The sequence below is a fragment of the Gammaproteobacteria bacterium genome (genome assembly GCA_016200485.1).
Lineage (GTDB): Bacteria > Pseudomonadota > Gammaproteobacteria > Tenderiales > Tenderiaceae > JACQEP01.
In genome coordinates, this window is the sequence record JACQEP010000020.1 from 1 (window position 1) to 57671 (window position 57671).

Genomic DNA, 57671 nt, shown 5'->3' on the forward strand with positions numbered 1-57671 from the left:
TAGGGCGGGAGGCCAATCTACAGCACAGGCTCTGGTTAAAAACCAGTCCTCAGGAGCGGACGGCCTTCCCGGTGAAGCGTGTAATCTTACTTAACCTCCTCAACAACATTTTCATTAAAATCGATCATACAAGGATGCGGTGAGGAACGAACCGCATCAATCGCGGACGATGCAGTTCACTGCGTTCACCACATCCTGCGTGCTGCCCGAACATTTGCATTGTGTGATTGAATTGCCGTCTGGTGACGCAGATTTTGCCACTCGCTGGCGACTAATCAAAATGGAATTTTCAAAGTCATTGCCAGTGACGGAACGAAGATCGTCTGTACGCGTTAAAAGAGGCAAGCGGGGATATGGCAACGGCGATTTTGGGAACATTTGATTTGCGATGAGGCTGATCATCGTGCGCATATGGATTATATGCATATCAACCCGATAAAACATGGCTTGGTAACGCGGGTGCACGACTGGCCGTATTCCACGTTTCACCGTTTGGCCGAGCAGGGAGTGTATCCGCATGATTGGGCGGGCAGCGATGAAATTATACTTAAGCTATTAGGATTGACATCCGGCGCAATGTCCTTTGAGGCTGTGAAAGTATTTTCTTCGAATTTATACTATAGGCTCGCTCACAGGGATGTTATGACAGATGGCACAAAGACAATATAAACACGGAGAAACCCGTAGCCAATCAACATTGTTCCCTGTAAGTCTGGATGAATATCTATCTGAGGCAAATCCAGTTTCGTAGGTCGGGTTAGCGTAGCGTAACCCGACATGGTTTTGAGATGAGATATCGGCGTGCATTTGTTTCTGGTTGTTCTTTCTTTTTCACTGTGGTGACGGAGCAACGGCGGCCGTTGTTGGTGTCCCCGGAGGCAGTGAACATTCTGCGTATGGCTTTCCGGGTGGTACGGTCGACCCACCCATTCGAGGTAGATGCGATTGTGATTCTGCCCGATCATTTGCATTGCATCTGGACGCTGCCACCAGGCGATGCGGATTTCGCGACACGCTGGCGTCTGATCAAGACATGGTTCACCAAGCATTGCGACCCGGCATCGCGCATGATGCCGAATCGTGCGCGGGTGACGAAGGGGCAACAAGCGATATGGCAGCACCGTTATTGGGAACATGCGTTGAAGAACGATGCGGATTTTTCCAGGCACGTTGAATACATTCATTTCAATCCTGTGAAGCATGGCTATGTGTTATCTGCGATCGAATGGCCGCATTCCAGTTTTCGGCGCTATGTCAAAGATGGGGTGTATTTGGCGGATTGGGGGCAGGAAACAATGGGTTTCGATGGGGTGGGGCGCGAATGATATGTGTGGATTGTCGGGTTACGCTGCGCTAACCCGACCTACGATACTATAGTCCGGCTCGATGGTGTAAAAGTGGATACTTTCACAGTCTCTTCGGTTATTGCGTACGGGTTCTTGCTGGGCGGGACAGGGTTCCCCTGAAAGGGTAAAATAACCTACTTTCCTTAATCCCCATGGCTGACTACAAACCCTTCGATGTTGCGACTCACAGAAATCAGACTGCCCCTTGACCATGCGCCGGATGATATCCGGTTGGCGATCCTTAACCGGTTGCAGATTACGCCGGAGGCGTTGCATGGCCACACTGTTGCCCGTCGCGGTTTTGATGCACGCAAGCGGAGTGATATTGTCTTTGTCTATTCGCTGGATGTTGAGGTGGCGGATGAGGCGCAGCTGTTGCAGCGCTTCAGCAATGATGGTCACATCAAACCGACGCCTGATACTGACTATAAGTTTGTTGCGCACGCGCCAGCCAATCTCAAGACACGGCCAGTGATCATCGGTACTGGCCCGTGTGGTTTTATGGCCGGGTTGTTGCTGGCGCAGATGGGGTTCAAGCCGCTGATCCTGGAGCGGGGCAAGGAGGTACGGCAGCGCACCAAGGATACCTGGGGGCTGTGGCGTGATCATAAACTTAATACTGAGTCGAACGTGCAGTTTGGCGAGGGCGGGGCGGGTACCTTCTCTGACGGCAAGCTGCACACGCAGATCAAGGACCCGCGCCATCTGGGGATGAAGGTGTTACGTGAGTTTGTGAAGGCAGGTGCGCCGGAGGAGATTCTCTACATCAGCAAGCCGCACGTCGGCACCTTCCGTTTGGTGGGCATGGTGGAGAAGATTCGCGAGGAGATTGTCAGCCTCGGCGGTGAGTTCCGGTTTGAGAGTCGTGTGACTGATATCGAGATCGACAATGGCCAAGTGTGCGGTGTGGTGCTGGCCAGCGGTGAACACATCGCGAGTGATCACGTCATACTCGCCATCGGCCACAGCGCCCGCGATACCTTTCAAATGCTTTATGAGCGTGGCGTTTATATCGAGGCCAAACCCTTTTCGATCGGTTTTCGTATTGAACATCCACAAGCACTCATCGACCAGTGCCGTTATGGTGAGTTTGCCGGGCATCCCGGCCTCGGTGCGGCCGACTACAAACTGGTGCACCACTGCAAGAATGGCCGCAGCGTATATAGTTTCTGCATGTGCCCCGGCGGTACGGTGGTGGCCGCCACTTCCGAAGAGGGACGTGTGGTCACCAATGGCATGAGCCAGTATTCACGCAACGAACGCAACGCCAACAGCGGTATTGTGGTCGGCATCACGCCGCAAGATTTTCCCAGCGATCACCCGCTGGCGGGTATTGAGTTACAACGTGAATTGGAGTCGCGTGCGTTTGTGTTGGGAGGCAGTAATTACGATGCGCCGGGGCAATTGGTGGGTGACTTCCTCAAGGGCAAGCCATCCACTGCAATCGGCAGTGTCCTGCCTTCCTACACACCGGGTGTGCATCTCACCGATCTGAGTACGGTGTTGCCTGATTATGCGATTGAAGCGATTCGCGAAGCGCTACCGGCCTTCGAACGACAGATCAAGGGCTTTGCCATGTACGAGGCGGTGCTCACGGCTGTTGAGTCACGCACCTCATCGCCGGTGCGTATCAAACGTAATCGCAATGATTATCAGAGCCTCAACACCAAGGGTTTGTATCCTGCGGGTGAAGGGGCAGGGTACGCCGGGGGTATTCTTTCTGCTGCGGTGGATGGTATTGAGGTGGCGGAGGCGGTGGCGTTGAGTATGGTGGCGAAATCCGGCGCGTGAGATTGAGTGTGACGCGACAGGTTTAGAACATAGAGTGGGGGGGCAACATAAACGTTTGTGGGGGTGAAAATGGCTCATGCGGCACGGTTATGTTGTGAACGAATTGATAGAGGTGTCGTTGATTGGCGACATTATTTGATGGCAAGTTGTTGCCTTTTGAAGACATATTTTATTCTTGCGCCACAGGCGCATTCTAAATGCCAGTTTGTTGGTTGTAATGACTTCTTCGGCATGTTATTTCTAGCCGGACTTCTAGGGTTTTGGTGGAATGGTATAGCGTATGCGTAAGATTATTGTGATGAATGCTAAAGGTGGATGTGGCAAGACGACCGTTGCTACCAATCTTGCCAGCCTCTATGCGGCACATGATTATAAAACTGCACTGCTTGATTATGATCCACAGGGGTCGAGCAGTGCCTGGTTAAAACGCCGTTCAGAAGTTGTGGCCGCCATTCATGGCATCGTCGCATATCAGTCATCGGGTTGGAATTCAACTCGCAGCTGGCAAATGCGCATGCCTCATGAAATCGAACGTGTCATCGTCGATACGCCTGCGGCGATTAAGAGTATTGATGTGCCGGGTTATCTTAAGGATGTGGACACTATTGTCGTTCCAGTGTTGTCATCCGTGATCGACGTGGAGGCCAGTATCCCCTTCATTCGTGAAATAATGAGAGTAATAAAGATGCGCTCATCACAGGCAGAGTTGGTCGTTGTAGCCAATCGTGTCAGAGTGCGTACCGATGACCTGCAGATGATGGCCGAGATATGCGCCGATATAGAAGTCCCGCTAGTGGGGCATTTGCGTGATAGCGTCAACTATCTTCGGTGCACCGATATTGGTTTGGGTGTTCATGATCTGCCGATTGGAAGGGCGACGCTTGAGCGTCGTGCACTGACTGAGCTGGTAACGGCCATCGATACCGATTTTGAGCATATGTTGCTTGCTGGAGGCAACAGGCAGAATGGTGTCGACGCCATGGGCAAGATTGCCCTTTCGATCCCTCTGCAAGCATAGACGGTAAATATTTACCGCCGACAATGACTATTCCTTCCACAAGTGATCACACTCCGTAGGCCGCGTTTCGAAGGGTTCGTGAACAACATTCGTTTCGTATGCAAAATGGAGAACGTCCCTTATTCAATGAAAGCCCACGTGGGCGTAAGCGGCGTAATATTGGTGGCCTTTGGTTGGGGGTTTGTGGGTGCATAGTTGGTTGACGCTTGGTTATGCGCTCATACTCTTTATTTTCTTCGATATCAATTCACTCTGGGAAGAGCGATGGCCAAGGGAAAAATCCCCCGGTTATGTTGCTTACAAAAACCGAGTGCAGAAGCTGATTCCATTCGTTTATTGATCTGTGTTTGGCAACCATTCGTAGCTGACTTAGGTAGTGTACAATGATAATGTTTTTGTTTGAATGCAGGTAATTTTTATAATGGAAAGCCGACCATCTAAGGAGGGATTTATGTTGGTAACTACGCCTAGGTTAGTAATTTTATTTATCGCAACGACATTGGCCGGTTGTGGCAATGTTCCCTATGATCCTGCCACTACTACTGATGCGACGGCGCCACGTGTGGCTTTGCGTGTGGATAACGCTCAACCAAGCCCGGTAGAGGTGACAAATTTTATTCCGGGAGCGTTGCAAAACAAAAATGCAATCGCCAATCCGAATGCCAATATCCAGTTGTTGGGAACGGCGGCTGACGATGAAAGCGGGATTAAGGAAATCAAGCTGAGTGTTACGCGTACTGTTAAATTCGTGGCTTCAAATGGGGGGCTGGCTGACGCTTATTTGGGTACCAAGGTAGTGGATACGCGAACATTTTCCTTGAATAATGGTCAAGCGCCTACGTTTGGTGCGATTCAGAGTAATGTTAAACCGAGTGATGAGTTTGTGTTCCAAAATGCAAATGGTAACACCGTTACCGGTGTGGGCGTCGTTCTGGAATATAATGTGGAAGCAAAGAATTTTGCTGGCAAGATGAGTTACACGGATAGGCTAGTCGTCAGCTCCGGGCAATTGCAATAACTTTATCTATCCAGGTAACTAAAGTGGTTTCAAATCTATCTTTTTCCGGTTTCTGATGGTTGTATCGGGCGCGATAATCGCGCCCGATAGCAGCGTTTAGGGTTTTAGATTGAACATGTCTTGCACATTGCGATGACCAGCGCGCATGTGCATGAGGCCGAGTGCGATATGGCTGCCCCAGTAGATCCAGACAAAGGTGGATATGAATTCGTGGATTCCGGCAAAGAATTCGACGGTAGCGTCGGGTTTGCCGGTTTCTGGAAAGATCACAAACAGTACGCCACCAGTCATGGCCATGACGGTGACGGCGAGAAAGCCGAGGCCGTGTACCAGCCCTGGCAGACCACCGCGCGGACCACCTTCCGGCAGTTGCTTGTGTGAGAGTTGATGCAGGTCTTTTTTAACGTCTACCCAGCCAGCGCCACCCCAGGGGAAAAGGCGAGCTAAGCCGCCATCCACTTGGCTGCTCAGGCTCCAGGCCCAGTGGGCGAGGACGATCAATAAGGCGGCGAGGCCGATGACTTCATGTGCTTCCATGGCGGCGCGGGCAAGGGCGCTGGCGGATTCTTCATCCGGCGGTTCCATGATCAGGCTAATAGCGAGTTGTAGTGTGATGGTGAGGGCGAGTCCTAAGTGTAACCAGCGGGTTTGGATACTCCATTTATCTTGCGTCATGTAATCTATCCTTTTCTATGTGCCTGAATTTTTCTTAATGATTGTTAAAAAACATTCAAATATTAACAATCTGACTCAATATATATTTTAATTAAACCATGCCGATTACTTATCCGCACGCTTAATTAAAGGATGATACAAATTCCACTCAAATTTAACGGCTGATCGATATGGTTAATGGTTGTTAACAGGATTTTTAGGTTCATGATCCAGTACTTGATGAAGGGGCTTTATGTTGGCGCAATTGTTACGCAGAAGGGCAACACAACTTCCGATTGGGGTCATTCAGTGGCTGGCTAATTGGTGGTCGCCATTTCGTGGTGCCGGGATTAAGATTCGTCATGTTGCGCCTGACTACCGTTTGATTGAAGTGGAGATGGGACTGCGCTGGTTCAACAAGAACTATGTGGGGACTCACTTTGGTGGTTCGCTGTATGCGATAACGGATCCTTTTTTAATGATGATGCTGATCAATAATCTGGGGCCTAACTACATTGTTTGGGATAAGGCGGCGAAAATCGATTTTAAAAAGCCGGGACGAGGTACGGTGCGTGTTTGTTTCCAACTCGACGCGGATGAAATTCAGAAGATAAAGTCCACGGCGGATGCGCAGGGAAAATATGTGTTTGACCGGGTGGTGAATGTGGTCGATGAGTCCGGCGAAGTGGTGGCAGAGGTGGTGAAGACCCTTTATGTGAGGCGACGGGAAAACATTTAGATTATGTTGTGTTCGTTAATTAAACGGCTGTTGCACACTGGGTGCTGTCCTTGCTGGGTTCGGTGCGAATTCTGCCGGGTGCGGTGAATGCGACGCGGGTGATGCCTGCGGAATTGCAAAGATAAAACGAGCCGTTTTGGCCGTTGGGTTTGCCATCGGCTTCAAAAAGTACATGGTCTGTACTAACACCGGATTTTTTGAGATTGATCGTAGTGTTCTGCGTAAGTGGACCGTGGTGACGAACGATGGTTTCATCGTTATTCAGTTGATGGTTGCCATCGATGTCGCGAAACACGATCCAGCCTTGATGCCAGTCGGTGTTGGATTCACAGTTCTGACCGTTGCTGCTTTTACAGATTGTGGCCGGTTGACCGCTGCGGATGGCTTCGCTGCGGGTGAGGTTGAGGTCGGTAATCAGATCGTTGGTTTCAACAGTGAGGCGATTACCGGCGATCAGCTGTTGCATGGCGGGTACACCGATCGTGACCAGGATAGCGGTGACGGCGAGGGTGATCATGAGTTCGATCAGGGTGAAGCCGGAGATTCGCAGTAAATTACGAGTGGCGAATCTCCGGTTCATAGATCACCTGATTAAGCGTTGCCGAGCGCTTTTTTCAGGCGCCGCATGGCTTCGGCGAGGACATCGAGGCCGGTGGCGTAAGACAGACGCAGATGGCCGGGAGCACCAAAGGCAGAACCAGGCACCAATGCGACGCCTGCTTCCTTGAGTAAATATTCGGCCAGGGCGATGTCATCGTCGATGCCTTCGCGGCTGTTGATCACGCCGTGCATCGACGGGAAGGCGTAGAAGGTACCGTCCGACGGCAAGCAGTGTACGTCTTGAATTGAGTTCAGTTCTTTGAGTACGAAGTCATGCCGCTCTTTGAATGCCTTGATCATGTCATTCATGCAGCCTTGATCGCCGTCGAGCGCGACCTGGGCCGCAACCTGGGAGATCGAGGTTGGATTGGACGTGCTTTGTGACTGGATCTTGTTCATGGCCTGGATCAGTGGCTTGGGGCCGCCGGCGTAACCGATGCGCCAGCCAGTCATAGCATAAGCTTTGGAGACGCCATTGAGGACGATGGTGCGTTCGTAGAGATCCGGACAGACGTTGAGGATGTTCACGAACGGCTCAGCGGTCCAGATGATGTGTTCGTACATGTCATCGGTGGCGATCAAGACGTGCGGGTGTTCGCGCAGCACTTCGCCCAGCGCGGCCAGTTCAGCGCGGGTGTAGGCGACGCCGGTCGGGTTGGACGGGCTGTTGATGACGAACAGCCGGGTATTCGGAGTAATCGCGCGGTCGAGCTGCTCTGGAGTGATCTTGAAGCCTTGATCGATACCCGCCTCGATGATGACGGGTACGCCATCGGCCAGCAGCACCATGTCCGGATAGGAGACCCAATACGGCGCCGGGATGATGACCTCGTCGCCGCGGTTGAGCAGGGCCTGGGCCAGGTTGAAAAAGCTTTGTTTGCCGCCGCAGGAAACCAACACCTGCCCGCTGTTGTAATCCAGGCCGTTATCGCGCTTGAATTTACGGATGATAGCTTGTTTCAGCTCCGGGGTGCCGTCGACGGCGGTGTATTTGGTAAAACCCCGGTTGATCGCATCAATGGCGCCGGTTTTGATGTGGTGCGGGGTGTCAAAATCGGGTTCACCGGCCCCGAGGCCAATGATGTCCTTGCCGGCAGCCTTGAGTTCAGCGGCACGGGCGGTGACGGCCAGAGTAGGGGAGGGTCTAATGCTTTGTACCCGATTGGAAAGTTTGATATTCAAGCCAGGTTCCTCGAGAGGATATTTTGTCAGAGTAAACAGCGGATTTTACTCGATTGCCCCGGTGTCCCGGAATCCCTGCCGCAATAAAAAGTTTTCAATCATTTATTAAATCAAGAATGTTGTGCGGTGAAGCGAACCCCCACGGGGGACTGGGCTGCGTTGAGCTCAACGCGGGGGCGGATGGTCATCTCATTTCTTGTTAGGAGATGTGGGTATTGGATGTCGAAAGATAGTTGACAATCTAAATACGAATCGTTATCGTTTAGTTTAAGAGTATAAACTGTGATAATGGAGATAAATAATGAAATTGAAATCCCTTTCCTTAGTTTTATTGGCGTTTCCAGTGTCCGTTTGGGCAGCTGATGCAGAGATACTGTTAACGATTAAAGATCATCGTTTCGAGCCGGCGGAGGTTCGCATTCCGGCGGATAAAAAGATCAAGCTGGTGATTAAGAATTTGGATGCAACACCGGAAGAGTTTGAGAGCCATGATCTTAATCGGGAAAAGGTGATCACTCCCGGCGGCAAGGTGACGATTTTCATCGGACCGCTAAAGCCCGGGAAGTATCCGTTCTATGGCGAATTTAACCAGGACACCGCGCGCGGCGTGGTAATCGCGGAGTAGGCCTATGTTGGGTTCAGCCGTCATTGTTTTTCGCGAGACACTGGAAGCGGCATTAATCATGGGCATTATCGCTGCGGCGACACGCGGATTGTTGGCACGTAATCGTTGGTTAATTACGGGGGTGGCTGCAGGGATCGTGGGTTCGCTCATCGTGGCATCGCTCACCGGGCGTATTGCCGAGCTTGCCGAAGGTACGGGGCAGGAGTTGTTCAATGTGACTGTGCTTGGCATTGCGGTGGTGATGCTGGCCTGGCACAACATCTGGATGACGCGTCACGGGGCTGAATTGGCCCGTGATGCCAAGCGTTTGGGAAGTGATGTTGTGTCAGGCGCGCGCGAGATGTCGGCGTTGGGACTCGTGGTTGCCTTGGCAATTCTGCGCGAGGGTTCGGAGACAGCGCTATTTATGTATGGAATGCTTGCCGGTGGAGAACAATCGATGGGTTCTGTGCTGGCGGGAGGTGCCCTTGGTCTCTGCGGCGGCGTACTGGCGGGGTTTGGATTATATGTCGGCTTTCTCCGGATTCCGGTGAAATGGTTTTTTACTGTCACCAGCGGCTTGATCTTGTTGCTGGCGGCCTCCATGTCGAGCCAAATTGCAAAATTCCTGGTGCAGGCGGATGTTCTTCCAAGCCTTGGTAGCCCGATTTGGGATATGTCAGGCTTGCTTTCCAACGATACCCTATTGGGGACGCTGCTTCATGCCCTTATCGGTTACGAAGCAGCGCCTGCAGGAATGCAAGTTGTGTTTTATGTCACTGCGATAATTCTAATCCTGCTCGGGATGCGAATTAGCAGGCCACGCTCTTTGGCGATACCTGCTACTCAATAACTAACTATTCAATAACAGCAAAGGAAATTTTATGAATGCACGAAATTATGCGCTCTTAGGAGGCGCAGGGGCTTTGCTTGTCTCGCAATGGGTAACTGCGGGGCCATCCGACTACGTCTATACACCGCTGGTGGTACAGGGCGAGCGGGAAATCGATTTCAAAATGGGTACGTCGAATATGGACGGCGCGCCACGTACCTCCGCCGCTAATATCGGATTAGGTTATGGCGTTAATGAAAGATGGTTTAGCGAACTCTATCTCAAATACAAGCGCCAGAATAACCAGGGTACCCACTATGATGCCGTGGAGTGGGAAAATAAATTTCAGTTAACGGACATCGGTGAGTATCCGGTTGACGTGGGGCTAATCATCGAAGTTGAAAGGCCCACCGATCATGCTGAGGGTTGGGAGGTTAAATGGGGGCCATTATTTCAAACACAATTGGGTAAGGCTCAGCTTAATGCCAATCTTTTATTCGAGCGCAGTTACCGCAGCGAATCGCCGAGTGAAACTGAACTGCTTTATCAATGGCAGGCGAAATACCTCTGGACACGATCGCTGGACTTCGGGGTTCAAGGTTTTGGCGAAGTAGGAAAATGGGATCATTGGGAACCGGCGAGTGAACGCTCGCATCAGATCGGGCCAGCGATATTTGGAAAGCATTTGCTGGGCGGTCGCAAGGTCATTCAATACAACGCTGCCTGGTTGGTAGGGACCAATTCGATTTCGCCGGACAATACGTTCCGTATGCAAGTGGAATATGAGTTCTAAATTCGACTGTTCTGGAATGTGAAGCAAAAAGGCCCGCAACTGCGGGCCTTTTACAGCAAGGAAGAGATCGGCTATCCCGCCAACACCTTCTGAGCAGCGCCAACGGCGACGCCGTGTTGGATTGGGGCGTTGACCCGGCCGAGGACATCGTCAATCGCGTTCAGGCAAAGCAGCACATTGCGCATATTACAGGCGTGCCCCATCAGCCCGAAGCGCCAGACCTTACCCGCCATGACACCAAGACCAGCGCCGATTTCGAGCTGATAGTCGTTGAGGAGGGTGGTACGAACGGCGGCATCGTTGACGCCATCAGGGATGGCAATCGCGTTCAGTTGAGGCAGACGTTCTTCAGGATGAACGATAAACTTTAACCCCATGGCTTCAAATCCGGCGCGTAGCGCTTGATGATGTTTTGCGTGGCGAGCCCAGGCGTTTTCCAGGCCTTCTTCCTGCAACATCACCAACGCTTCATGCATACCATAAAGGGCATTGATCGGTGCGGTGTGATGATAGGTGCGCTTGGTTTCACCGCTCCAGTAACCAATGATCAGATTCAAATCCAGAAACCAGCTCTGGACTTTACGCTGACGTTTCTTGATTTTTTCCAGTGCCCGGTCGTTGAAGCTGACAGGTGACAAACCTGGGGTACAAGAAAGACATTTTTGGGTGCCTGAATAAATAGCATCAATGTTCCATTCATCTACTTTCAGTGGCGTGCCACCGAGCGAAGTCACCGCATCAACGATGGTGAGGCAGTCGTATTTATGCGCGATTTCTACTAATGTTTTAGCATCGGATTGAGCGCCGGTCGAAGTCTCGGCATGGACAAAGGCGACGAGCTTGGCATCGCGATTGGCCTTGAGCGCATCTTCCAGTTTTTGTGGACTCACGGCGCGACCCCATTCGTCTTCCACCATGACGGCGATACCGCCGGCGCGTTCGACATTTTCCTTCATCCGTCCGCCGAAGACGCCATTCTGGCAGACAACGACTTTGTCACCCGGTTCGACCAGATTCACAAAACAGATTTCCATCCCGGCGGAGCCAGGAGCGGAAACCGGCATGGTCAGTTCATTTTTGGTCTGAAATGCATATTTCAACAGTGTTTTGACTTCATCCATCATGGTGACGAACATCGGATCAAGATGGCCGATGGTGGGGCGGGCCATGGCGGCGAGTACGCGTGGACTGACATCGGAAGGACCGGGGCCCATCAGGGTACGTTGCGGCGGATAAAAAGATTTAATGCTCATAGTGGTTCCTCAGCTATTGATTTAAGTGATTTAAAGGGTATCCAGCAGTTCAATCCAATGCCTTACCGGTAACTGACTGGCGGTTTCCAGATGCATTTGACAGCCGATGTTGGCTGTGGCGATCAATTCGGGTTGATGCGTTGTTAACGCCTCCAATTTGTTATGCAGAAGTTGTTGCGATAATTCAGGTTGTAGCAGGCTATAGGTACCGGCGGCACCGCAACACAGGTGATTATTGGCGACGGGTGTCAGCGAGTAACCGCAACGTTGTAATATACTTTCAACGACACCGGAAAGTTTTTGCCCGTGTTGCAGTGTGCAGGATGATTGGTAGGCGACACGCCTGCCTCTGCCGATGCTGGCAATTTTTGTTAGATCTTGGTCGCGCAGAATTTCACTGATGTCCCGTGTCAGAGAACTGATTCTTGCCGCTTTGAGACCGTAATCAGGATCATCCTTTAGTACATGGGCGTATTCCTTAACCATCAGGCCACAACCGCTGGCCGTCATGACGATGGCTTCAACACCGTTTTCAATAAATGGCCACCAGGCATCAATGTTGCGGCGCATCATCTGTTTGGCGGTATCGAGATCAGAGCTATGTTGATTGAGTGCGCCACAGCAGCCTGCATCTGGGGCAGTGATGAGTGAAATGCCAAGTTTATCCAGCACGCGGGCGGTCGCGGCATTGGTGTTAGGGGCGGTAAGCGGTTGCACACAGCCTTGTAGCACCAACATGCGGCGCGAGTGGTGGTTTTTCGGCCAAATGATAGCTGGTTTTTTGACAGGTATCTTATGTTTAATCGATGCCGGTAATAATGGCCGTATGATGCGTCCCAGCTTGAGTGCAACATACATGCGTGAGGTATGAGGCAGAACCGAAAGCATGGCCTGACGCATAAATTTATCGCCCATTGAGCGTGGCACTTTTTGTTCAACCAGATTGCGGCCGATCTCGATCAGTCGGCCGTATTTGACACCGGAAGGACAGGTGGTTTCACAGGACCGGCACGTCAGGCAGCGATCCAGATGGGTACGTGTTTTGTCGGTGACAGGCTTGCCTTCCAATAATTCCTTGATGAGATAAATGCGTCCGCGAGGACTGTCGAGTTCAGTGCCAAGCAATTGATAGGTCGGGCAGGTGGCAGCGCAGAAACCACAGTGAACACAGGCGCGCAAAATGTCAGCCGCTTCAGCAACACCGGGTGTTTCCAGCATGATTGGGTCAATTGATGTCTGCATGGTGTTATATGGTCGCGTACATGCGCCCCCGGTTGAAGATCGAGTGTGGATCAAAAGACGCCTTGATACGTTGTTGCAGCGCGTGCATGGCCGGTGCCAGAGGCTGAAAGATTTCGCTATGCCTGTCGCCGCCACGGAACAGTGAGGCGTGGCCACCATTTTCGTGCGCCGTGTCGCGAATCAACTCGGATGCCGTGTCACTTATCAACCAACGTTGTGCGCCACCCCAATCCGGGAGCCAATCACCGATGATAGCTAAAGGTGGGGTGGCGGGTTTAACTGCCAGTCGCCACAGCGGCAGCTGCCGCTTAAAGAAAGGCAGCTCATGTTCACGTAGTTGCTGCCAGAAATGATGGGCGTCATGGCTGATGTCGCCACGCAGTTTGCGTTGTGCTTCTTTAACTGCCTGTTCACTGCCTGATATTCGCACATAACAGTGGCCAGCGTAGTAGCAGGCGCCATCAATCGGCAACGATTGGCTTAACAAACCACTCATGTAGTGTATGGCATCCGCTTGATTACACTCATACACAAGGGTGACCGATGCGGCGGGACGCGGTAACACCTTGAGACTGATTTCAAGCAGGATGCCAAGCGTACCAAAGGCACCTGCCATCAGGCGAGAGAGATCATATCCGGCAACGTTTTTCATCACCTTGCCGCCAAACTGTAGAATTTCAGCTTTACCGTTTAGAATTTTGCAGCCAAGCACATAGTCGCGGCCTGAGCCAGCATAAGGGCGACGTGGTCCGGAGAGGTCGCTGGCAATGGTGCCGCCGAGCGTTGCGTTGTTACCGAAGTAAGGTGGCTCAAAGGCCAGCATCTGATTTGATTCGGCGAGGGTACGCTCGATTTCTGAGAGCAGTGCGCCACTGCGCGCCGTTAACACCAATTCGCGCGGGTCGTAATCAATAATGCCGCGATGGTTGCTTACATTGATGGGTTCTCCGTAAGATTCGCGGCCAAGGAATGTTTTGCTGCCACTGCCTACGATGCGCAGTGGTTGTTTTTGTTCTATACCTATCTGAACCTGGGTTTGTAACAGTTCGCTGATGCTGAAATCGGCCATCATAAGCGCTCCAATTCAGGATGTTTTAACTGGCCGTGATGCACATGCATGGCGCCAAATTCGGCACAGCGGTGCAGGGTGGGTACGGCTTTGCCGGGATTGAGCAAACCTTCAGGATCGAAAGCAGCCTTGACCGCATGAAACTGCGCCAGTTCAGCGCGGCGAAACTGCACGCACATTTGATCGATTTTCTCGATGCCAACGCCATGTTCGCCGGTAATGGTGCCGCCGACTTCGACGCAGAGTTCAAGGATGCGGTGACCAAACTCCTCAGTACGCGCCAATTCGCCCGGACGATTGGCATCAAACAAAATCAAAGGATGCAAGTTGCCATCGCCTGCATGAAAGACGTTGGCGACCGCCAAGCCATATTCTCTGGATAATTCGCTGATGCTTTGTAACACCTTGGGCAATTCGCGGCGAGGAATGGTGCCATCCATGCAGTAATAATCCGGAGAGATGCGGCCAACGGCGGGGAAGGCGGATTTGCGACCCTTCCAGAATATCTGACGCTCGGTTTCGTCACGCGCGGTGCGTACTTCGGTAGCGCCACTTTGGTTAAGCACATTGCGCACGGCCATGATGTGTTCCGAGACTTCGGCATTGGTGCCATCGAGTTCGCAAAGCAGAATAGCCTCAGCATCGCGCGGATAACTGGCATGGACGAAATCTTCTGCGGCTTGAATCGCCAGCCGGTCCATCATTTCCAATCCCGCAGGAATGATTCCGGCGGCAATGATCGCACCTACGGCCTCGCCAGCCTTGGCGATGTTATCAAACGCTGCCAATATGACCTGCGCGCGTTCAGGCCGGGGTAATAATTTGACAGTGACTTCCACAATCACACCGAGCATGCCTTCGGAGCCGGTCATCAGCGCCAATACGTCGTAACCTGGAGAGTCCAGCGCTTCACTGCCAATGGTGAGTAATTCGCCGTCGACAGTCACAATTTTAAGTTGCAAGACATTGTGTACCGTCAGACCGTATTTCAAACAATGCACACCCCCCGAGTTTTCCGCGACATTACCGCCGATGGTGCAGGCAATTTGTGATGACGGATCAGGTGCGTAATAAAGGTTGTGCGGCGCAGCGGCCTCGGAGATGGCAAGATTGCGGACCCCAGGTTCGACCGTGGCGAGGGTGTTGGTGGGATCAATACTAATGATGTGTTTGAATTTGGCCAGACTCAGCAACACGGCATCCTCGCGGGGCAGGGCACCGCCTGACAATCCCGTGCCCGCGCCACGCGCAATGACGGGTACATGTGCTGCATGACACAAGCGCATGATGGTTTGCACCTGAGCCACGGTTTCCGGTAGTACCACCACCCTCGGCAAACGACGATAGACCGAGAGCGCGTCGCACTCGAATGGGCGCAAATCCTCAGGGTCAGTGAGTACCGCTTCTTTGGGCAACAATGCGTGTAATGCTTTGATCAATGCCGCATGCTGGTTCTGCTCGGTTTCCAGGTTCACGCCCTTGTCCGTAGGTTAATAACTGAGTGCTAGGGTGGGGATTGTTATCTCAATAGCCTTAAAAGGTCAATTCCAGGGCGCGAACATCGGGATTTAAAGTATAATTATCGGTTATTTCACGCGTTATCAATGAGGTTGCCGTGCCGCGGGCAGGTAGCAATAAGCGCAATGACTCAGCTTTTTAAATTACGTTCCCCGTTCCAACCCTCCGGTGACCAGCCCACGACGATAGCGACCCTGACTGAAGGTTTGCAGGATGGGCTGGCGCATCAGGTCTTGCTGGGGGTGACGGGCTCGGGCAAGACCTACACCATCGCCAATGTCATCAATCAAATTCAGCGGCCGGCGCTGGTGCTGGCGCCCAACAAGACGCTGGCGGCACAGCTTTACGGCGAAATGAAAGACTTCTTTCCGGAAAATGCCGTTGAGTATTTCGTTTCTTACTACGATTATTACCAACCCGAGGCCTATGTGCCATCGACCGATACCTTCATTGAGAAGGATTCGGCCATCAATCAACATATCGAGCAGATGCGGCTCTCCGCCACCAAGGCGATCCTGGAGCGGCGCGACACCGTCATCGTCGCCAGTGTGTCGGCGATTTATGGTTTGGGTGATCCGCGCGCCTATTTGAGTATGGTGTTGCATTTGTCGCGTGGCGACAAGGCGGATCAGCGCCAGATTCTACGGCGGTTGGCGGATTTGCAATACACGCGCAACGATATTGATCTGGTACGCGCTACCTATCGTGTCCGTGGTGAGATCATCGATATCTTCCCGGCGGAATCCGATCGCGAGGCGGTTCGGGTGGAGTTGTTCGATGATGAAATCGAATCGCTTGCCCATTTTGATCCCCTCACCGGCGAGGTGATTAAACGTGTGCCGCGGGTGACCATCTTCCCGAAATCGCACTATGTCACGCCGCGTGAGACGATTCTGGCGGCCATCGAAAAGATCAAGGATGAATTGCGCGAGCGTCTGAATCTGTTGCGCGATGCCAACAAATTGCTGGAAGCCCAGCGGCTGGAGCAACGCACCATTTTTGATATCGAGATGATGCTGGAGTTGGGTTATTGCTCAGGCATTGAAAACTATTCCCGGTATTTGTCTGGCCGCGAGACAGGAGAGCCGCCACCGACCTTATTTGAATATCTGCCCAAAGATGCAGTGCTGGTGATTGATGAAAGCCACGTTACCGTGCCGCAAATAGGTGCAATGTATAAGGGCGACCGCTCGCGTAAAGAAACACTCGTCGAATACGGTTTTCGTTTACCGTCGGCACTGGATAACCGGCCGCTCAAATTTGATGAGTTTGAAAAACTGTCGCCGCAAACGATTTATGTTTCCGCCACGCCGGGGTCATATGAGCAGCAACATGCCGATCAAGTGGCTGAACAGGTGGTGCGTCCTACCGGATTGGTCGATCCTGAAATCGAAATTCGACCAGTGGCGACGCAAGTGGATGATCTTTTATCTGAGGCACATAAGCGTACCAAGGTGAATGAGCGGGTCCTGGTGACCACGCTCACCAAACGCATGGCCGAGGACTTGACCGAATATCTGGATGAGCATGGCGTACGAGTGCGCTATCTGCATTCCGACATCGATACCGTTGAGCGTGTCGAAATTCTCCGCGATTTTCGTTTGGGCGAGTTTGATGTCCTGGTTGGTATCAACCTGTTGCGTGAAGGTTTGGACATTCCAGAGGTTTCATTGGTCGCGATCCTCGATGCCGACAAGGAAGGCTTTCTGCGTTCGGATCGGTCGTTGATTCAAACCATCGGCCGCGCCGCGCGTAATATCAATGGCCGGGCGATTTTATATGCCGACAAGATGACCGGCTCGATGCAGCGCGCTATTGATGAAACCGATCGCCGCCGCCGCAAACAGCAAGCCTACAACCAGGAACACGGCATCACGCCCACGAGCATACAGCGCAAAGTCAGCGACGTCATGGAGGGCGCCTATTCACACATCCCCGGCGATCCCCGCCAATTCGCCAAGGTGGCGGAGGAAGTGGCCGCGTACGCGGGGCTGTCTGGCGAACAGCTCAATAAAAAGATCAAACAGCTCGAACAACAGATGTTCAAACATGCCCAGGATCTGGAGTTTGAAGAGGCGGCGCGGGTGCGGGATGAAATCAGAAAAATCCAGGAGCGGGCGATGGGGCTGGCGCCGCACGGGGTGGGATGAGATGAGAGCTAAAAATCCAACGCGGAGGCACAGAGGCGCGGAGAAAACCAATATAGAGATGGTAGGGCAGCTTCGAGCTTTCGCGGCAGTCTGAGAATGGTTTGTGCTGCTTGGGAATAGCTTTTCTTTGCGCCTCTGTGCCTCCGCGTTGGATCCTGGATCTCGCGTAGTGAGATAGCCCTTGCAATATGGCCCGATAATCGTTAGATTACTGCGCTTTACAGGCGCGTAGCTCAGCTGGTTAGAGCACCACCTTGACATGGTGGGGGTCGTTGGTTCGAGTCCAATCGCGCCTACCATTATTCAAAACACCGCGCCCGTCGCGGTGTTTTTGTTTGAACCGGGTAATCAGGACACGACATATGCCAGTCATAACCTTGCCGGATGGTAGCCAAAGAACGTTTGATCACGCTGTAACCGTACACGAGGTTGCGGCCAATATTGGTGCCGGTTTGGCCAAGGCCGCCCTCGCGGGCAAGGTCGACGGCAAGCTGGTCGATACCTCTTACAAGATCGAGACCGACGCCAAGCTCGCCATCGTCACCGAGCGCGATGCCGAGGGGCTGGAGGTCATTCGCCATTCCACCGCCCACCTGCTGGCGCAGGCAGTCAAACAGCTCTTTCCTGAGGCTCAGGTGACTATCGGCCCGGTGATCGAGGACGGTTTCTTTTATGATTTTGCCTATCCGCCGGGTTTTAGCCCCGAGGACATGGCCAAGATCGAACAGCGTATGATCGAGCTGGCCGAGAAAGATATCCCGGTCGAGCGTTCGGTGCTGTCACGTGAAGACGCCATCAAATTCTTCCGCGAACTGGGCGAGGAATACAAGGCCCGCATCATTGAAGATATTCCCCATGGCGAGCAGCTGTCACTTTATCGTCAAGGTGATTTCATCGATCTCTGTCGTGGCCCGCATGTGCCCAGCACCGGCAAGCTCAAGGCCTTCAAGCTGATGAAGTTGGCCGGAGCCTACTGGCGCGGCGATTCCAATAACGAGATGTTGCAGCGCGTCTACGGCACCTCCTGGACCAGCAAAAAGGACCTGAGCGCCTATTTGCAGCGTCTGGAAGAGGCCGAAAAGCGCGACCATCGCCGCCTGGCCAAGCAGCTGGGCCTGTTCCATACCCAGGAAGAGGCGCCGGGGATGGTGTTCTGGCATGACAACGGCTGGCGCGTCTACCAGGAGATAGAGCAATACATACGCCACAAACTGCGTAATCACGGCTATCAGGAAGTGCGGACCCCGACCATCGTCGACCGGTCCTTGTGGGAAAAGTCTGGGCATTGGGAGAAATTTCGTGACGGCATGTTCGTCACCGAGTCCGAAAAACGGATGTTCGCCATCAAACCGATGAATTGCCCCTGCCACATCCAGATTTTTAACCAGGGTTTGAAGAGTTACCGCGACCTGCCCCTGCGCCTGGCCGAATTTGGCTCCTGTCACCGCAACGAGCCCTCCGGTACCCTCCATGGTCTGATGCGGGTGCGTGGCTTTACCCAGGACGACGCCCATATCTTCTGTACCGAGAACCAGATCCAGAGCGAGGTCTCAAGCTTCATCGACCTGCTGTTCGATACCTATGCCGACTTCGGATTTACTGATGTCCTGATCAAACTGTCGACCCGTCCCGAGAAGCGCGTAGGTGCGGATGAGGTCTGGGATAAAGCCGAGCACGCACTGGAAAAAGCTTTAAATGACAAAGGGTTGGAATGGGATCTTCAACCTGGTGAAGGTGCTTTCTACGGTCCAAAAATTGAATTTTCATTAAAGGATTGCCTCGGTCGCGTCTGGCAATGCGGCACTATCCAGGTCGATTTCAATATGCCGGGGCGTCTGGATGCCGAGTATGTCACCGAAGAAAGTGGCCGCGCCGTGCCGGTGATGCTGCACCGGGCCATCCTCGGTTCGCTGGAGCGGTTCATCGGGATTTTGATCGAACATTATGCCGGGGCCTTCCCGTTATGGCTGGCGCCGACCCAGGTGGTGGTCATGACCATTACCGAGCGCCATGACCCTTTTGCCAAGGAATTAGCCCAAATTCTCAACCAAAATGGCCTCAAAGCCAGAACGGACTTGAGAAATGAGAAAATAGGCTTTAAAATTCGCGAACATACATTGCAGAAAGTGCCCTACCTGCTGGTCCTCGGGGATCGAGAAGTGGAGCAGCGGAGTGTATCGGTGCGGACGCGCCGTGGCGAAGATCTTGGCAGCATGACAATAAATGCCTTGCTTGAACATCTCAACGCCGAAGTTGCGCGTCGCGGCAAAGATTGAATTTTGGAGGAATAAGTATAACTGTGGAAAAAAAGGCTCGCGTCAATGACGAAATCAACGTGCCAGAAGTTCGTGTCATTGGTGCTGATGGGAATATGGTGGGGGTGTTGTCCGTCGAGAAGGCTTTGCAATTAGCAGTTGAAGCAGAGTTGGACTTAGTGGAAGTGGCACCCACATCGAAGCCGCCTGTGTGCCGGGTCATGGACTACGGCAAATACTTGTTCGAAGAGAGCAAGAAAAAACATGCGGCAAAACGAAAGCAGAAACAGATCCAGATCAAAGAGGTGAAGTTTCGTCCCGGTACTGAAGAAGGTGATTATCAGGTGAAGTTACGTAATCTGATTCGTTTTCTTAGCGATGGCGACAAGGCAAAAATTACCTTGCGTTATCGTGGGCGCGAAATGGCTCACCAGGAATTAGGTATGCATCTGTTGAAGCGAATAGAGGCTGATCTCGCTGAAGTTGGTCAGGTCGAGCAGTTTCCAAAAATGGAAGGACGGCAAATGGTCATGGTGTTGGCACCCAAGAAAAAGGTCGCTTAGGCGAACTTACCACTGACGTCGATTTAACTTTAATGAAGTTGGAGAAATAAAAATGCCAAAACTGAAATCAAATCGATCCGCAGCAAAGCGGTTTAAGGCGAATGCCTCTGGACGGTTCAAATGCCGTCAGGGATATCGCAATCACATTCTGACGAAGAAGAGCACCAAGCGTAAACGTCACCTGCGCAGCCCCGCGCTGATTGCCAAGGTGGATACGCCGTCCGTTCGTCAAATGTTACCGTACGCTTAAGCGAGTTCAGGAGTAAAGAGTCATGCCAAGAGTTAAACGTGGTGTAACTGCGCGTGCGCGTCACAAGAAGGTGATCGCTCAGGCCAAGGGTTACAAAGGTCGTCGCAAGAATGTTTATCGCGTCGCTGTTCAGGCCGTCATGAAGGCAGGTCAATATGCCTATCGTGACCGCCGTCAGAGGAAGCGTCAGTTCCGTGCGCTGTGGATCGCCCGTATCAACGCCGGTGCGCGTGAGTGCGGTCTTACCTATAGCCGCATGATTAACGGTTTGAAGAAGGCCGCTATCGAAATCGACCGCAAGATCCTCGCTGATCTGGCGGTGTTCGATAAAGCCGCCTTCAGCGCCCTGGTAGAAAAGGCCAAGGCCTGCCTGTAATCCAGGCCCTTGAGCGCCTGGCGATGGATGTCATCGTGGGCGTAAGGGGATAGAGGTTTGCAAAGGGGAAGGCTGGGCCTTCCCCTTTTTAGTTTAATGAAGCGGCCGATATAATGCGGCATGTAAAGTCATTAGCCATCGTTCCGGGATAAGGAGCACCAGTGCAGGATTTAACAACACTCCTCAATGAGGCCAGTAGAGCGGTTAGTGCAGCCAGTGATTTGGCGGCCTTGGATCAAATCCGGGTGCAATTTCTGGGCAAAAAAGGGGAGTTAACCCAATATTTAAAACAATTGGGTGATTTGCCAGCCAACGAACGGCCCAAGATTGGCCAGGCAGTGAACGAGGCCAAAGAGGCGCTACAGGCTCAGCTTAATCAGCGGCGCACGGTGTTGGAAATGGCAGCGCTCGCGACGCGATTGCATAAGGAAAAGATTGATGTGACCTTACCGGGGCGCGGCCAGGAAACCGGGGGCCTGCATCCTGTCACGCGCACCTTGCAACGAATTGAAGAATATTTCACGCGTATTGGTTTCAAGGTGGCCGAGGGACCGGAGATCGAAACCGATTTTCACAATTTCACTGCGCTTAATATTCCAGAAAATCATCCGGCGCGGGCGATGCATGATACCTTTTATGTCAGGCCCGGTATCTTGCTGCGTACTCACACATCCCCAGTTCAGATTCGCATAATGCAAAATAATCCGCCACCGTTACGCGTGATCGCGCCGGGGCGGGTTTATCGTTGTGATTCTGACGTGACACATACCCCGATGTTCCATCAAGTCGAAGGTTTCATGGTCGATGAGAACGTTACCTTTGCCCACCTGAAAGGTTTGCTGCATGACTTTCTGCGCAACTTTTTCGAACAGGATTTGAAGATTCGTTTTCGTCCGTCATATTTTCCATTTACCGAACCTTCAGCTGAGGCCGATATTCAGTGCGTCATCTGTCAAGGTAAGGGCTGCCGTGTTTGTAAAAATACCGGCTGGCTGGAAGTGCTGGGTTGCGGCATGATCCATCCGCAAGTCTTCGCCAATGTCGGTATCGATAGCGAAGCTTATACCGGCTTTGCCTTTGGTATGGGCGTCGAGCGGTTAACGATGTTGCGCTATGGCGTCAATGATTTGCGATTATTTTTCGAAAACGATCTTCGCTTTTTGCGGCAGTTTCGTTAACTTGAGAATACAAAAATCCAACGCGGACGAGCGCATGGATGCGCGAGGTAGGGCAACGCATGGAGCAGTTGCCGAGGCGCAGAGACGCGGAGAAAAGCAAAAATTAACGCTGCTATTAGCCTGGCATTTAAAATATGCCAAAGTGATGCCCAAAGGCCTACGAAGATCAATGAGTAGCCGGAGAGTTGATAGCGAATGTTTTTTCTCGTATTCCTCTGCGTCTTTGCGCCTCGGCAACTGCTCCATGCGTTGCCCTACCTCGCGCATCCATGCGCTCGTCCGCGTTGGATTTTTAGGTTTTTTACCAAGAGTCAGTAATACCACCGTCAAAATAGGTTCTGGAAAATGAAGTTTAGCGAACGTTGGTTGCGGGAATGGATTGATCCCGGTGTCGATAGAGAGACACTGGCGCATCAACTCACGATGGCGGGTTTGGAGGTCGATGCCGTTGAACCGGCAGCACCACCTTTCAGTCATGTGGTGGTGGGTGAGGTGCTCAAAGTCGATCCGCATCCCGATGCCGACAAATTGCGTGTCTGTCAGGTCAATGTGGGGCAAGCGGAATCGCTGACTATTGTTTGTGGTGCTCCCAATGTCGCCCCCGGGTTGCGGGTACCGACGGCGCTGGTCGGCGCTGAATTGCCCAATGATCTTAAAATCACTCGCGCTAAACTGCGGGGGGTGGAATCGTACGGTATGTTGTGTTCCGCCAAAGAACTGGGTTTGGCCGAACAAGCTGCTGGTTTGATGATATTGCCGGAAGACGTCGCAGCCGGTACTGACATCCGCGAGTATCTGCAATTGGATGACGCGGCAATCGAAATTGGTCTGACGCCGAATCGCGGCGATTGCCTGAGTATTCGCGGGATTGCCCGTGAAGTGTCGGTGGCCAATGGTAATTCGTTGGTCGAGCCCGACCAGGGGAATGTGGTTATCAAGACTCATGACACCTTCCCGATCTCACTAGAGGCCCCAGAGGCTTGCCCGCGTTACATCGGCCGCATCATCCGTGACATCTATCCCAAAGTGCAAACCCCGATGTGGATGAAGGAGCGTTTGCGCCGCTGTGGTTTACGCAGTGTCAGCGCCGTGGTGGATGTGACCAATTATGTGATGATCGAATATGGTCAGCCGATGCATGCCTTCGATTTGCAGAAATTACGGGGCGGCATCAAGATACGGATGGCGCAAGCGGGCGAGAAGCTGAAACTGCTGGATGGTCGTGAGGTTGAGTTGGCGCCCGATGTGCTGGTGATTGCCGATGATCAGGTCCCCGTCGCCATGGCGGGCATCATGGGCGGCGATGCTTCGGCCGTAGGTGATGAAACCTGCGATATATTTCTCGAGAGCGCCTTTTTCCGTCCTGAGGCGATAAGTGGACGAGCCCGTCGTTATGGATTGAATACAGATTCCTCGATGCGTTTTGAGCGCGGCGTGGACCCTGAATTGCCGGTCAAGGCCATGAAACGAGCCACCGAGTTGTTGGTACAGATCGTGGGCGGCAAGCCTGGGCCTCTGATCGAAGCCAAGAGCGGAGAGCACATGCCGGAGCGGACATCGATTACCTTGCGTGCAGATCGTGTCAGACGCCTGCTGGGAATTGACATTGCGCCCAAAAAAATCACCGAGATGCTTTCTATGTTGGGAATGAAAGTGCGCGAGCAGGGCAAGTCTTGGATCGTAACCCCTCCCAGTTTTCGTTTTGATATCACTACCGAGATTGATTTGATCGAGGAGATCGGGCGCATCTATGGTTATACCAATATCCCGCCTATCCTGCCTCAGGCGGAGATGTGTACACAGCTCCCAATAGAAGAAAATCTGCCGCAAAGCCGAATTCTGCAGTTACTTTTGGATCGTGGTTATCAAGAAGCGGTGACTTACAGTTTTGTCGATCCCAAGCTGGCGGCGCTATTAAATCCTGGTGAGCAGCCGATCTCATTGATGAATCCGATTTCGGCAGATATGGCCGTGATGCGCCCCAGCCTTTGGCCGGGGTTGTTGCAAACGTTGATCTATAACATGAATCGACAGCAAAGCAGCTGCCGAATTTTTGAGATTGGTGTTAAGTACTCATCTCAGCGTGATGAGTATATTGAGAAAAAGGTGGTCTCTGGCTTGCTGTGGGGCGCTGCGCACCCGTTGCAGTGGGGATTGGCACCACGTACTGTTGATTTTTTTGATGCTAAGGCCGATATAGAAGCGTTGATAGGATTGACGGGGAGACAGGGTGAATTTATCTTCGAGAGTGAGGATCAACACCCTTCACTGCACCCAGGTCAAGCCGCTGTCATCAAAAACAAGCGGGGGGAGGCGATCGGTTGGGTCGGTGCCTTAAACCCGAATGTTCAGAATCAACTGGGGATTGAAGGCGCAGTATTTTTATTCGAAATCGCTTATTCTTCGATCATGGTTCGCAGTTTGCCGCGGTTTACCGAGTCGTCCAAATACCCATCCGTTAACAGGGATTTGGCAATAGTGCTCGAGGAACCTGTAACGGCGCAACGAGTTCGAGAAACAATCGTTGCAGCAGCAGGGCAATATCTGGCAAACTTAGAGTTGTTTGATGTATATCGTGGCAAAGGGATTGAATCTGGACGAAAAAGTCTTGCATTGAGCCTTACCTTGCAGGATACTGCGGCCACCCTCACCGATAATAAGGTTGAGAAGGTGATTGAGCAGGTCGTACAGCAGCTTAAACAACAACTAAATGCTTCGCTGAGAGAGTAAACCCATGGCACTGACAAAAGCTGAGATGGCTGAAAAGCTGTTCGAGGAACTGGGCTTAAACAAGCGGGAAGCCAAGGAATTGGTGGAGATGTTCTTCGAGGAAGTTCGAAAGGCCCTCGAAAATGGCCGTCAGGTCAAACTTTCCGGATTTGGCAATTTCAACCTCCGCGACAAAAAGGAACGCCCGGGGCGTAATCCTAAAACCGGGGAAGAGATTCCCATCACCGCACGGCGGGTGGTAACCTTTCATCCAGGGCAAAAATTGAAGGCCAGAGTAGAAGCATATGCTGGAAGCAGGGAACAATAACGAACTACCGGAAATTCCTGCCAAACGTTATTTTACGATCGGAGAAGTCAGCGAACTGTGCGGGGTCAAACCCCACGTGTTGCGCTATTGGGAGCAGGAATTCCCGCAGTTGAAGCCGCTCAAGCGGCGCGGTAACCGTCGTTACTATCAGCGCCACGATGTGCTCATGATCCGTCAGATTCGTACCTTGCTGTACGATGAAGGGTTCACCATCGGCGGCGCCCGTCAGCGTCTGACCGGGATCGAGCAACCTACCGTTGCAGTCAAGGTTGAAGCGCCTATGACGAGCACGAGCGGGCCAGGTCACAACGCACAGTTGATTCAGCAGTTGCGTCGCGAACTGGAAGACGTACTGTCCCTCCTGAAAGTCTGAACTGGTAAAGGACAGGCTATTCGATTAAGATATGGCGCCCGCCGCATCCCAACGGCGGGCTTCCTTATCCTCTGCTTTCATCTTACGGGCATTAGCGCAGTCTGGTAGCGCACCAGCATGGGGTGCTGGGGGTCGCAGGTTCAAATCCTGCATGCCCGACCAAAATATTCTTCTTCAGTTAAAAAAATGTAGGATGCGGTGAGGTACGAACCGCATCGTTCGCGAAGATATTGTAGGATGTGGTGAACGTAAGTGAACCGCATCAATCGCGACGAAAGGAAACGAATTGACCGAATATCGCCGCGTCAGATATCCCGGAGCCACATGGTTTTTTACCGTTGGACTTGCTGAGCGGCGTGGAAACCGATTGCTGGTTGAAAAAGTGGACCAATTGCGTTTGGCCTTCAGCGAAATTCAAACGAACCATCCGTTCCAGATGGATGCCGTCGTAATCTTGCCCGATCATATTCATTGTGTGTGGACCTTGCCGCCAGACGATGCCGATTATTCGATGCGATGGGGGTTGATCAAAGCGAGTTTTTCCCGAATGTTGGCAAGTACAGAACGGCGATCAGATAGCCGCGCCAAGCGTGGTGAGCGGGGGATATGGCAACGCCGGTTTTGGGAGCATCTTATCCGGGACGAGGAAGATCTCGCCCGGCATATCGATTATATTCATTGGAATCCGGTGAAACACGGTCACGCCGCACGCGTGGCCGATTGGCCATATTCCAGTTTTCACCGTTATGTGCAGCAGGGTAAGTGTCCGATTGATTGGGGCGGAGGTGGAGCGAGTAATGTCAATGTCCGGGAGTAACGCGAGCGATGCGGTTCACTGCGTTCACCGCATCCTACATTAGGCGTTGTACAGGGAATGAATGGGGGATGAACATGAACATTCAATACGCATCTGCAAGAGGTCTACTTAGTCAAGTAGTTAAAGAATTGGCTGTAGCGCCCGGACCGGTAAATGAGAGGTTACTCCGCGTGTGGAGAATTATTCAGCCACTAACGCCTGTAGAATTACCGCAGGAACTTCGTAATGACTGGCAAAGTATTAAAGATGAAATAACAAAATATCCCACTTTAATTGATCCATATGGAAATGTAATACGCAGCTCCATTGAGCAAACCCTGTGCAAAATAAGACGAAAAACTGCTTCGAAGATCGCTGAAAAAATATATAGTTTATACTGGAATCTAGAGAATAACGAGTACGATTGATGTTCGAAGTAGGATGTGGTGAGGTACGAACCGCATCGTTCGCGCAATTATTGATGCCGACGCTGTCGCCGATTGGCGCCTGTTGAGTGATTAATTTCCTTGGTACTCGTCTCAACCCCAAACTCAGGTCGTCCTTTCTGGCCAGATTGTGCGTAGTCTTGTAATAACACTTCCCGAGCGCGCTCTGCATCATGTCCAAAAATGTCTGTTAAGGCGAGATAAAGCAAATCAAACAATCGCTTGAGAGCGATCTTGTGTGTTTGTTGGAGCCGGGCGTAGAGCCAGTCGCTTAAGGTCAGAAATTGCTCGAATGGTTTATCTCCAAGAATTAACGATCGCGTGTGACTAAAGTGGCCGGAGTTAACGATCAAGTCCCAAAAGCGGGCAAAACGATTGAGCCGCAGCATGGTGCTGAAGTCGATGTCACGGGTGCTGAGGATGTTGTAGGGTGGTGCCGGGTTAAAACGTAGCGCGAATTCGTTTTCATGGCGCCATAGAGGCATGCCGCGCAGGCGTTTTAAAATGCCGACCTGGATTTCATGTGGGTCGAGGGCGATGAGTTCGTTAAAGCCAGCGGCTAAACTTTCCAGTGTCTCGCCGGGTAACCCGATAATCAAATCCGTGTGCAAATGCGCGTGTGACTGCTGCCGCAGCCATATTAGGTTGTCGCAGCTTTTGGCGTTGTCCTGCTTGCGGCTGATGAGTTTTTGCACTTCCGGGTTGAAGGATTGGATGCCGATTTCGAATTGCAGGCTACCGTTCGGGAAACGGGCGATAAGTGTTTTAAGGCGATCCGGCAGGTGATCGGGAATCAATTCAAAATGCAAAAATAATTTTTCGTCGAGGCGCTCAAGAAAAAATTCCAAAATCTTTGCGCTGTGGTCGATTTTCAGGTTGAAGGTGCGATCGACGAATTTAAAATGGCGGGCGCCGCGTTGGTAGAGCTTATCCATTTCACCGAGGAAGGCATCAAGATCGAAGGCCCATGCGGTCTTGTCGAGCGCCGAGAGGCAAAATTCACACTTGAACGGGCAGCCTCGTGAGGCTTCGACATAAAGTATGCGATGAGCGATATCCTCGTCAGTATAAAAATCATAGGGCAATGCAATCTCTGATAGTGGCACGACATCGGCATGCATGATTTTTTCGCTGGGCCGTTCGCCGTTGAGCAGTTTCTGGCAAAGTTGGGCGAAACGCTGGTCGGCCATACCTGTGATGAGATAGTCGCTGAGCCGCACGACGTGTTGTTCATCCCACTCATGACTGACTTCGGGGCCGCCAATAACAATAATGATCTCCGGTGCGACTTGTTTGAGTAGGGCAATAACTTTGGTGATCTGCTCGACATTCCAGATGTAAACACCAAAGCCGATGATCATCGGTTGATGGCTGAGCAGCGATTCGACGATCTCTAGGGGCTGGCCTTCAATCGTATATTCGATTAGCTTGGCACGATGGCGTAGTTCACCAAGGTTTACAAGGAGATAACGCAGACCGAGTGACGAGTGGATGTAACGCGCGTTGAGCGTGGTAAGCAGGATATCAGCCATGGATTATTTGGCGGCGAGGCGCTTGTGTAATGTTTTATTGATGGCGCGTGATGCGGCAACAAAACCAAAGTTGGCAGTGACAAAGGTCGCAGAGCCGTAACCAAAGCGGCAATCGAGCGAGACACCATGGATGCCGGGTTTTTGCTGACTGACGGTGCCATCGGGTTTGGGATAAACCTGTTGCTGACTGGAAAAGACACATTCGACGCCGAAGCTGCGGTCACGACTAAAGCCGTAATCCTTGCGCAAGGTGGAACGTACCTTGGCGGCGAGCGGGTCGTTGTAGGTTTTGCTGAGATCAGCCACCTGAATCATGGTCGGATCATTGAGGCCACCCGCGCCACCGGTAGTGACGATCGGAATCTTGTTGCGGCGGCAATGATTGATCATCGCGGCTTTGAATTTGATGCTGTCGATGGCATCGATGACATAATCATAGCCGCGTTCCTTGGCTAAATAATCGGGCAGGTTGGGTAAGGTCACAAAATCATCAATGCCATGGCAGATAGCAGCGGGATTGATGTCATGCACACGCTCAACCATGGCCTGAAATTTCTTTTTACCCAGATTGCTGGTAACGGTATGCAGCTGCCGATTGGTATTGCCGGGGCGGATGACGTCGAAGTCGATCAGGGTCAACGTGCCAACGCCGGTGCGGGCCAAGGCCTCAACGACCCATGAGCCAACGCCACCGAGGCCAACGACGCAGATATGCAGATTGCGGATGATCGCGGTGGGCTCGGTGCCGTAGAGGCGCTGAATGCCGCTGAAGCGTTCGTCGAAGTCGCAGCTGGACATGTAAGGGCTCGGCTAAAAGCCGCATTATACCTTAGGCAAGCGGAGTACTTGACAGGCATTGCCGGTGGTCTCGCGGGCGATGACCTCCTGATTTTCCCTGCGCACTGCGGCCAGGGCGGCCAAGCAGTCGGGCAGGTATTCGGGGCTGTTGCGCTCGCCGCGGTGGGCAGCGACTGCCATGTCCGGGGCGTCAGTCTCGAGGACGATGGATTCCAGTGGCAGGTCACGGGCAAGCTGGCGAATGGTGGTCGAGCGCTCATAGGTGAGGGTGCCGCCGAAGCCGAATTTAAAACCTAATGCCTGGTATTGATCCGCTTGGGGCAGGCTGCCATTGAAGGCGTGGACGATGCCGCCCGGAACTTTGATGCGGCGCAGGGTGGCGAGTACGGTATCGTGAGATTTACGGACATGCAAAATCACCGGTAACTCAAATTCGGCAGCGAGCTTAAGTTGGGCCTCGAACAATTCCTGTTGCCGCTGACGATCCAGAGTTTGCACAAAATAGTCCAAACCGATCTCGCCGACGGCAACGGGACGCTGTTGAGTTAACAGGCTTTTCAGCGTGGTGATGTGTTCGGGCCGATGGTCATCCAGGTAGATGGGGTGTAGTCCCAGGGCGGGATATAGGTCCGGCTCACGGCGGCACAGGTCGAGCAAGGATTGCCAGGTAATGGCAGTAACCGCCGGTACCAACATGCGTGTGACCCCGGCGGCACGACTGCGTTGCAGAACGGCGTCGCGATCCGCGTCAAATTCGGTCACGTCGATGTGGCAATGGCTGTCGAAAAGTTCCATGGCGCGATATGATTCCAATTCAATACTCTCAACATAATACGAATCTCATCGCATGTCCGCAAATGGACACAATCTAGACCAATTTCGAGCCGCTGTCTGCGTATTACGGCTACAGGCGCAGCAGATGCGTCAGCGGCGGGCGTTGGTCATCTCCGGAGCGGCCGAGTGGTGTCACCAACTCGCACGGGAGACATTGCTTGCGGCACAGTTAGATTCCGATGCGATATGGCTAGGGCATGAAGTTGACGTAGACGGAGTCACTATCATTCCCACTACCAGGGCGAAAAAACTGCTGGGACGTGAATATTCCGCCTTGGTTTATGACCTGCACGCGGGATTTGATCCTGATGCATTGGGGATCGCAGCAGGGGTGGTAATTGGCGGTGGATTATTGGTTCTGCTGGTACCGCCATTGGCAACGTGGCCGGAATTTAAAGATCCGGAATATGTACGAATTCTACCCGCAGGCTATGGGCTAAAAACGATTACTGGACGATTCGTACGCCGCATTGCCCATATTCTGCGCGAAGATGATTCTGTTTACCTCGTTGAGCAAGGCCAGCCATTTCCAAGCATCGAGACAAAATTTATTCATGGAACCTTAGGTCATGATCAAAACCCGATTGCAAATGATCAAGACTTAGCCGTGACGGCTATTTGTGCCATGGTGAAGTCAGATAAGCCCTATCCACTGGTGATTATTGCCGATCGAGGGCGAGGAAAGTCGGCAGCATTAGGGATTGCAGCAGCGCAGTTACAGCGGAATAAAAAAATAAAAATAGTCGTTACCGGACTAAGACGGGATGCGGTCGGCTCGGTGTTTAAACATGCAGGTGATGAGAAAGACAATATCGAATTCGTTGCTCCCGACGAACTTGCTTCAGGAAACTACCCGTTAGATTTATTGCTGGTCGATGAGGCCGCCGCCATTCCGGCACAAATGCTGGAAAGATTATTGATACGTTATCCGAGAATTGTCTTTACATCCACTGTCCATGGTTATGAGGGTACAGGACGCGGATTCGTTACCCGGTTTTTTTGTTTGTTAGATAAACGCTTTCAGAATTGGAAGCTGCAACGGTTAACAACGCCGATCCGCTGGGCGATGGGCGATCCGGTTGAACATCTTGTTTTTAAGATGTTATTGCTGGATGCCGAACCAGTGGATGAGGCTCGGGTGAACGCGGTTGCTTCAAATAAATGTACGGTCATCCCATTGGATCGCGAGCAACTCATTGCAGATGAGGCGCGGTTATCTGAGTTATTTGGTCTATTGGTAGCAGCGCATTATCGAACTCGCCCTTATGATTTATTGAATCTACTGGATGGCCCGAACGTCTCAGGCATTCTGGCAGCTTATGATGGACATGTAGTGGGTACAGTATTGCTGGCTGATGAGGGTAATATCGATCCGCAACTGGCCGAGCAGATATATCTTGGTGTTCGCCGGCCGCGCGGTCACTTATTACCACAATCATTGGCGGCACATGGCGGGCTTCCAGAAGCGGCGACGTTAAGCTATCAGCGCATTATGCGCATTGCTGTTCATCCTGCCTTGCGACGGCGTGGGATGGGGCGGCTGTTGATCGAGGCTGTCCAGGAAAATTCAAAGATTCGGGGTGCGGATATTGTTGGAGCAAGCTTTGGTGCAACAGCAGAACTGTTGGATTTTTGGCTAAGCTGCGGATTTTATGTGGCTCGCATTGGGTTGACGCGCGAACATAGTAGCGGCACCCATTCGCTGATGCTCTTAAAAGGCTTGACTCAGGCAGGCATTGATATGGTCGCCAGACTTACCAAAAAAATGGATGCGCAACTCCCATGGCTCCTCATGGGGCCGCTAAAAGACCTGGATCAGGATATTGTTGCGAAGATGGCATCGATAGAGCGTTGTGCTGTGCTGGATGCGGAAGATAAACGCGATTTGGAGGCATTTTTGGAAGGCCATCGCGGGTTCGAGGTCAGTTATGTTGCACTGGCCAAGTTGGAATATTTATTGAAGTCCAATACGCGAATGACTGGGGATGATTCAAGTTTTTTATCCGAGGTCATTCATCATTATGGTCAGTGGAATATATTGGCACAACGGGAAAGCCTGACTGGAAAGGCAGAGGTCGTTGCTGCCTTGCGCAAGAGTGTCGCCGGACTCATCAAAAAACACAGCGTATTGTTAGGCTAACTCCGAGCGCCGGCAGCCACGGCATCTGTCACTGCGTCAGTCGATCCACCCGCCTGCAAGAGGTACAACAAGGCCTTAAGTATGGCTTCGGCGACTTCATGCGGGCTCAGATTATAAAAGGCATTCCAGGCGTCACTACGGTGGTGGTCATAGGTCCGTTCATGCGACTTGTTCAGAGATAGCCAGGATAACCTCACTGCATGCCCGATCATGGCGTCAATGACGATATGATCTTTGATGTGGAAAGAAGGATTCTCATCAAAAATTGAATGCAGTGCAGAAAGAGCCTCAATCGTTAAATAACGATATTCCGGCGCCTGGATTTTGTTGAGTACATGTTCAACATGCAGGGCAAAGTTTTTCTCATTGGCGGTCATTTCAGACTGTAGACTGGAGTCAAGCCGATTCAAGCGATCAAAGCGGTCACCGATGACGAGCCCCTGACAATGGCTAAGCAAATCCCAGATATGGGCAAAAAAGCTGTCCGGCACTCTTGATAACACGCCCGAATGTTCACGCCAGGCGCGCCAATTGGGGTAACCACCATAGTTTTTGGGATCGATGGTTTTAGAGAAAATCACCGGCACAACTTTGGCATCCGCACCCTCTGAATGCAGAGATTCGGCGCGGCTCAGGTCTAGGCTGTGATCCTTAAAGGCGGAAAGTACGCTGTGTAATTTCGCTTGGATATCCGAGGGACGGAGTTGTAATAAAATTTCAAAAGATTCGTCCTGAGGAATATGGTAATCATTTGAAATCTGATTGGTGATCAATGCAATAAGATGTCCAATTCGGAGGGTTAGAATTCCGGAAAACAGGCTAGGGTTCGCCTTGATTAACGTTCCGAGCAGGACAAGAACCTCTTGGGTGAGCACTTTCTCTCGGTCATCGTTACCTGTCAAATAGTCAATGCGCCGAAGAATTTCGGAATTGGGCAATGGCACCCGTATCAACGCATCAGGATTATATGAACGGCCGACGGCAACCTGTTTCTGGCGGGCAACCAGCTCAGTCACAGCATCTTCAAGGCTGGGGTCGGATCTTTTTAGTAATGCTGCCGCTTGGCGAACAACAGACCAAACCTGATTAATTGCGGAATGATAATATAACTCGTCGATGAGTTCGACGACGGTCATTGATCTTTCTTGACTTTGAATACATGTGACAAATGACAATCCCACGAGCTTAACCAGCCGGCTTAGGATTTTGATCTGCAAATAGGGATTGTCGGAATACTCAAGACGAGTCACCAGTTCATCATAGCTGGACTCCTGATCAATAATCCGTTCCTGGTAAGTGGGGACAGGACGAGTCTTGATTTTGTCCCATTTCAGGCAAAATTGCGGGATACGCGAAGCCCTGCGAGGCGGTGTTTTGAAATGATAGTCTCCCAGGTAATCCATCCGCCGTCTGACAGTAGACGGCACCAGCTCATTAAGACGCCCCACTTTAACGGGTATGCCATTGCACTCGCCCAGCTGCAGTTCTTCCATCAGATCGATCAACGCCTGTTGACCTTCTTTATGCATCATCGATTCTGTTATCAAAATAACTAACAACGGCTTGCCGGGCTGAGTCCAATGCAGCTTGTGATATAAAAGCTCATTTTTTAGCTGTTCAACAAGAAGTTTATTGTCATAATTGATATAAAAATCGCTTTGATTGATAAACTCGGGGATGAAAATAATGGTTTCATCACGCAGTCTGAATACCTGTGATGTGGTCAGGCTACGTATACGTCGTGGGGGGCGTCCGGTAAGCGAAAGTTTGTCGCATTTTCCTAGATAGAAAAGTGCCTCTGCCAGTTCTGATGAGGGTCGAATCTGGATGGGACGTACCTGTTCCAGCGTCTGAGAAACAATTCCGTGCTCAATTAACTTGCGCTGGACAGATTCTGTTTCGGAGACTATGGCCAGTTGCACAGTTAACGATCGCTCGTTCCCAATCTTGTAATGCAGACCCAACGGATCGATGTCATTAATATCTATCAAATTGTCATTGATCATCAGTCCGAGATAATAGAGGCTTTGCGCCCATACCAGTGGGATGTTTTCGTTAGGTAGTCGTTTCTGGCTATGAGGTTGGTGTCTTTCCTTATCGATATTCTCCGAGGTCACATAATATAATTCTGGCAGTAAGGCATTGCCGTCACGCAAAACAGTGAGTTCTGATAGCTTATCTATATATTTAGTGGCAGTTTCCGCATCACCAGAAAATTGTGCGTTCAGCACAAAATAGGTGAAGAACAACGGCCATTCGGATTCAATGTTTGAAAAATGCCGTAGTTCATTGGCTTCATAATGAAGGCGATTGGTGTCTTCTAGTACGGTTTGATGTCCATCGAGCAGGAAACGCTTACAGCCATATAATCCTTCCAGTTTAGAGATGACATTGTCATTGGTTCGTTTGACCAGAGCAGTGTCTTCAACTGCAAAACCAGGGAATCCAATAATGCTTAGTATGGCAGCATCACACTCCTTGGAGCCTGATTCACGAGGCAGGAGTGAGGCTAGCGTACTTCTAGCACGTGCGATTTCATCGGAGACCACATGGACGACGGAGGCAATTCCACCCTCAGTTCCGAACAAATTGAGGCCACGAATTGCCTCTAGGGCCGATTTTGCCATGCCAACGGAACTGGCATTCAATTCAGTGATGCCATGATTGATCTTGTTGCCGCGCTCCCAGATACCATAGTCGGGAGTACGATAGGCACGGCCTATATAGTGAACAAGATTTTGAATAAAGGCGACTTCATCCAGTGTAAAGATGATCCGCAATCCCGAGCTGGTCATTTGTGCCAGCATCAGGAGGTAGAGTGAGGTTGCGTCGAGTTGCAAATGTCCCCAATCATGGTCGTTAACAACGGCATTCCCGGTAACGGTGTCATATTTAGCATGCAGGGCATTCAATGGATTTTGGTCTTGTTTGAATGCCTCAACCTTGTCTGCCTGTTTCATCATCGAGATGAGCAGGCCGCGCATTAATTTGACAACGCTTTGTTCCAGGAGATAAGTACGACCTTCCTCTTTCTCGACTTTACGATAAGCCAGCGCAAGTCCCCACGCGGCAAGGATGCTGTATACATTATCTCGAACCCAGGCATGGGTATAATCGCCATGAGCGTTGCTGGCAGTACTGGCGGGCAATAATCCGCTAACCGGGTGCTGGCGATTAAGAATGACCGCTTGTACCTGGCCAAAATATTGATCAAGCAACCGCTCCCGACGATGACGGCTGAGTGGGGCGATATTATTAGTCATTTTCATCTAGAGTGGGTGCCAAGCCTATATTCGAATTCACTGATCAAAGTGTACCTTGAAATTCGTCCATTTACCCACCTTGGCAACTGGTGGGTCTCTTGTCTATGGATGGATTCAATTTGCATTTGGAGGTCATGATTAACCAATTGATATATAATGAGAAATTGGTAGTGGATAAACCGCCTAATAACATTATTATAGTAATGTTATTAGGCGGTTGACTTAATTGGGGTGAGATGGCTATGGCATGATAGAATTCAGGCCGGATAAGGGGGGATAGGGAATGCCATCATTTGATGTGGTCTCAGAAGTTAACATGCATGAAGTGGATAATGCAGTGGATCAGGCCAATCGCGAAGTTGGGACACGGTTTGATTTTAAAGACAGCAATGCCCGTTACGAGCGAGTCGAAGCGCAAGTCAATCTCACTGCACAAAGCGAATTCCAATTACAACAAATGCTGGATATTATTCGCACCAAACTGGCAAAACGTGGTGTTGACACGGGATGTCTGGACGTCAAGGAGGTGGAAATCAGTGGTCGTGAGGCGCGGCAGCAGATTATATTGCGCCAAGGCATTAGTGCCGAGCTTGGTAAGCGCATCAGTAAAATGGTGAAGGATTCCAAAAGCAAAGTGCAGGCATCAATTCAAGGCGATAAAGTAAGAATCAGTGGTAAAAATCGTGACGATTTGCAGGGAGTGATTGCAATGTTACGTTCCACCGAATTTGAATTGCCGCTGCAATTCAATAATTTCAGAGATTAAACTCTTTTAAGCCACCATTTGCTGGTGCCTGGTTAGCGACCCTCGTGAATTGGTATAGACCTCGATCTATCTCGCAATTGATATTGGTGGGTTTCCTGCTCGTGATAACTCCGCTGGTGATCGTATTTCTGTATTTCGCCTATTCGGTAGATCGCCTCGCCAACATGAGCGAGCGTCAAATGTTGCAGGCAGTCAAGGCCACTCAGTTCTCCCGGATGCTGGGTGAGGAAATTACGGCAATGGAGCGCAGCGCGCGACAATATCAAGCATTAGGAGATCCTGCATTTTTTATTGCTTACCAGGAAAAACACGAGAAATTTACTGAAACCATGCGTCTTTTCGCGGGGATGGTTTTGCAGCCATCTCAACGAAACTTATTGAAGAATCTGGAACATGAGGAAGACAAGTTATATTTGCGGGTGACCACGACGAATCTGGAAAATGATAATCATCTGGTAACAAGTTTTATCAAGCTGAGTGATGCTGCAAAGGCGATTCTTCAACACAATACTAAACTCATTGATGTAGAAGTTGAGGCGCTTCAATCGGAAGCCAGGCGATTACAGAAGAGCACTTTCTGGCAAGGGGCGCTGTTAATTCCAATCGTCATTGTGCTGGGTGGAGTGATGGTCATCCTGATTACCCGTCCGATACATGCAATCGATGCATCGATCAGACAGTTAGGTGATGGTGAATTAACTGCCCCGATTAAATTGAAGGGGCCTTATGATTTTGAACTGCTAGGGCAACGCCTGGATTGGTTGCGAATCCGGCTGACTGAGGTTGAAGAGCAAAAATTGAAGTTTTTGCGGCACATATCACATGAGCTAAAAACGCCGCTCACCAACATTCGTGAGGGGGCGGAGTTATTGCATGACGGGGTGGCAGGCAGCCTCAATGGCAAGCAAAAAGAAATATCGGATATTATTCGTGACAACAGTTTGCAGCTTCAATCCTTGATTGAGGGTTTATTGCACTTTAGTGTGGCGCAAGTTCAACAAACTCAATTAAATAAATCTCGGTTTCAGTTAGATAAACTGGTCAATGATGTTATTTATAAGCATAATATTTCATTGTTCTCGAAACGGGTAGATGTCAGAACCTTTATTGAGCCGATGTTGTGTTATGCGGACCAGGAAAAACTGCGGACCATTTTTGATAATTTGATCGCTAATGCCTGTAAATATGCGCCCGCTGATTCGAGGCTGGATATCCGCCTAACTCAACGGGGTGGGGATGCCGTATTCGAGGTTATTGACAATGGTCCTGGAATTCCCTTGAATGAGCGGGACTTAATATTCGACCCTTTTTATCAGGGAAGCGGCGAATACATCAGCCATGTTAAGGGGACAGGTTTGGGATTATCTATCGCGCGTGAATTTGTGGTTGCCCATCAGGGAGTTATAGAAATTATCGATGGTGAACAACCCGGCGCCCATTTTGTTGTTAGGCTGCCTATATTGGAACAGGTTAATCTATGAGGTATAAATTGCTGTGTTCTCGGTTATTGTTAACGGCTGTCGTCTTGCTGAGTGCGGGATGTACGAGTTTTGTGCCTATCGGTCCTGATGTTACCAAAGATTCGGCTGAAGTTGAGCGTCAGGCGCGCGCAGTAGATATCCAATTGCGCGATACCTTGACTCTGATTACGAATGGGGACTTGTCGCAACAAAAGGCTAAGATTGATGCACTGGAGAAACTGCCTGGATTTAGATCCAGCCCTCAGTACCAGATGCAATTGGCGCTTTTGCTGCGATTAGGAAATGTCCAGGTGCGTGATGAGAAGCGTGCTGCCGAGTTGGTGCGTTGGGTCGTTCATACGGGTGATGTGCCGCGTGACAGAATGGCAGCGGGCCTGATTATGTCGCTATTATCCGAGGTGGATAATCGCAATATTCAGCTTGAAAAGGCTAGCGTTAATAACCGCGATATGCAAAATTCCGTTCGTTTGCTTGAGGACAAGCTCAAAGCGATAAAGTCAATCGAACAAAGTATCATTCAACGTGGTCAGTAGGTGCGATATGAATATGCAGGGTCAACGAGTTTTGCTGGTGGATGATGATCGTGGTTTGCTGCGTTTATTATCAATGCGACTGGAGGCAGTTGGTTGTAAAGTTGCTTGCGCCACGAGTGGTGAAGAAGCATTGGCTCGGTTACCCACATTTCGTCCAGCCGCGGTGATTACTGATTTACGAATGGGCGGGATGGATGGCATGTCCCTATTTAAGGTAATTCATGAGCGGGCGCCGACATTGCCGGTAATCATGTTAACTGCTCACGGTACGATTCCTGATGCGGTTGCGGCGACCACGCAGGGGGTGTTCAGTTTTCTGACCAAGCCGTTTGATCCCAAAGAGCTGCTTGAGCGTGTTGAAAGCGCCCTGAAAATGAGCGGTGGTTCGGTGGTCACGGATGAGGGTGATATTGCCGAATGGCGTGCTGAGATTCTTACTCGCAGCCCGGTAATGGAAGAGATTTTAAATCAGGCTCGTTTGGTAGGTGCCAGTGATGCCAGTGTTTTTATTCATGGCGAGAGCGGTACAGGCAAGGAGTTGTTGGCGCGTGCGATTCATCGGGCGAGCCCACGGGCGCGTGGCCCATTTGTTGCGGTTAATTGTAGCGCAATACCCGAAAATCTTTTGGAATCGGAACTTTTCGGCCATAAGAAAGGATCATTTACCGGAGCAACCCGCGATCACGATGGCTTATTCAGAGCTGCCAATGGCGGTACATTGTTTTTTGATGAAGTTGGCGATATGCCACTGGCATTCCAGTCAAAATTGTTGCGTACGTTGCAGGAGCGAGTCGTTCGGCCTGTGGGTTCAACTGAAAGTTATCCGATTGACGTGCGTATTGTCTCCGCTACACATAAAGATTTGAATGAGGGGGTACGCCAAAAAGAATTTCGTGAAGACCTTTATTACCGCTTGAATGTGGTAAGTCTTGAGATGCCGCCCCTTTCGCAACGGCGCGAGGATATTGCCTTATTGGCGAATCATTTTCTGGATAAGTTGTGTCAGACCGCCGACAGGCCAGCGATGAGCTTTTCGCAGGAGGCCGTGGAACTATTGTTGTCGGCGTCATGGCCGGGGAATGTCCGCCAGTTATATAACGTCGTCGAGCAAGTCGCGGTCTTGTCCACTACGCCGCTGATCCCAGCCAGTCTGGTTCAGCGGGCGTTACGGAGTCCGAGCAATGAAATTCCTTTGTTCAGCGATGCGCGCAATCAGTTTGAGCTGGATTATCTTTCGCAATTACTCAAATTGACCAACGGCAATGTGACTCAGGCCGCACGTATGGCGGGCCGCAATCGAACCGAATTTTATAAACTGTTGAGCAAACATCATCTGACACCCTCCCTGTTTAAATAATAATTGGCGGTCGTCGATCTGCGACATGTAATTTTATTATTTATCAATAAGATAGTTCTTGCTGGCAATATCGTGTCGGGGATTGGCGACAAAAAACATCCCTGACAGTCCTTCTTGGTGCAGAATTGTTCTGTAACTCATTGTAATTAAATAATAAAAATTTATTGGCACGCTATGTGCTATTGCTTACGCATTATTGGCTTAGGTCTGTTTGCGCATGAGTTCAATTCTGAAGTTTTATCCAGAGCGATGGAACACTGGAAGGCGGGGTAGGAGTTTTACATGTGGATCATATGCATGCAGGTCATGTAACTGCTGGAGTAAATGTCCTTGTAGTGGATGATGCATGGACGCATCAATTTGACGGAGATAATTATGGGAATGTCATTACCAAGGCATCGAATGGAAGCTTGTTCACAAGACATTGATATAGAATTTATTGATAATGCAATTTTTGTTATTGGTGCAGACCAGTCAATTCGGATACGTGTATCTCGTAATGATCCAAATTTGTTGGAACGATTTAAAATCTATTTTGAGTCGGTGTCAGATACGGGGATAGAAGTGGGTGCCTGGATGCACAACATTATTTTCTACCCCGGCGATGATTGTGTCGAGCTCGCGTGGCCATTGTTTATTGCGCCATCAACGGCAAGCGGGATTTATCAATTCAGTTTTGTGCTTGAAACCGATCGTGGCCGGACTCGGCTGATAAAGCAGCTGGTTTTATTGCAAAAACCATTAAGTCAATGTTCCCTCTCCCGACGTACACGTCATGTACGTCTCTCTTCAATGACGGGTTTTCTGACGGCATTGCCGGTAGATAAAACTCATCATTGATTCTAGCAGTAGCGATTCTCCCCCTTAACTTAGGGCACCGCAATGGTGCCCTTTTTTTATTTGAGTTTGACTGGCTTCTAATTTTAAGGTCGCATAGATGGGTATTACCTGAAACCTACGCCATCCGAAATCTTTGTGTCTCTGTAGCGAATCCTTTTTATTGTTTCCCCTGTAGCTGCAACAAAATCGCTTCGTTTTCCAGTGTCGAAGTATCTTGCGTGATTTCCTGTCCTTGCGCGATAGTACGTAGCAGGCGGCGCATGATTTTGCCGGAGCGGGTTTTGGGCAGGTTGTCAGCATAACGGATGTCATCAGGTTTGGCGATAGGACCAATTTGTTCGGCGACCCAATTGCGTAATTCATTGGTCAGCGTCGCATCGATGCCGCCAGCAGGGCGTTGTCCACGCAGCACGACATAGGCGAAGATGGCTTCGCCCTTAATCGGATCGGGGCGGCCGACGACAGCGGCTTCTGCAACGCGCGGATGGGCGACGAGTGCGGATTCGACTTCCATGGTGCCGAGACGATGGCCGGAGACATTCAGCACGTCATCGATGCGGCCCATGATCCAGAAATAGCCGTCTTTGTCGCGACGGGCGCTGTCGCCGGCGAGATAATATTTGCCGCCGAATTTATCCCAGTAGGTTTTGACATAGCGTTCTTCATCGCCCCAGATGGTGCGTAGCATCGATGGCCAGGGTTTTGTGATGACGAGATAACCGCCTTTGTCCGGTGTGGTGATGCTGTTGCCTTGTTCATCGACGACATCAGTTGCGATACCCGGCAAGGGTAAGGTGCACGAGCCTGGTTTGGTCGCCACAGCCCCTGGGATCGGTGCGATCATGATGGCGCCGGTTTCGGTTTGCCACCAGGTATCGACAATCGGGCAACGTTCTTTGCCGATGATGGTGTGATACCACATCCAGGCCTCGGGGTTGATCGGTTCGCCTACTGTGCCCAGTAAGCGCAGTTTGGATAAATCATATTGTGCGGGGATGTCGTCGCCACACTTCATTAATGCGCGAATGGCGGTCGGCGCGGTATAGAAAATCGTGACGCCGTGGTCCTGGCAGAGTTTCCAGAAACGCCCGGTATTGGGTACAGTAGGCGCACCTTCATAAATCATCATGGTGGTACCTGCGGCGAGCGGCCCATAAGCGACGTAGCTGTGGCCGGTGATCCAGCCGACATCGGCGGTGCACCAAAAGATGTCATTATCGCGGATGTCGAATACCCATTTGAGGCTGGTCACAGCGCCGAGCAAATAACCGGCGCTGGAATGCTGTATGCCTTTGGGTTTGCCGGTGGAGCCGGAGGTGTAGAGCAGAAATAAGGGGTGTTCGGCTTCGACCCACACCGGATCGCAATTGGCGGATTGATTGGCAACGGCATCATGCCACCAGATGTCACGGTTGGCCTTGAGCGGGACTTCGTTGCCGCTACGGCGCAGGACGATGACTTTTTCGATGGTTTTGCAGCCGTGTTCCAACGCAGTGTCAGCGGCGTGTTTGAGTTCAATGATTTTGCCGCCACGATGGCCACCATCGGCGGTGATTAGCAGGCGAGCGCCGGCATCTTCGATACGGTCTTTGAGTGATGTGGCGGAAAAACCGCCGAAGACCACTGAATGAATGGCGCCGATGCGGGCGCAGGCCTGCATCGCGACCACGGCCTCAGGCACCATCGGCATATAAATGACGACGCGATCGCCTTTCTTGATGCCTTGGGCGTTGAGTGCATTGGCGAAGCGGCAGACGTCGGCATGTAATTCCCGATAGCTCAGGGTGCGGGTGTCGCCCTGTTCCCCTTCAAAAATGATGGCGGTTTTGTCGCCTCGGGTGGCGAGGTGACGATCCAGGCAGTTATGGGAAACGTTCAGTTTGCCATCGGCGAACCACTGATAATGTGGCGCCCGGCTGTCATCGAGCGTTTTGGTGAAGGGGGTGTGCCAGTTCAATTCTTCCCGGGCCTGTTTGGCCCAGAAGCCAGTATTATCCTGCTCGGCCTCCTGTTGTATGGCCTTAAGCTGTTCCCGGGAGTGAATCCGGGCGCGGCGGGCAAAGTCTGATCCGGGCTCGAATGTGCGATTTTCATGCAAAATGGATTCGATGCTATCGGTAGACATGACTTCCTTCCTCCAGGTAATTCGTTAATCAAAAAGGAGAAATATAGTATCAGGCCTGCTGCCTAAGTGCATGGGGGGTAGCCGGGTAGTGGGCGGTTCGTTGTATAATGCCGCCAAGTCGTTATCCCTGCGGGGTAATGGACAAACGAGTACTTTCGCCCCGGAGTGGGGCGGCGCACTCCCTGGCAAGGAATCCCGGTAGAGAGCATGCAGTTCGGGGGTGGTCCGTGTGATCGGACTTTACCCCAGGGCGTATTTTGGAGAGAGTTGAGTTGGGTAGCGGTCGCATATTGATCATACAGAGTGTGTCGGAAGATGGTCGTCAGTTCCGGCCCAGCGACTGGATTGAGCGTATCTCGGGGACGTTGGGGTCGTTTGGGTCGGATAACCGCCTGCATTATTCCAACCAGGTCCAGCCCCGGATGATCAATGGCGAGAAATGCCTGGTGGTTGATCCGCTGTTGCAGGAGCAGAATCCTCAGGCCTTTGAATACATCATGGCCTTTGTTCGCGCTAACAAGTTAAAAGTGCGCGAAGAGCAGGAATAACGAGAAAATACGCGGTTTCATGAACAAAAAAAGGGAGCCTGAGGCTCCTTTTTTTGTTATAGCAGCTTGTTGAAAAAAGCGATTAGTCCCTTCTTCCTGAGGGAAAAGGCTACGAGTGCATGGATGCACGAGATAGGGCAACGCATGGAGCAGTTGCCGAGGATGAGGGGGGATAATGTAGTGGCGATTAATGAATCGCCCGTACGAACCCCTCACCCCAACCCTCTCCCTGGGGGGAGAGGGAGTTTTTCAACAAGCTGATAGGATTTTATTTAGCCGCCCATCTGCTTTTCGCGGATCTCGTCCAGCTCCTTGCAATCGATGCAGAGCGTGGCCGTAGGGCGGGCCTCAAGACGGCGGATACCGATCTCGATGCCACAGCTTTCACAGAAGCCGTATTCACCATCGTCGACCATCTTGATCGATTCCTCGATCTTCTTAATGAGTTTGCGTTCACGATCGCGGGTACGCAGTTCCATGGTGAAGTCGGATTCCTGACTGGCGCGATCGTTGGGGTCGGGGAAGTTGGCAGCCTCGTCCTGCATGTAATGCATAGTGCGGTCCACTTCCTCCATCAGGGCGTGTTTCCAGGCAGTCAGCAGGTGACGAAAGTGTTCCGCCTGCTGCGTGTTCATGTAGTCCTCGCCCTTCTTCGCCTGATAGGGCTGAAAGTTGCCAAATCCCTGGAGCAGGCTCTCGGCACGGGCGCGGGCCTTGGCCGCAGCCATTGACGCTGGTTTGGTGGGTGTTGCAGCTACCTTCTTGATGACAGGGGCAGCGGCGGCAGGCGCCGGGGTGGTAACTGCTTTTTTCTCGGCGGCTTTTGGAGCCGTTGCGGTCGTTTTCTTTTCTGGAGCTTTCTTCACAGGGGCCTTCTTCGTAGCAGTAGTGGTGGCCGGTTTCTTAGCAACAGGCTTCTTAGCCGCCGCAGCCGGAGCCTTTTTCTTAGGCGCAGCCTTGGGTGCAGGTTTCTTAGCATTCGTTGCGGTCTTTTTCGTCGGCGACATGCCCATCTCCTAGTCCGAACCGGGGGAATAAAGGGTTGACTATATACTAAAAATGGCGGCTGCTGGCAACTCTAAGCGAATTTTATTCTGAAATGGATGATCTCAAGAAAATGTCTATTTATCAATCAGATAGTTAGGAAAAATAGTCCGGGGATGATAAACTTCTAATTTTCAGGCAGGTCAAACAAAGGGTGTTTATGGCCAATTTGCAGGCACTGATTTTCGATGTCGATGGAACTTTGGCGGATACGGAACGTGATGGTCACCGGGTAGCCTTTAACAAAGCGTTTGTGAACACGGGACTGGATTGGGATTGGTCGGTCGAGCTGTACGGCAAATTGCTGGCCGTCACCGGTGGCAAAGAGCGCATTCGCTATTATCTGCAAAACTTCAACACCACATTTAAATTACCGGCGAATGGCGATGCATTCATCACTGAATTACATCTCGCCAAAAATAAAATCTTTGCCGACATGCTTAAGAACGGTGCGATTCCGTTGCGGCCGGGTGTTGCACGCTTGTTGCGTGAGGCTCATCAAGCAGGTGTGCGTTTGGCAATTGCAACCACCACCAGTCCGGAAAATGTCGATGCCTTGTTGCGTTATGCCATGGCGCCGGAAGTGACGGAGTGGTTTGAAGTGATTGGCGCGGGTGATATCGTTCCGGCGAAAAAACCGGCACCGGATATTTATGTGCATGTACTCAAAGAATTGAATCTGCCTGCATCGGCATGTATGGCGTTGGAAGATTCGCGTAACGGTGTGCGTTCATCGGTGGGTGCACAGCTGAAAACGGTGATTACCGTGAACGGTTATACCGAGCATGAAGATTTTGCCTCGGCAGCGCTGGTGGTCGATAGCTTCGGCGAGCCGCAACAACCGATGCGTGTGTTGCAAGGTAATGCCCACGGCCATCAGTATGTCGATTTAGCCTTGCTCAAAAAACTGCACGGCAGCTGATCACAATGACTTCCGATTCGCTGCACCTGGCTAAGCGTACCCATGACATCGAACCGTTTCATGTCATGGAATTGCTGGCCAAGGCGCGGCAATTGGAGGCGCAGGGTCGCGATATCGTGCACATGGAAATCGGCGAGCCGGATTTTCCCACCGCCGAACCCATCGTGCGTGCCGGTATAGAGGCGTTGCAGGCTGGTCACACTCATTACACGCCCGCCGTCGGCTTACTCGCCTTGCGGCAAGCGATCAGTGATTTTTACCGTCAACGCTATGCAGTGCAGGTAGAACCCGAGCGGATATTAATTACGCCCGGCTCGTCAGGTGCCTTGCATTTGTTGATGTCGGCATTGATTGATCCCGGAGATCAAGTGCTACTGACCGATCCGGGTTACCCGTGTAACCGGCATTTTGTGCGCCTGGTGGAAGGCGAGGCCGTGTCAGTGCCCGTAACCGCGGCAAGCGGTTATCAAATGACACTGGCGCAGTTGCAGCAATACTGGAATCCAAACGTTAAAGCAGTATTGCTGGCATCGCCTGCCAATCCCACCGGCACCTTGATCCCGCGTGCTGAGTTGCAAGCGATCACCGATTTTGTGCAGTCAAAGGGTGCGCACCTGCTGGTGGATGAGATCTATCATGGTCTGGTTTATGGTGAAGAAACCGTCACTGCGCTTTCACTCAGCGATGAAACCTTTGTCATCAATAGTTTTTCCAAATATTTCGGGATGACCGGTTGGCGTCTTGGTTGGCTGGTGGCGCCGAGGCAGTATGTACCTGCGCTGGATAAGATTGCGCAGAATATTTTTCTTGCGGCGCCAACGCCAGCGCAATATGCGGCTCTTGCAGCTTTCCGACCGGAAACACTGGCAATACTCGAACAACGGCGCCGAGAATTTGAACAACGGCGTGATTATCTGATGCCGGAATTGAAGCAGCTTGGATTTGACATTAAAGTGATCCCGCAAGGCGCGTTTTATTTATATGCCGATTGCAGCCGCTTGACGAATAATAGTTATGACTTTTGTTTAAAGTTGCTGAACGAAGCCGGAGTAGCCATTACGCCGGGTATTGATTTCGGCCATCATGCACCGCAGCAGCATGTGCGCTTTGCCTATACCACTTCAAAGGAACGATTGAAAGAAGGTGTGAAACGGCTGCGGGCGTTTTTGGGTTAAACAAAGAGCTTGAACCGCCAAGGACGCCAAGAGCGCAAAAGAAACGAACGAAAGTTAATAAGCAGGGAGTAATCTGAGTTGTAAAAATCTGGATTCAATCTGACATAAATATCAAATGATATCTTTATCATCATACAACACTCAAATCTAATATATATTTTCTGATCGCTCCAGCACTCGCTTGCTTAATGAGCAATAGACAGAAATTAAAGAACCGCAACGTTGCAGCTGAAATGGCAATTGTAGCTCGCCATGGTTTTTCGCTGGCGTCAGCACGCATGCCGCGAATCAGCTTAACGATTTTGAGATGGGTTCTAACCATATTTTAATATTTCGTTATGGTATATCGGATTTCGCTCTTCTATCATTGATCATAGTAGCTCCTCTTAACAGACTATAAAGTCAAATTCCTGCCATTCAAGCGTTCATCACTGATGGAGGTGAGATATAGGAGGCAACTTTGTCGCTACGAATGATTGTTTAGGGTAATAACTCTTATCCCGGGCAATCAAGTCAATCAGGGAGGCACTATGGTGAATAGTCGTTCAACGAGATCGAAAATCATCCTGATTGTTGTAGTCAGTGTCTCCGTCTTGGTGATCGTGTACCTGGTGACGCTGATGCGCCAGCCGGAGCTCCCTGAAGGCTTCGCGATGGGGAACGGGCGTACCGAAGCCACCGAGGTTGACATCACCACCAAGTTCGGTGGGCGGCTTGTACGGCTTTTGGGCAAAGAAGGCGATAAGGTTGAAGTCGATCAGGAACTGGCCAGGTTCGATACCCAAGAGCTGGCCGCCCAGCTGCGCCGGACGCAGGCCGAGGTTCGCCGCACTGAACAGGAACGGCATTTCGCTACCGCAGTGATCGCCCAGCGCAACAGTGAACTTTCTCTCGTCGAGAAAGATTTTGCGCGTTCGAAAGGACTCTACGAAAACAACAGCATCTCCCTGGAGCAACTACAGCGGGATGAAACTGCGGTGGAGACCGCCAAGGCGGCCCTGGCGGCGGCGCGCGCCCAGTTTTCCAACACCGAGGCCGCCATCGAGGCCGCCATCGCCAACTCTGAGCTGATCAAAACCCAGCTGGACGACAGCATGCTCAGGGCGCCCATCAACGGCCAGGTGCTATACCGGTTGGCCGAGCCCGGCGAAGTCCTGCCCGCCGGGGGCAAGGTGCTCACCGTATTTGATCCCACGGATATTTATATGACCCTCTTTCTGCCTACTCAAGAGGCGGCAAAGGTAGCGGTTGGCGCCGATGCACGCGTTGTACTCGAAGGTATAGAGAAGATCGTTATCCCCGCCAGGGTCTCCTTTGTTGCGCCCAAGGCCCAGTTCACACCCAAAGAGGTCGAGACCCGCACCGAGCGCGAGAAGCTGATGTTTCGTGTCAAAGTCCAGCTAGACGCTGGGTTTCTGGAGACACACGCCGCCTTGGCCAAGACCGGCATCCCGGGCGTGGCTTACATTCGTCTGGATGCAAACACAGCATGGCCGGCATCGTTGCAGACGGTGGAACGTCCACAATGAACATTTTGCTGAAGCCATGGAGGGTATGAGTTGTGAACCCGGTTGCGAGGCTCAGCGATCTTACCCATCGTTACAAGAAAATTGTCGCGCTGGACGGTATCAATCTCGAGCTGCCCGCCGGTCACATGGTCGGCCTGATTGGCCCCGATGGCGTGGGTAAATCCAGCCTGCTGGCGCTGATGGCTGGGGTGCGCAAGATCCAGGCGGGCACTGTGCAGGTGCTCGGTCGCGACATGCGCCGCACGCGTTCCCGTCGCGCCATTTGCCCGCGTATCGCCTACATGCCTCAAGGCCTGGGGCACAACCTCTACATGGCCCTGTCGGTATTCGAGAACATCGATTTCTTTGGCCGGTTGTTTGGCCAGCCTCGTGAGGAGCGGCTCAGGCGCATCAAGGAGCTGCTCGAAAGTACCGGATTGGCCCCCTTTGCCGAGCGTGCGGCGGGAAAACTCTCCGGTGGCATGAAACAGAAACTGGGCTTGTGCTGTGCACTGATCCACGATCCGCAACTGCTGATTCTGGACGAACCCACCACTGGCGTCGATCCCTTGTCGCGACGGCAGTTCTGGGAGCTTATCGAGCGGATACGCAGTCGGCGTCAAGGCATGAGTGTGATCGTGGCAACGGCCTATATGGACGAGGCTGAGCGCTTCGACTGGTTGGTGGCAATGGACGCCGGCCGAGTGCTGGCCAGCGGCAGCCCGGCGGAGTTGAAGGCACGCACCGGCACCGCCAACCTGGATGCGGCCTTCATCCAACTGCTACCCGAGCACAAACGCCGCGAGCACAAGGCGCTGATCATACCGCCACGCCAGGTTAAGCAGGGGGCACCGGTGATCGAGGCCAGTGCGCTGACGCGTCGTTTTGGCGACTTCATTGCCGTTGACCAGGTCAGCTTCACCATCGAAGGCGGTGAGATCTTCGGTTTTTTGGGTTCCAACGGCTGCGGCAAGACCACGACCATGAAGATGCTCACCGGTTTGCTGCCCAGTTCAGGCGGCGAAGCGCGGCTGTTCGGACGACCCGCAGATGCCGGGGACATCGATCTGAGAAAACGGGTCGGTTACATGTCCCAGTCTTTTTCGCTCTACAGTGAGCTGACGGTACGCCAGAATCTGCTGTTGCATGCACGCATCTTCCAGTTGCCCAGGGAACACATCGAGGCGCGGGTGAAAGAAATGACCGGGCGCTTCGGTCTTGGCGACGTGACCGATGAACTGGCGGACAAGCTGCCCTTGGGCGTGCGCCAAAGGCTCTCTCTGGCCGTGGCGGTGATCCATGGTCCGGAAATTCTGATCCTGGACGAGCCTACGTCCGGAGTGGATCCCGTGGCCCGCGATCAATTCTGGGCGTTGCTGATACAGTTGTCGCGCGATGACGGCGTCACCATCTTCATCTCCACTCACTTCATGAACGAGGCCGAACGCTGCGACCGCATCTCCCTGATGCACGCCGGACGGGTGCTGGCTCAGGACTCTCCCGCGGCGTTGATGCGCGCACGCGCTGCCAAAAACCTGGAAGAGACCTTTATTGCCTACCTGACAGAGGCCGCCGGAAACGAGCCTGCGGCGACCCAGCCTGGTACGGCGCTTGATCGCAATAATCAGGCCGCAGCGCCGCACACCAGATCAAAACGCCTACCCATCGATCCCGCCCGTGCCTGGGCCTATGCCCGCCGCGAGAGTCTGGAAATCGTGCGCGACCCGATCCGCATCGCCTTCGCTCTGCTTGGCCCTGTCATATTGATGATCGCCTTCGGCTACGGCATCACCTTTGATCTGGAAGATATCAGCTACGCGGTGCTCGACCACGACCAAACCCCGGAGAGCCGCAGTTATCTGGAAAATTTTTCCGGTTCGCGCTATTTCGATCAGCATCCGCCACTGCACCATTACGCTGAGATGGAAACCCTGCTGCGCAAAGGCCGGGTTACCTTTGCCATTGAAATCCCGCCGGGATTCGGCAAGGACCTGAAGCGTGGCCGGCGGCCGGAAGTGGGCATCTGGCTCGATGGTACGATCCCGTTTCGCGCCGAAACCGCGCGCGGTTACATCCTCGGTGTGCACCAGTTTTATCTGGAGCAGCGAATGCGCGGCGAGCCCGACTATAGGCAGCTCCCCATGCCGCTCACCATCGAAACCCGCTTTCGTTACAACCAGGACTTCAAGAGCATCTATGCCATCGTGCCCGGCACCATCATGATGCTGCTGATTTGGATCCCTGCCATGATGTCCGCCGCGGGGGTGGTGCGGGAAAAAGAGATGGGTTCCATCACCAACTTCTACGCCACTCCGGTGAGGGGGCTGGAATTTCTGCTGGGTAAGCAGTTTCCTTATGTGGTGATCGCCTTGCTCAACTTCGCCACCCTGGTGCTGTTGGCGGTGTTCCTGTTTCAGGTGCCGGTGAAAGGCAGTGTAGCGACGCTGCTGTCGGGTGGAGCGCTCTATGTCATCGCCACCACCGGCCTGGGTCTGTTGATCTCCTCGTTCATGAAGAGCCAGATCGCGGCGCTCTTCGGCACGGCCATTATCACCACCATGCCCGCTGTTAATTTCTCGGGCTTCTTTGCCCCGGTGGCTTCCCTGACGCCCGGCGCCCAGATATTCGCTCAGATATTCCCCAGCAGTTATTTTCAGCAGATCAGCCTGGGTACCTTTACCAAAGCGCTGGGTTTCGAGGCACTGATGTTCAATTTCTGGATGTTGGCGCTGTTGATTATGATCTATTTGATACTGGCATTGAGCCTGTTGAAGACACAGGAGCGATGACCGTGAGACGACCCCTCGCCAATATTTTTCAACTGGGCATCAAGGAGCTGTACAGCCTGCGTTTTGACCCGGTGATGCTGTTACTGATCGTGTATATGTTTACCTTCGCCGTGTTCGAGGAGGCCCAGAACGCCAACGTCGGTGTGGTCAATGCTGCAGTGGGCATGGTCGATGAAGATCGCTCCCAACTCTCCCGGCGCATCGGCGATGCCTTGTTGCCACCCCATTATCAGCCACCCGAGGCGTTGGCGATCGACGAGATCGATGCCGCCATGGAAGCGGCCCGTTACGCGTTTGTCATCGATATTCCGCCGGGGTTTCAGGCGGACATCCTGGCCGGTCGGCCAACAGTGGTGCAGCTCAATGTCGACGCCACCGCCATGGGCCTGGCGGGAACCGGCGCCGGTTATATCCAGCGCATTATCGCCCAGGAACTGCACGCGTTTCAGCAAGGGGATAGCGCAACACCCGCTGTGAATATCGTCACCCGCGCCCGCTTCAACCCCAATCTGGACGCGACCTGGTTTCAAAGCGCCATGTCGATCACCAACAACATCACCCTGATGGCCATGTTGCTCACCGGCGCTGCGCTGATCCGCGAGCGAGAGCACGGCACTATCGAACATTTGCTGGTGATGCCGCTACGTCCGGTGGAAATCATGCTTGCCAAGGTCTGGGCCAACGGCCTGGTGGTGATCATCGCCGCCAGCCTCTCGCTGTTTATCGTCGTGCAAGGCGCCCTTGCGGTGCCTGTCAGCGGCTCGATCCCGCTCTATTTGACCGGGGCGGTGATCTACCTGTTCTCGGTGACCTCGCTGGGCATTTACCTGGCGACGCTGGCCCGCTCCATGCCCCAGTTCGGGCTGCTCACCATGATCGTGTATGTGATCATGTTGTTATTGTCCGGAGGCAGTACGCCGTTGGAGAGTATGCCAGTGCAGTTGCAGACCATCATGCAGTTGGTGCCGTCCACCCATTTTGTCCGGCAGGCGCAGGCCATTCTGTTCCGTGATGCCGGGTTGGCGATAGTGTGGCCGCAGTTTGCCGCCACCGCTGCCATCGGCGCGGTGTTTTTCCTGGCGGCGCTGCTGCGCTTCCGCAAGACCGTTACGTTGATACAGGGCTGAAGCCATGAATTCAACAAGGGGCAGGGTAATGAGGCGATATAAGCTGCTCGTCATGCTGGCCATACTGCTTTTATTGCTAGTGCCCACGGCCCAGGCGGCGAAGATCGTAACCATCGGCATTGTCGCCGATGGCCCAATTGAGCACAGCAGCTGGTCACCCGAGTTGTTTAAAAAAGAACTGCTGGTCATGACCCAGCCCGACTTCGACGTGCGTTTTCCCGCGGCAAAACAGCTCGATGGTGCCTGGTCGGCCGATCGCATCGCCGCGGCGTTGAAGCAATTGCAGAAGGATCCCGAGGTGGACATGGTGCTGACGTTGGGCTATGTCTCCAGCGCCGTCGCCGCCTTGAGCGGGCCGTTGCGGAAGCCGACCTTCGCGCCGTTTGTGATGGATGCAAACCTGCAGGGCCTGCCCAGAAAAAACAACGCAAGCGGCGTGCACAACCTGAACTACCTGAGTGGCGAGGCCGATTATATCCGCGACCTGCAAGTCTTTAAAAGCGTGGCCGATTTCAAAAAAGTCGCTGTGTTGATTGACGAAGCTAACTTCGCTGCTCAGCCCGGGCTGATACGCCGCGCACGGGAGGTGACGGCGGCTAGGGGTGTGGAGTTGCTATTTATCCAGCAACGCACCCGCAACGAGGATCTGGCGGCGCAGCTGCCACCGGATGTCGATGCCGTGGTGGTCACCGACCTGGCCCGTCTCAACCCGGCGGCCATGGACAGTCTTATCGCCGCCTTGATTGAAAAAAAGCTGCCCAGTTACAGTCTGCACGACTCCCGGCTGGTGGAGCAGGGTCTGCTGATGGCGGAGGCCCCGGCAACCGATTGGTCGCGGCTGGCGCGCCGCAATGCCTTGAACATGAATGCCGTGATACGCGGTGAGCCGGCCGAGCGGCAGCCGGTCAGTTTTAAAAGCAAGCGGCGTCTGACCATCAATATGGCCACGGCGCGGGCCATCGGCATCTCCCCGCGCTTCGACATTCTGCACGAGGCCTTGTTGTTGCACGAGGAGCCTGAACCGCAAGGACGTCCGCTCTCCCTGGCGGCGATGGCCCTGGAGGCGGTCGCCGCCAATCTCGATCTGCGGTCAGCAGCCCTGGGACTTGAAGCGGGGCAGACGACGGTGGACGAGGCCCACGCCAATCTGTTGCCACAGATCAATGCCTCCATTGTTCATACCCAGCTTAATGACGACAGCACGGCGGTGATCAGCGGCGCGGCCGCCAAGCAGTCCTCCACCGCAGCAGTCACGCTGAACCAGTTGCTTTATTCCGATCAAGTACGCACCAACGTGACGATTCAACGCTATCTGCAACAAAACCGCCAAGCCTTGAAGCGCCAGTTGGAGCTGGACATCATCCTTGAGGCCACCACGGCCTATCTCAATCTGCTGAAGGCCCAAACTTTCGTCCATATCCGCCGGGATGAAATGAATCTCAGCCGCACCCACCTGGAAATGGCGCGCGACCGGCAACAAATAGGCGTCGCCAATCCTGCCGAGGCCTACCGCTGGGAAAGCGAACTGGCCACCTCCCGGCAAAGACTGCTCGATGCCCAGGCGCAACTTCAGCAAGCCCGCGATGCCGTCAACCGCCTGTTGCACCGGCCGCTCAAGGAGGCTTTTATTGCCGAATCTGCCACACTGGATGATCCGCGCCTCATCGTCAGCCGCAAGGGGTTATTCGAATATGTGATCAATGACCGCTCCTTTGAACGTATGGGTGATTTTCTGGTAAAGGAGGGCATGGCTGCTTCGCCTGAGTTAACAGGCTTGGAGGCGCTGCTGGCCGCGACCAAACAGGAACTCGAAAGCCGCCGGCGCGCCTATTGGTCGCCGACGATAACCTTGCAAGGTAAAATTACCAATGTCATGGATGAGACCCGCGTGGCCGGTCTGTCTGCCGAGAACGATACCGATTGGTCTGTAGGCCTTAATATTTCGTTGCCACTGTACGAGGGCGGCGCCCGGCGCGCGCGGGTCTCTGGCAGTCGACTGGTGTTTGATCAACAATTGTCACAACGGGATGCCGTTCAGGAGCGCATCGAACAGCGCATCAGAGCGACGCTACACCGCATTCGGGCCTCTCACCCTTCCATTCAACTCTCCAAGGATGCTGCATCCGCGGCGAACAAAAATCTGGATCTGGTAACTGACGCGTATACCCGTGGTGCTGTCTCCATCCTTGACCTGCTGGACGCCCAGAACGCCGCACTGGTGGCCGAAGAGTCCGCCACCAACGCCGTCTTCGACTTTCTCATCGACCTGATGAACCTGCAGCGCAGCGTGGGCGGATTCGATTTCTTTCTTGATGCGCCGGGGTTGGACAGCTGGCTGGAACGTTTACAGCGCTATATTACGAGCGCGGAACGATAAAACTCACGGATGGCTAGGAGGCACAGACTTCGCACTCAGGCGCGCAACAATCAGGAAGAGGACGATGAGCGATACGACCAGATGAGTTCACTATGGGGTAAGCCGCCAACGGCGGCTCACGGTGTTATGGGCGCCTTTGAGGCGCTCACAATCTCAAGCCACCGGCTTTGCCGGTGGTATTTGACTGTATTAGCGCATATCCACCTTTGGCAATATGCTGGCCGCAAACGTGGGGTTGGTTTCCAGTAAGCCAATCTCATCGCTGAGGATATACACTGCCTCGTTAAGCATGACATCCTTGGCGTTGTCATTCGCTTTTTCGATTGCCAGGGCAGTATTGAGATCACGTTCGTTTGACTGTAGGCCATCGTCTTCAAATGCCGCACTCTTGGCTTCAGCAGATTTGCGGTCCGTTGCACTTACGCCTTTGTCAGTTCCAGTGTTCTTTTCACGTAACTTTGCCTTGGCTTCCTGCACCTTTCGTTCTTTGCGGCGGTCGGCCTCGTTGAGCGAGATCAGGTTTTTCTTGCGCAGCAGGTCGAACTCGGCAATATCTTCCTGCAGGTACTGGAAGTCTTTGTCTTTGCTTATGCGGAGGCTGTGATTTGCCAGCAATAACGGTACGACATTTGTCAAATCACCCGTTGGCGTATAGTTAGCCGCCTTAATTTGTGTCCAGGGCAGGGCATTATCGTAGCTGGATTCGCCAAACTCCTCTGCATCAATCATGCTCGGAAGGCTGATATCTGGAGTTACGCCGCGCAACTGGGTGGTGCCGCCATTAATTCGGAAAAATTGGGCGATGGTCATCTTGAGTTCTCCGAATTTTGGCTTATCATTTTTCGCGAGTTGATCCAGGTCTATCACAGTCTGGACAGTGCCTTTTCCAAAGCTCGGCTCACCGATGACAACTCCACGACCATAATCCTGTATCGCGGCGGCGAAAATCTCAGAGGCCGATGCAGAACCACGATTAATGAGGACGCCCAGCGGTCCATTCCAGGCAAGACCAGCATTGGTATCATTTTCAACGGATACATTACCCTTGGAGTCTCTTTGTTGTACTACGGGGCCTTTGTCTATGAACAGGCCTGTCAACTCAATGGCTTCATTTAATGAACCACCACCATTGTTACGTAGATCCACCAGCACGCTATCGACGTTATCTTTTTTGAGCTCGTCCAAAAGCTTCGCTACATCTCTCGTTGCACTTTTAAAATTCTTATCGCCTTTTTGTCGGGCGGTAAAATCCTGATAGAACCCGGGCAGAGAGATCACGCCAATGTGACGTGTTGTATTTCCGTCTTTTACCTCGATAATCGATTTCTTTGCGGATTGTTTATCCAGGCTTATTTTTTTGCGGACAAGTGAAATTAATTTATGTTTGCCATCAGGGCCTGCTTCTGCGGGCAGTATATCAAGAAGCACCACAGAATCCTCGGCGCCACGTATCAAGGCTACTGTGTCGTCAATGCGCCAGCCCATTACGTCAATGGTTGAACCTTTCACACCTTGCCCGACACCTACAATACGATCTCCAACCTTCAGCTTGCCTGACAGGGCAGCTGGGCCACCTGCCAGTAGTTCCTTGATGGTGGTGTATTCATCCATATCCTGAAGCACGGCGCCAATCCCGGTAAGCGATAACTTCATTGAGATATCAAATTCTTCTGATGCACGTATTCCGAAATAATTGGTATGCGGGTCAATAGTTGTCGCATAGGTGTTCATGAAATTCTGAAATACATCGTCGCTTTTGATCTTGGATATACTGCCCAAGAAATTATCATAGCGTTTGCCCAATGTATCAACGATGCTTTTGTTGTTCTTGCCCGCGAGCTTGAGGCGTAGCCAGTCATTCTTGACTCGCTTGCGCCACAAATCGTTCATTTCATCTTCAGTTTTTAACCATGGCATGTTCTTCCGGGTGTACTGATAGCTTTCGTTTTTCTCGAAATTAAAGCCCTTTTTAAGTAGCGAGTGCGCATAAGTGAGGCGTTCTGTTTTTCGCTGCTGATAGAGATTGAAAATTGCGAAAGGGATTCTCAAATCACCGTTGAGTATGACGTCATCAAGCTTGGTGCGTGCGCCCGAGAATTGATCAATGTCGGTCTGTAAGAAAAATATTTTTTCGCCATCCAGTGCTTTCAGATAATTGTCGAATATTTTCGAAGATAATGTATCGTCAAGCGGAATGTGTTTGTAATGATACTGGGTTAGAACCTCAGCGGATAAATGCGCTGTTTGCGACTGTTGTTGTTGCGGCGTAAGTAACGGAACAGCCTGCGCTGTATTGAGCGCATAAGTAAATGCCAACAATAGCCCAAGTAGCTTATTCTTCATCTGTATTTTCCGAATCATAAAAAATTATATTTCTCTCGGGCCTGTTGTTGGCGCCGCCCAAATTGTAACCTATGTCTACGGGGCTCGCGGGTTTTTGATTCAGCGCTTGTTTGCAACGTATCCCATCACGCGCAATAAGCGCTGTCCCATACGCCGCTTCTTGTTGCGTTGCTTCCAGCATCGGTATACCAAGCAAGTGTGACCGGATTTGTGTCCAGGCAATGTTTTTCGCGCCGCCACCGGCGGAACGAACCGAGCTTGGATACGGCGCGCCTAGTGTCTGCAAACGGCGATAACCTTCATGTTCGATGCGGGCCATGCCTTCCAACATTGCTTGAAAGAATAAGACATCATTTTCTGGTCTTGGTTCGAGGTGCGGCGCGAGCAGTGGATCGTTAATAGGAAAGCGTTCGCCCGGTGCGAGCAGGGGGTAATAATCCAGTCCTGTGGACTGATCGGGACGCAAATTCGGTGTCATCTCGGCCATTTGCGCTTTGCTGAAGTAATGCAGCAACACCGCACCGCCGCTGTTGGAGCCACCGCCGGCCAGCCAGTATTTTCCTAGCGGCTGGCTGTAGACGCCGAATTCCGGCGCGAAGATCGGTTCAGCGGTGATAATTTTCATCACCAAGGTCGAGCCGAGCGAGGTTACGGCCTCGCCGACCTGCGTTGCGCCAGCGGCGATAAAGGCGGCGGTGCTGTCTGTGGTGCCGGCAACGACTTCAGTTTGCGGCGACAAGCCCGTGGCTTGGGCCGCTGCAAGGGAGAGGTGACCAATCACGGTGCCGGGGATAAACACTTCCGGCAACAAGCGGCGATTTATCCCGAGTGGGCCCAGCCAGGCCGGCCAGCATTTATGCACGGCGTCATAGCCGAGTTTGAGGCAATTATTTGCATCGCTTACGCCAAAACGGCTGGTGAGTTTGCCGACGATCCAGTCGGCCTGATGCAGTGCATATCGCGCCCGCTGGTCCGGGCGCAGATGTAACAATTTGGCCAGTGCTGAGGTGGTGCCGTGAGCGGCGCTTTCTCGGGGCGCAACGGCGTCAATTCGCTTGGCCTCGCCCTGACTGCGGCCATCGTTGT

Annotated in this window: 47 protein-coding genes and 2 tRNA genes (1 of these 49 running past the window's edge); 34 read left to right on the forward strand and 15 right to left on the reverse strand. The window is 52.2% G+C overall.

Features of this window, described 5'->3' with window-relative positions; all coding sequences use genetic code 11:
- The first annotated feature begins 788 nt into the window (after nucleotides 1-788).
- The 4 genes from HY272_12515 to HY272_12530 all read left to right on the forward strand — a co-directional run bounded on the left by HY272_12515 (nucleotide 789) and on the right by HY272_12530 (nucleotide 5173).
- Nucleotides 789-1325 carry a transposase gene (locus tag HY272_12515; protein MBI3773509.1) on the forward strand — a complete coding sequence of 179 codons (537 nt, stop codon included), beginning with the start codon at nucleotides 789-791 and terminating at the stop codon, nucleotides 1323-1325.
- A 195-nt stretch (nucleotides 1326-1520) separates the two neighbouring features.
- Complete coding sequence (locus tag HY272_12520; GenBank protein ID MBI3773510.1) at nucleotides 1521-3137, forward strand: NAD(P)/FAD-dependent oxidoreductase; 1617 nt, start codon at nucleotides 1521-1523, stop codon at nucleotides 3135-3137.
- A 280-nt stretch (nucleotides 3138-3417) separates the two neighbouring features.
- Complete coding sequence (locus HY272_12525; GenBank protein ID MBI3773511.1) at nucleotides 3418-4155, forward strand: ParA family protein; 738 nt, start codon at nucleotides 3418-3420, stop codon at nucleotides 4153-4155.
- A 451-nt stretch (nucleotides 4156-4606) separates the two neighbouring features.
- Nucleotides 4607-5173, forward strand: a complete 567-nt coding sequence (locus tag HY272_12530; GenBank protein MBI3773512.1) for a hypothetical protein — start codon at nucleotides 4607-4609, stop codon at nucleotides 5171-5173.
- Between the two features lie 96 nt (nucleotides 5174-5269).
- Here the strand turns inward: HY272_12530 and HY272_12535 are convergent, their stop codons facing one another.
- The gene (locus HY272_12535; protein MBI3773513.1) at nucleotides 5270-5848 is read right to left on the reverse strand and encodes a cytochrome b/b6 domain-containing protein; all 579 of its coding nucleotides are present in this window, start codon (nucleotides 5846-5848) and stop codon (nucleotides 5270-5272) included.
- A 232-nt stretch (nucleotides 5849-6080) separates the two neighbouring features.
- Between HY272_12535 and HY272_12540 the strand changes: the two genes are divergently transcribed.
- Entirely contained in the window at nucleotides 6081-6566 is a 486-nt protein-coding gene (locus tag HY272_12540; GenBank protein ID MBI3773514.1) for a DUF4442 domain-containing protein, read from the forward strand.
- A gap of 19 nt (nucleotides 6567-6585) precedes the next feature.
- Here the strand turns inward: HY272_12540 and HY272_12545 are convergent, their stop codons facing one another.
- Both HY272_12545 and HY272_12550 read right to left on the reverse strand, forming a co-directional pair.
- Entirely contained in the window at nucleotides 6586-7146 is a 561-nt protein-coding gene (locus HY272_12545; GenBank protein ID MBI3773515.1) for a GspH/FimT family pseudopilin, read from the reverse strand.
- An 11-nt stretch (nucleotides 7147-7157) separates the two neighbouring features.
- Nucleotides 7158-8348, reverse strand: a complete 1191-nt coding sequence (locus HY272_12550; protein ID MBI3773516.1) for a pyridoxal phosphate-dependent aminotransferase — start codon at nucleotides 8346-8348, stop codon at nucleotides 7158-7160.
- Between the two features lie 301 nt (nucleotides 8349-8649).
- Here HY272_12550 and HY272_12555 point away from each other — a divergent pair, with 301 nt between their 5' ends.
- From HY272_12555 to HY272_12565, 3 genes are all read left to right on the forward strand, one after another.
- Nucleotides 8650-8973 (forward strand): cupredoxin domain-containing protein, encoded by a 324-nt coding sequence (locus HY272_12555; protein ID MBI3773517.1) that lies wholly within the window; start codon nucleotides 8650-8652, stop codon nucleotides 8971-8973.
- 4 nt (nucleotides 8974-8977) lie between these two features.
- Entirely contained in the window at nucleotides 8978-9805 is an 828-nt protein-coding gene (locus tag HY272_12560; protein ID MBI3773518.1) for an FTR1 family protein, read from the forward strand.
- A 73-nt stretch (nucleotides 9806-9878) separates the two neighbouring features.
- Nucleotides 9879-10577, forward strand: coding sequence for a hypothetical protein (locus HY272_12565; GenBank protein ID MBI3773519.1), 699 nt, complete (start codon nucleotides 9879-9881; stop codon nucleotides 10575-10577).
- A gap of 71 nt (nucleotides 10578-10648) precedes the next feature.
- Here HY272_12565 and HY272_12570 read toward each other — a convergent pair whose 3' ends face one another.
- Genes HY272_12570 through HY272_12585 form a run of 4 tightly spaced genes read right to left on the reverse strand, consistent with a single transcriptional unit; the run spans nucleotide 10649 to nucleotide 15616 of the window.
- Entirely contained in the window at nucleotides 10649-11830 is a 1182-nt protein-coding gene (locus HY272_12570; protein ID MBI3773520.1) for an alanine--glyoxylate aminotransferase family protein, read from the reverse strand.
- 30 nt (nucleotides 11831-11860) lie between these two features.
- A complete protein-coding gene (glcF, locus tag HY272_12575) occupies nucleotides 11861-13072 on the reverse strand; it encodes a glycolate oxidase subunit GlcF (GenBank protein ID MBI3773521.1) in 1212 nt (403 codons plus the stop codon).
- A 4-nt stretch (nucleotides 13073-13076) separates the two neighbouring features.
- Nucleotides 13077-14141, reverse strand: coding sequence for a glycolate oxidase subunit GlcE (glcE, locus tag HY272_12580; protein ID MBI3773522.1), 1065 nt, complete (start codon nucleotides 14139-14141; stop codon nucleotides 13077-13079).
- The gene (locus tag HY272_12585; protein MBI3773523.1) at nucleotides 14141-15616 is read right to left on the reverse strand and encodes an FAD-binding protein; all 1476 of its coding nucleotides are present in this window, start codon (nucleotides 15614-15616) and stop codon (nucleotides 14141-14143) included. The genes glcE and HY272_12585 overlap by 1 nt, the downstream gene beginning before the upstream one ends.
- A 168-nt stretch (nucleotides 15617-15784) precedes the next feature.
- Here HY272_12585 and uvrB point away from each other — a divergent pair, with 168 nt between their 5' ends.
- From uvrB to HY272_12650, 13 genes are all read left to right on the forward strand, one after another.
- The gene (gene uvrB / locus HY272_12590) at nucleotides 15785-17809 is read left to right on the forward strand and encodes an excinuclease ABC subunit UvrB (protein MBI3773524.1); all 2025 of its coding nucleotides are present in this window, start codon (nucleotides 15785-15787) and stop codon (nucleotides 17807-17809) included.
- A 222-nt stretch (nucleotides 17810-18031) separates the two neighbouring features.
- Nucleotides 18032-18108: transfer RNA gene (locus tag HY272_12595), tRNA-Val, on the forward strand.
- Between the two features lie 63 nt (nucleotides 18109-18171).
- Nucleotides 18172-20085 (forward strand): threonine--tRNA ligase, encoded by a 1914-nt coding sequence (thrS, locus tag HY272_12600; GenBank protein MBI3773525.1) that lies wholly within the window; start codon nucleotides 18172-18174, stop codon nucleotides 20083-20085.
- A gap of 11 nt (nucleotides 20086-20096) precedes the next feature.
- Complete coding sequence (gene infC, locus HY272_12605) at nucleotides 20097-20627, forward strand: translation initiation factor IF-3 (protein MBI3773526.1); 531 nt, start codon at nucleotides 20097-20099, stop codon at nucleotides 20625-20627.
- Nucleotides 20628-20679: 52 nt separating this feature from the next.
- On the forward strand, nucleotides 20680-20877 hold the full coding sequence (rpmI, locus tag HY272_12610) for a 50S ribosomal protein L35 (GenBank protein ID MBI3773527.1): 198 nt from the start codon (nucleotides 20680-20682) through the stop codon (nucleotides 20875-20877).
- A 22-nt stretch (nucleotides 20878-20899) separates the two neighbouring features.
- Entirely contained in the window at nucleotides 20900-21253 is a 354-nt protein-coding gene (rplT, locus tag HY272_12615; GenBank protein ID MBI3773528.1) for a 50S ribosomal protein L20, read from the forward strand.
- Nucleotides 21254-21414: 161 nt separating this feature from the next.
- Complete coding sequence (gene pheS, locus HY272_12620) at nucleotides 21415-22431, forward strand: phenylalanine--tRNA ligase subunit alpha (protein MBI3773529.1); 1017 nt, start codon at nucleotides 21415-21417, stop codon at nucleotides 22429-22431.
- A 345-nt stretch (nucleotides 22432-22776) separates the two neighbouring features.
- Nucleotides 22777-25161, forward strand: coding sequence for a phenylalanine--tRNA ligase subunit beta (gene pheT / locus HY272_12625; GenBank protein ID MBI3773530.1), 2385 nt, complete (start codon nucleotides 22777-22779; stop codon nucleotides 25159-25161).
- A 4-nt stretch (nucleotides 25162-25165) separates the two neighbouring features.
- The gene (gene ihfA, locus HY272_12630; GenBank protein MBI3773531.1) at nucleotides 25166-25468 is read left to right on the forward strand and encodes an integration host factor subunit alpha; all 303 of its coding nucleotides are present in this window, start codon (nucleotides 25166-25168) and stop codon (nucleotides 25466-25468) included.
- Complete coding sequence (locus HY272_12635; GenBank protein MBI3773532.1) at nucleotides 25446-25841, forward strand: MerR family transcriptional regulator; 396 nt, start codon at nucleotides 25446-25448, stop codon at nucleotides 25839-25841. The genes ihfA and HY272_12635 overlap by 23 nt, the downstream gene beginning before the upstream one ends.
- A gap of 85 nt (nucleotides 25842-25926) precedes the next feature.
- Nucleotides 25927-26003: transfer RNA gene (locus HY272_12640), tRNA-Pro, on the forward strand.
- Nucleotides 26004-26127: 124 nt separating this feature from the next.
- Nucleotides 26128-26658, forward strand: a complete 531-nt coding sequence (locus HY272_12645) for a transposase (GenBank protein MBI3773533.1) — start codon at nucleotides 26128-26130, stop codon at nucleotides 26656-26658.
- 74 nt (nucleotides 26659-26732) lie between these two features.
- Nucleotides 26733-27065 (forward strand): hypothetical protein, encoded by a 333-nt coding sequence (locus HY272_12650; protein MBI3773534.1) that lies wholly within the window; start codon nucleotides 26733-26735, stop codon nucleotides 27063-27065.
- A 47-nt stretch (nucleotides 27066-27112) separates the two neighbouring features.
- Here the strand turns inward: HY272_12650 and HY272_12655 are convergent, their stop codons facing one another.
- The 3 genes from HY272_12655 to HY272_12665 are packed head-to-tail and all read right to left on the reverse strand — an operon-like array spanning nucleotide 27113 to nucleotide 30208.
- Complete coding sequence (locus HY272_12655; protein MBI3773535.1) at nucleotides 27113-28615, reverse strand: DUF4080 domain-containing protein; 1503 nt, start codon at nucleotides 28613-28615, stop codon at nucleotides 27113-27115.
- 3 nt (nucleotides 28616-28618) lie between these two features.
- A complete protein-coding gene (gene tcdA, locus HY272_12660) occupies nucleotides 28619-29413 on the reverse strand; it encodes a tRNA cyclic N6-threonylcarbamoyladenosine(37) synthase TcdA (protein ID MBI3773536.1) in 795 nt (264 codons plus the stop codon).
- A 24-nt stretch (nucleotides 29414-29437) separates the two neighbouring features.
- Nucleotides 29438-30208 (reverse strand): TatD family hydrolase, encoded by a 771-nt coding sequence (locus tag HY272_12665; GenBank protein MBI3773537.1) that lies wholly within the window; start codon nucleotides 30206-30208, stop codon nucleotides 29438-29440.
- A gap of 52 nt (nucleotides 30209-30260) precedes the next feature.
- Between HY272_12665 and HY272_12670 the strand changes: the two genes are divergently transcribed.
- Nucleotides 30261-32387 (forward strand): tRNA(Met) cytidine acetyltransferase, encoded by a 2127-nt coding sequence (locus tag HY272_12670; GenBank protein MBI3773538.1) that lies wholly within the window; start codon nucleotides 30261-30263, stop codon nucleotides 32385-32387.
- Here HY272_12670 and HY272_12675 read toward each other — a convergent pair.
- On the reverse strand, nucleotides 32384-35650 hold the full coding sequence (locus HY272_12675) for a glycoside hydrolase family 15 protein (protein MBI3773539.1): 3267 nt from the start codon (nucleotides 35648-35650) through the stop codon (nucleotides 32384-32386). The genes HY272_12670 and HY272_12675 overlap by 4 nt on opposite strands.
- A 283-nt stretch (nucleotides 35651-35933) precedes the next feature.
- Here HY272_12675 and HY272_12680 point away from each other — a divergent pair, with 283 nt between their 5' ends.
- The 5 genes from HY272_12680 to HY272_12700 all read left to right on the forward strand — a co-directional run bounded on the left by HY272_12680 (nucleotide 35934) and on the right by HY272_12700 (nucleotide 40627).
- Nucleotides 35934-36416 (forward strand): YajQ family cyclic di-GMP-binding protein, encoded by a 483-nt coding sequence (locus tag HY272_12680; protein ID MBI3773540.1) that lies wholly within the window; start codon nucleotides 35934-35936, stop codon nucleotides 36414-36416.
- 239 nt (nucleotides 36417-36655) lie between these two features.
- Nucleotides 36656-37897, forward strand: a complete 1242-nt coding sequence (locus HY272_12685) for a HAMP domain-containing histidine kinase (protein ID MBI3773541.1) — start codon at nucleotides 36656-36658, stop codon at nucleotides 37895-37897.
- Nucleotides 37894-38430, forward strand: coding sequence for a hypothetical protein (locus HY272_12690; protein ID MBI3773542.1), 537 nt, complete (start codon nucleotides 37894-37896; stop codon nucleotides 38428-38430). The genes HY272_12685 and HY272_12690 overlap by 4 nt, the downstream gene beginning before the upstream one ends.
- A gap of 7 nt (nucleotides 38431-38437) precedes the next feature.
- On the forward strand, nucleotides 38438-39787 hold the full coding sequence (locus HY272_12695) for a sigma 54-interacting transcriptional regulator (GenBank protein ID MBI3773543.1): 1350 nt from the start codon (nucleotides 38438-38440) through the stop codon (nucleotides 39785-39787).
- A 375-nt stretch (nucleotides 39788-40162) separates the two neighbouring features.
- Entirely contained in the window at nucleotides 40163-40627 is a 465-nt protein-coding gene (locus HY272_12700; protein MBI3773544.1) for a hypothetical protein, read from the forward strand.
- 157 nt (nucleotides 40628-40784) lie between these two features.
- Here HY272_12700 and acs read toward each other — a convergent pair whose 3' ends face one another.
- Nucleotides 40785-42752, reverse strand: coding sequence for an acetate--CoA ligase (gene acs / locus HY272_12705; GenBank protein ID MBI3773545.1), 1968 nt, complete (start codon nucleotides 42750-42752; stop codon nucleotides 40785-40787).
- Nucleotides 42753-43024: 272 nt separating this feature from the next.
- On the opposite strand from acs, the gene HY272_12710 reads away from it, so the two are divergent.
- A complete protein-coding gene (locus tag HY272_12710; GenBank protein ID MBI3773546.1) occupies nucleotides 43025-43300 on the forward strand; it encodes a DUF3579 domain-containing protein in 276 nt (91 codons plus the stop codon).
- Between the two features lie 272 nt (nucleotides 43301-43572).
- On the opposite strand, the gene dksA is transcribed toward HY272_12710, so the two are convergent.
- A complete protein-coding gene (gene dksA / locus HY272_12715) occupies nucleotides 43573-44307 on the reverse strand; it encodes an RNA polymerase-binding protein DksA (GenBank protein ID MBI3773547.1) in 735 nt (244 codons plus the stop codon).
- Between the two features lie 197 nt (nucleotides 44308-44504).
- Here dksA and HY272_12720 point away from each other — a divergent pair, with 197 nt between their 5' ends.
- From HY272_12720 to HY272_12745, 6 genes are all read left to right on the forward strand, one after another.
- Nucleotides 44505-45266 (forward strand): HAD family hydrolase, encoded by a 762-nt coding sequence (locus HY272_12720; GenBank protein ID MBI3773548.1) that lies wholly within the window; start codon nucleotides 44505-44507, stop codon nucleotides 45264-45266.
- 5 nt (nucleotides 45267-45271) lie between these two features.
- Nucleotides 45272-46441, forward strand: coding sequence for a pyridoxal phosphate-dependent aminotransferase (locus HY272_12725; GenBank protein MBI3773549.1), 1170 nt, complete (start codon nucleotides 45272-45274; stop codon nucleotides 46439-46441).
- A 530-nt stretch (nucleotides 46442-46971) separates the two neighbouring features.
- Nucleotides 46972-47970 (forward strand): HlyD family efflux transporter periplasmic adaptor subunit, encoded by a 999-nt coding sequence (locus tag HY272_12730; protein ID MBI3773550.1) that lies wholly within the window; start codon nucleotides 46972-46974, stop codon nucleotides 47968-47970.
- Between the two features lie 32 nt (nucleotides 47971-48002).
- Nucleotides 48003-50738, forward strand: a complete 2736-nt coding sequence (gene rbbA / locus HY272_12735; protein ID MBI3773551.1) for a ribosome-associated ATPase/putative transporter RbbA — start codon at nucleotides 48003-48005, stop codon at nucleotides 50736-50738.
- Entirely contained in the window at nucleotides 50735-51865 is a 1131-nt protein-coding gene (locus tag HY272_12740; GenBank protein ID MBI3773552.1) for an ABC transporter permease, read from the forward strand. Before rbbA ends, HY272_12740 begins: the two co-directional genes overlap by 4 nt.
- 28 nt (nucleotides 51866-51893) lie before the next feature.
- Nucleotides 51894-54242, forward strand: coding sequence for a TolC family protein (locus tag HY272_12745; protein ID MBI3773553.1), 2349 nt, complete (start codon nucleotides 51894-51896; stop codon nucleotides 54240-54242).
- 189 nt (nucleotides 54243-54431) lie between these two features.
- Here HY272_12745 and HY272_12750 read toward each other — a convergent pair whose 3' ends face one another.
- On the reverse strand, nucleotides 54432-56585 hold the full coding sequence (locus tag HY272_12750; protein MBI3773554.1) for a carboxy terminal-processing peptidase: 2154 nt from the start codon (nucleotides 56583-56585) through the stop codon (nucleotides 54432-54434).
- Nucleotides 56575-57671 carry the 3' portion of an FGGY-family carbohydrate kinase gene (locus tag HY272_12755; protein ID MBI3773555.1) on the reverse strand. 304 nt of this gene lie beyond the right edge of the window, so only the last 1097 of its 1401 coding nucleotides appear in the window; the start codon falls outside the window, past its right edge — the gene reads right to left on this strand; its stop codon occupies nucleotides 56575-56577. The genes HY272_12750 and HY272_12755 overlap by 11 nt, the downstream gene beginning before the upstream one ends.

Bases quoted from the DNA above. Each gene is read 5' to 3' on its own strand.
- HY272_12515 (MBI3773509.1), top strand. From the start codon at position 789: ATGAGATATCGGCGTGCATTTGTTTCTGGTTGTTCTTTCTTTTTCACT.
- HY272_12520 (MBI3773510.1), top strand. From the start codon at position 1,521: ATGTTGCGACTCACAGAAATCAGACTGCCCCTTGACCATGCGCCGGAT.
- HY272_12525 (MBI3773511.1), top strand. From the start codon at position 3,418: ATGCGTAAGATTATTGTGATGAATGCTAAAGGTGGATGTGGCAAGACG.
- HY272_12530 (MBI3773512.1), top strand. From the start codon at position 4,607: ATGTTGGTAACTACGCCTAGGTTAGTAATTTTATTTATCGCAACGACA.
- HY272_12535 (MBI3773513.1), bottom strand. From the start codon at position 5,848: ATGACGCAAGATAAATGGAGTATCCAAACCCGCTGGTTACACTTAGGA.
- HY272_12540 (MBI3773514.1), top strand. From the start codon at position 6,081: ATGTTGGCGCAATTGTTACGCAGAAGGGCAACACAACTTCCGATTGGG.
- HY272_12545 (MBI3773515.1), bottom strand. From the start codon at position 7,146: ATGAACCGGAGATTCGCCACTCGTAATTTACTGCGAATCTCCGGCTTC.
- HY272_12555 (MBI3773517.1), top strand. From the start codon at position 8,650: ATGAAATTGAAATCCCTTTCCTTAGTTTTATTGGCGTTTCCAGTGTCC.
- HY272_12560 (MBI3773518.1), top strand. From the start codon at position 8,978: ATGTTGGGTTCAGCCGTCATTGTTTTTCGCGAGACACTGGAAGCGGCA.
- HY272_12570 (MBI3773520.1), bottom strand. From the start codon at position 11,830: ATGAGCATTAAATCTTTTTATCCGCCGCAACGTACCCTGATGGGCCCC.
- glcF (MBI3773521.1), bottom strand. From the start codon at position 13,072: ATGCAGACATCAATTGACCCAATCATGCTGGAAACACCCGGTGTTGCT.
- glcE (MBI3773522.1), bottom strand. From the start codon at position 14,141: ATGGCCGATTTCAGCATCAGCGAACTGTTACAAACCCAGGTTCAGATA.
- uvrB (MBI3773524.1), top strand. From the start codon at position 15,785: ATGACTCAGCTTTTTAAATTACGTTCCCCGTTCCAACCCTCCGGTGAC.
- thrS (MBI3773525.1), top strand. From the start codon at position 18,172: ATGCCAGTCATAACCTTGCCGGATGGTAGCCAAAGAACGTTTGATCAC.
- rpmI (MBI3773527.1), top strand. From the start codon at position 20,680: ATGCCAAAACTGAAATCAAATCGATCCGCAGCAAAGCGGTTTAAGGCG.
- rplT (MBI3773528.1), top strand. From the start codon at position 20,900: ATGCCAAGAGTTAAACGTGGTGTAACTGCGCGTGCGCGTCACAAGAAG.
- pheT (MBI3773530.1), top strand. From the start codon at position 22,777: ATGAAGTTTAGCGAACGTTGGTTGCGGGAATGGATTGATCCCGGTGTC.
- ihfA (MBI3773531.1), top strand. From the start codon at position 25,166: ATGGCACTGACAAAAGCTGAGATGGCTGAAAAGCTGTTCGAGGAACTG.
- HY272_12635 (MBI3773532.1), top strand. From the start codon at position 25,446: ATGCTGGAAGCAGGGAACAATAACGAACTACCGGAAATTCCTGCCAAA.
- HY272_12650 (MBI3773534.1), top strand. From the start codon at position 26,733: ATGAACATTCAATACGCATCTGCAAGAGGTCTACTTAGTCAAGTAGTT.
- HY272_12655 (MBI3773535.1), bottom strand. From the start codon at position 28,615: ATGGCTGATATCCTGCTTACCACGCTCAACGCGCGTTACATCCACTCG.
- tcdA (MBI3773536.1), bottom strand. From the start codon at position 29,413: ATGTCCAGCTGCGACTTCGACGAACGCTTCAGCGGCATTCAGCGCCTC.
- HY272_12665 (MBI3773537.1), bottom strand. From the start codon at position 30,208: ATGGAACTTTTCGACAGCCATTGCCACATCGACGTGACCGAATTTGAC.
- HY272_12670 (MBI3773538.1), top strand. From the start codon at position 30,261: ATGTCCGCAAATGGACACAATCTAGACCAATTTCGAGCCGCTGTCTGC.
- HY272_12675 (MBI3773539.1), bottom strand. From the start codon at position 35,650: ATGACTAATAATATCGCCCCACTCAGCCGTCATCGTCGGGAGCGGTTG.
- HY272_12680 (MBI3773540.1), top strand. From the start codon at position 35,934: ATGCCATCATTTGATGTGGTCTCAGAAGTTAACATGCATGAAGTGGAT.
- HY272_12685 (MBI3773541.1), top strand. From the start codon at position 36,656: ATGGAGCGCAGCGCGCGACAATATCAAGCATTAGGAGATCCTGCATTT.
- HY272_12690 (MBI3773542.1), top strand. From the start codon at position 37,894: ATGAGGTATAAATTGCTGTGTTCTCGGTTATTGTTAACGGCTGTCGTC.
- HY272_12695 (MBI3773543.1), top strand. From the start codon at position 38,438: ATGAATATGCAGGGTCAACGAGTTTTGCTGGTGGATGATGATCGTGGT.
- HY272_12700 (MBI3773544.1), top strand. From the start codon at position 40,163: ATGGGAATGTCATTACCAAGGCATCGAATGGAAGCTTGTTCACAAGAC.
- acs (MBI3773545.1), bottom strand. From the start codon at position 42,752: ATGTCTACCGATAGCATCGAATCCATTTTGCATGAAAATCGCACATTC.
- dksA (MBI3773547.1), bottom strand. From the start codon at position 44,307: ATGTCGCCGACGAAAAAGACCGCAACGAATGCTAAGAAACCTGCACCC.
- HY272_12720 (MBI3773548.1), top strand. From the start codon at position 44,505: ATGGCCAATTTGCAGGCACTGATTTTCGATGTCGATGGAACTTTGGCG.
- HY272_12725 (MBI3773549.1), top strand. From the start codon at position 45,272: ATGACTTCCGATTCGCTGCACCTGGCTAAGCGTACCCATGACATCGAA.
- HY272_12730 (MBI3773550.1), top strand. From the start codon at position 46,972: ATGGTGAATAGTCGTTCAACGAGATCGAAAATCATCCTGATTGTTGTA.
- HY272_12740 (MBI3773552.1), top strand. From the start codon at position 50,735: ATGACCGTGAGACGACCCCTCGCCAATATTTTTCAACTGGGCATCAAG.
- HY272_12745 (MBI3773553.1), top strand. From the start codon at position 51,894: ATGAGGCGATATAAGCTGCTCGTCATGCTGGCCATACTGCTTTTATTG.
- HY272_12750 (MBI3773554.1), bottom strand. From the start codon at position 56,585: ATGAAGAATAAGCTACTTGGGCTATTGTTGGCATTTACTTATGCGCTC.